Below are 57671 nucleotides of genomic sequence, written 5' to 3' on the forward strand. Positions count from 1 at the left end.
TGCCACTATAGTCTTCAGTACCGGCAATGTCACGATTAGGCAACAGAACATAGGAGTATGAGCCATTCGTAGGCGTATCTCCATGCTCAACTGCCAGGCTTAAGTAGTTGCGCGTAATGGGAACATCGGATTGAGTGGCATTAATCTCTTTCCAACTGCCGGTTCTGGCTTCACGTTGCGCCAGTATACTTGGAGCTTCAGGGAAATAGTAGCCCACGTCGGAACCTGGCACATTACCCTCCAGATGGGCCCATTGAACGTTCTTTAACGTCGCTGACCATCCGGACTGTGACGGTTCTACAGCTCCGTTGATTAGAAGTTTGTTGTTTCCCACTTCGTTTAGCATCCGGTTATCGATAATCGTCTCAACAGACTGCGGGCCGGCAGTTGATTTGGAAATTCCCGAACCAAGCGCCACAATCTCATCATCGAACATAAACCAGGATTTCTTGCCTTGCAAATCGCTACCGGTCACTTGGGAGAGTGAGAAATCCATACCTGCTGCACCGTATAGGCCTTCCAGCGACGATCCACCCACCCAGTTTTTCGGATTCATGTAACTTTTCCATTCCACAGGCACCATCCCCTGCCCCGATCCATCCGTTGTCGTGCCAGACAAGCGATAGGAATTGACGGTAGGCCAGAAGTCATTGCGGTATTGGGTCAGATCCTGATTGTATAAATAGGTCATCCCAATCCCCGTATACCATCCTTTCAGGTTCTCGTTATTCCCTTTCTCAAACGCCGAGATACGATTCGAGAACAGACTCAAACCGAAGCCGTAACCTTCGCGTAGATGAACCACCCGGTCCATGCCGGCGAATACCTGATTCTTAATGAGAGCTCCTCTTGGATTGATCTTCCCGTCATTCATCAGCTTTTTCACAATCGTTATATCGGCAAGCGACAACCCTTCATAATAATTGCCGGATGTCATATTCGCCGAGATCCATTCTTTCGCCGCTTGCTTAATGGATACTGCAATATTCTCCGGAGCAGTTTCAGCCATCCGCAGCAAGGTGACAATTAACCCTCTTGCGCTGCCGCTTCCTTTTCTAGATATACCTCTGCCATTTACCGAATCCATAAATTGACCGTTGTAGATCACCGGCTCGTAAGTCTGAGCCACCCATTCGTAAATGTTCAGAACATTCGGGTCCGTTATTGGCCATGGAGAATCGGTCAGCAGATAAGACATATCCGCCGTCCCTTTGAGCCAGACCGAACCATATCCTCCCGTATAGGCAATATTATTATGCTGAACGAGGGAACCATCCTTATACACACCGTCACCATGGGTCGTGTACACATACTCGGAGCCAATAGAATCACGGCCCTGAATGATCTTTGCACTGTTGTTGCCAATCACGCCTCTTACCGTGACCACAAGCGCTTTATCTAGTAGATTTGCTCCCGTCATCTTCGTGCCCTTAACGCCAAGCACCGACCCTACTTTGGGGTCTGGACAGAAGGCATCAATAGCCGCAAGATACTGATTGATTTGCTGCGGTGTTAGATGGTCGTACATTAGCACCATAAGATCATTCACAATCTGCGGCGTGCCAATCTCCCAGTCCCACCAGTTTCCATAAGCGCTTTTGCTCGGATTATAGCGGTTTGTATACATCCAATTGATTGCGCTTACAATATCATTCGCCAAAGCGCTGTTGCCGTAAAGCTCCGATCTCTCCACAGAATAGGCCAATGCCATAGTCTTCAAGCGATTGTAAGCGCTTGTAATAAACTGCGAATCTGTAGTGCTCGCGGTATCACTCCACAAGGAGGTGCGGCCGGAGGATTTATCCATACTCTCCCAAAGTGCAGCAGCCGATGCAGCCTGAGCGCTAATACTAGCAGCTATATCAGGATCACTCCCATCGTATTGACCACCACTTAATCGGTCGTACCATTTCAGCCTCAGTTTATTGTAGGCCTGTATCGTGTCGGGAGCTTCGACAGTAACCAGACATTCGGCTGCAAGGCTACCATCCGGTGTGGCGATCTTGATGGTCGAAGAGCCGATCCCCGTACCCATTACATTACCAAGTGCGTCCACAGTCGCAGCTTCTGGATTGCTCGAAGTCCACACTACCGTTTTATCCACCGCCGTTATAGGGGATAAAGTCGGCAGAAGTGCAACCGTGTCCCCTTTGACCATAGAAAAGGCCGTACGGTCTAGCGCAATTCCTGTAAGACCCGCATATTCCTCCAATGCGATATCATCTATCCATAGCTTTCCTTTTCCAGTCTCCAAAAAAGGCTCGATGACTAGCTTCGTCGCGTTAGCCGGCATAGTTAGAAGTACTTGCTGCATACTCCAGTCCTGTGTGCCTGTTATTTTGGGAGAGGAAGGTCCATCTCCCACTTTGGCAGTATTGTAATACTGTGTTCTAAAGTAGGCTCCCTGTCCAGTGACGTTGTCCGTCTTTAGCCAGACTTTAAGTCTGTAGGATTTACCGGGGATAACCGAAGTTACCCCCTGATTGATGGAAATCCTGCTTGTGGCAAAGGCATCGAACAGCATGGACCGGGTTCCTTCATGCGCAGTGCCAGCGTCTATCTTGATATTCGCTGTTTTATTCGTGCCTTTCCCGCTACCTGTAGGGACCCATAAGCTCCAGCCCACCGGAGCAGCGTCTGTAACCCCTGTCCAGGTTGAGTCAAGGGCTGTCGTTGTATTCTCAAAGCTTCCGTTAAGCATAAGATTTGATGCAGCCGCAGATGCCCTGCTATGCGAGGGATAAAGAACTCCCCCACAGGAAGAAAAAAGATCAACAATGAGAACTAATACTAAAAATAGACTTGGTTTACGCATTTGTTCACCCCAATCTTAGAATTGGTTAAAGCTAAAGGCATCTACAAGTTATCATCCTGCACAAAATTCAACACGGCGTCATCGACGGCCGAAGTTCTTCCCAGATCAGGAAGGTTCACAAGCTCAATCTCGCAAGTCTCCGCACGGCCATGCAGCTCCAAAAGAACAAGTTCATTGCGCCCCATGCGCAGCAATGGGCCCGGGATATATAGGGCGCGTTGCGGCCCTGCGTTCCAGTAGCGGCCCAGATTAAAACCATTGATCCAGGCGACCCCTTTATTCCATCCATCGAATCGTAGAAAGGTATCGCCAATCTCCTCCGCCTCGAAGCTCCCCCGGTAGAATCCGGGCAGACCCGAAAGGGTCGCAGTTTGCTGCTTCTCCACCGGGTGCTTCTTGTACGCTAGTGAATCCAGCTGTTCCTGTTCCAACGGCAAAGTACGAATCGTCCAGTTATATTGCAGCTGGTTATCAATCCGAACCCCGTCCAGAATCCCTTTCGGATCGCGAATGAGCGGCCCGTAATTGATTCGTCCCATGTTCTCGACGAGGATATCCAGCTGCGCTCCCCCAGCGGGGATGGAAAGTTCCAGTGGCAGCGGATTCCAGCGCTCAATCACCCCAAGCACCTGTCCATCCAGGAAGACCTGCGCCCGATCGCGCACGCCCTCGATGTAGAGTTTCTGTCTAGAGCGCGGCCCTTTCACATAAGTGCTGTACAATATAAAACCATAGGATTGTCCGAGCTTCTCCATCGGCTGTACACACACGCTGTTCACCGTCTCTGATAACTTCTCCAGATTGGAAGCCGTGAATAGTTCCGCTCTTTCCGTCAAAGCGACTTTCCCGTAAGAAATCTTCGGAATCGGCTCAGGGAGTGGACAAGTCGGGGCAAATCCATGGTTGCTGAGTACCGACCGGACAGCTTCAAATTTCGCCGTCGTATCTCCCCATTCCGTGAGCGGGGCATCATAGTCATAGCTTGTAGTCGTTGGCTCGTAGGTGACGATATGATTCGCACCATTATAGAAACCAAAATTGGTTCCACCATGGAACATGTACATATTAAATGAGGAGCCCTGTGTCAGAATCTCATCCAGAACACCTGCTACATCCCCGGCATCGCGTACATGATGATCCTCCATCCAGTGATCAAACCAGCCGTTCCAGTATTCCATCACCATAAGCGGCTCTTCAGAGCGGTATTCCCGATATTTGCGGAAGGATTCCTCTGTACTGGAGCCGAAATTGACTGTCGCATGCACATCCTCCAGTGTTCCGCCGAGCAACATCTCATCGGTTGGCCCGTCGGAAGTAAAGAGCAGCACATCGATCCCTCTGCTGACCAGTCCATCACGCATATAGCCCAGGTAGCCACTGTCATTACCATAGCTGCCATATTCATTTTCTACCTGAACGGCCAGAATTGGTCCGCCATGTGTGGAGAGCAGCGGAACCAACAGAGGAATTAGCTCATCGTAATAACGGTCTACCTTGCTTAAATAAAGAGGGTCACAGCAGCGAAGCTGGAGTTCCCCGTAAGCTAGCAACCAGCCCGGCAGGCCTCCGAACTCCCACTCCGCACAGATGAATGGACTCGGTCTGACAATAACATGAAGCCCAAGCTCCCCAGCCAGTTCGATAAAAGATACCACATCGGCCATGCCATCAAATACGAACTCCCCTTCTTTAGGTTCATGTATATTCCAGGCGATGTAGGTCTCCACGGTATTGAATCCGCAGGCTTTCAATTTCAGCAGCCGGTCTTTCCAATATTCAGGCACAACCCGAAAATAATGAATGGCTCCCGATACGATACGATAAGGCTGTCCGTCCAGCAAATAGTGTCCGTCGTTCCAGGTGAGCAGGCTCATTATCGACAACCTCCTTTATTAATATTTATTCTAACGATTCCCCGCAGTGGTAGACGGCAAGCCGTCTGATCTTGGGGCTTGCGGCAGCTTCTGACACCCGTAAGCGGATTTTCTCTGCGACAACCGGAGGGAAGGCGTCGATTTTCTTATGGCCAATCGCACTGCCACGCTTCAACTCCAGCCACGCTCCGTTGCTGTACGCTTCCAGCATATATCCTTCTACTCTTTCGCCGTAAGCGATATCCTCCATAATCTCAGCATGATCAATCACAGTAGCTGCTGGCAATTCCAGTTCAACAATATCTCCAGTACCTGCTGTTACCGCCAGAGCCTTGTCAAATCTGCGTCTTATCTCCTTGCCGAATTCCAGCAGCCGCTGCACATCAGCCTCCGGAAACAGCCCGCGGTTGTCAGGGGCTACATTGAGCAGCAAAGTTGCCCCATGTCCAACCGAACGATAATAAATATCCATTAGCTGCTCCAGAGACAGCAGCAGATGCTCCTCCTCAGGATGCCAGAACCAGCGGTCTTTACGGATGGGCACATCGCATTCCGCAGGCACCCAGCTCGGCGTTCCGGGAAGCCAGTTCAATGAAGCTTCACTGAACATGCTACCCCGCGCAGAATTTGCAGTGTTCCAGCATGGATAAGGAGCAACGCCATCCTCATTGCCAACCCAGCGGATCGTTGGTGCCCCCATATTAAAAACCATGGCGCCTGGCTGGTGGCGCTTGATCAGATCCATAATCCGCTGCCAATCGTAATTGCGGCCCTCCGACCCTGCGCCGTCGAACCAAATTTCCGTAAGCGGACCATAGCCCGTAAGCAACTCTTGTAATTGTATGGCATAGAAATCATCGTACGCTTGCGGATCTGCATAACAGGGCTCATGTCTGTCCCACGGAGACAAATAAATGCCGAAGCCAACTCCAAGTTCACGGCAAGCCTCCGCGCATTCCTTGACGACATCGCCGCGCCCTTCTTTCCATGGGCTAAAAGCCACAGAATAAGTACTTGTCGCAGTCGGCCACAAGCAGAAGCCATCATGATGTTTAGCTGTCAGTATAAAATAACGGAATCCAGCTTCTTTGGCTGTACTAACCCATTGGTGGGCATCCAAATGAAGCGGATTGAAGACCGCAGGTGAATCATTGCCTTCTCCCCACTCCTGATCGCAAAACGTATTGATGCCAAAATGGCAAAACATCCCCAGCTCCAGGGCCTGCCACTCCAGCTGTTCCCTAGAAGGCAGCGCCAGTTGCTCTTCCGGCTTGTTCTGTGAAAATCTGCTTTCCATCATTTCTACACTCTCCCATATGTTTGTGTAGGCCCAATATATAAATAAGGCTTTGGAAAGCCAGTTGATGACCTTCCAAAGCCCCGTCCACAACTTGTGATACTTGCTTATTCCCTATTTATTTGATAACACCTTTTTCGTTGATAATTTTTGTTGCTTCATCAACCATCCATTGCTGCACCTTATCAATCGATTCATTTCCAAGCATAAATCTGCTGAAGCCGTCATCGATTATTTTGGTCAATTCGGACGTTGCCGTCGTCATCACCTGCGCACCATCAAGGAACTGAATTGCACTGTCAAAGAGTGTATATTTGAGTGAATCCATATCATACATATCCTCTTTGCCAGCTACCAGTTTGGTCAGCAAGGCTTCATTATCCGCTTTTTTATAACCGGAGAATTCCAGTCTGTTATCACTAACAGCCGTTGACATAAATCTCATCAGTTGGAAAGACGCCTCTTTGTTCTTCGAAGTAGCGCCCATCGCCAGCATATTGCCGCTGGTGAAGTATTTGCCCTCGTATTCTTTTGGTTCCGATCCTGCCGGAGGCACCGGTACCGGAGCAAAAGCTGTCTTGAAATCATGCGGATACTGCTCAGTATTGCCCGGATCAGCAATCGTCCAGTTACCAGCCAGAATCATAGCGGCTTCTTCATTAAAGAATTCCGTGCGGTAATTGAGCTTAGCCGCTAAAGCGTCTGCATAAGTTTTCGCAGATTTATCAGCAGACTCCATATCTTTGCGCAGCTGGAAGAAGTATTTATAGGTTGGATCCGCGAAAATGGTCGTCCCGTCATCATACACGAATGGATCTTTCATCATCGTTTGGGCCGGAGCGTTCATATACAACTCCCAGGTGTGGAAGTATGTGCCGTAACGTTTGTCTACGCCTTCACCTTTGGTCAGTTTTTTAGCATAATCGCGGTAGTCATCCCATGTCCAGCCAAAAGTAGGTACAGGCAGCCCAGCTTCATCCAGTGCATCTTTGTTCAGCATTACATAGTTGCTGCTCTTGGTATATTGCATCCCATAATAGTTGTTGTCTACCTTAGCATTCACATAATATTCATCCTCAGGAACGAGGTTATCCTTCTCATAGAATTCATTCAGCGGGGCAAGTGCTCCCCGGGTCGCCCGTTCAAGTACGCCTCCAAGGCTTGGTACCTGAACAACGTCAATCGCTTCGCCGGATGAAATCAGGAAGTCGAGTTTCTTCAGCATCTCCACAGAATCACCGGGAACGAGTGTCACATGCTCTACCTTGATATTTGGGTTCTGATCCATAAATTCCTGCAGCATGGCATCCGTGCCTGCTGATTGGGCTTCATTGTCCCAGTTGTAATATTTGATGGCGACTTGCTTGTCCACCTTGGTGTTCCCGGCATTCGTACTGGCTTCAGCACCGCCATTCTTCTCTGAATTTCCGGAATTTCCACAGGCGCTTAACGTTAAGGAAACCGCCAGCATGGAGCCTAGTACAACGGATAATCTTTTTTTGCCCTTTGTTTTCATTTTACTTCCCCCCGCACTGAAATTTAAGTATAGTGCCTTGTTCATTTCTTATTATAGGCACCCGCTGTACAAGCCAAGTGCACAATTTTGCTGTAGTAGGATCACATTTTTGACTTTTACCCTCTTTTGCATACCCGCAAGTCAGCCCTTTACGCCCCCCAAGGAGATTCCGTTAATGACTTGCTTTTGCAGGGCAATGAACACGATGACCAATGGGATGATCGCCGAAACGGCTGCCGTCATCATAATTGCATAGTTGTTCGAATAATCGTCCCGGAACAGTGTCATACCGAGTGGGATAGTGTACAAATTCTTGTTTAGCAAGAAGATCAGCGGATTCTGGTAGTCATTCCAGGTCCAGATAAATTTGATGATCGCCACGGTAGCGAGCACCGGCTTGCAGAGCGGAACAATGATAGACCAGAATATCCGCAAATGGCCTGCACCATCAATTCGCGCCGCTTCAATATATTCGTCGCTGATACCAATCATAAATTGCCGCAACAAGAACGTGAAGTAGATGGAGAACATACTCATTAGTACGATAGCAGCATGAGTATCATAGAGGCCGAACCAACGAATCAGTAGAAAACGCGGAATCAGCGTGGCCTGGTCAGGAATAATCATGAACGACAGCAGCGCCAGAAAGACCATATTCCGTCCTTTAAACTTGATTTTGGTCAAGGCGTACGCCGACATAGATGAAATGATCAGTGTGATGCAGGTTGTAATAATCGCAACTTTAAAGGAGTTTAAATAGAAATGGGAGAAAGGTACCCGTCCCATCCAAACCATCTTGAAATTATACGCTACATTGATCTTCTCGGGAATCCATTGGATCGGGAAGCGCATTACATCTTTTTCATACTTGAAGGCTGCGGAAATCATCCAGATCAGCGGAATAAGAAACACAATGGACAAAGCCCCCATGATGCAGGTAGTGATCACTCTGGACATATTTTTTCTAATCAGTTGCATGTTAATCTCCCCCCTTTATTCTTCATTTCTCATTTTCCAAGTGGCTGCGGTAATCAAGCCGATAACAGCGAATAGCAGCCAGGAAATTGCAGAAGCGTAGCCCATGTTGTAGTATTTGAACCCTTCCTCATAGATCCTGAACACAAGCACGGTAGAAGAATTATTCGGACCGCCTTCGGTCAAAAAGGCGATGATGTCGAACACCTTAAACGAGCCAATCAGCATGGTAATAAGCAGGAAAAATGTAGTCGGACGCAGCATCGGAACTGTGATGGCAAAGAATTTTTTCAGCGCGCTGGCGCCATCTATTTCGGCGGCTTCGTAGATTTCATCGGAAATATTCGTCAAGCCAGCCATATAGATAATAATGGTGTAGCCAAGACTCGCCCAAGAACTGATAATAGCAATGGATAACAGTGAGGTTTTTGGATCAACTAGCCATTTCGGAGGGCTGGAAATTCCAAACTCCATCAGCAACTGATTGATCGGTCCAAGAGACGGATGGAACAATGCACTCCATACGGCAGCTATCGCAATAATCGAAGAAATATAAGGAATAAAGAAAGCCACTTTAAAATAATTTTTGAGGAACACACTGTTTTGAATCAATGCCGCGAGCACCAGCGCAATCGCAATCGGTATCGGCACGGTCATAATCATATAAAAAGCATTGTTCTTCAAAGCTTGAATGATACTCGGATCATGGAACATTTTGATATAGTTATCCAATCCGATGAACTCGATTCCTTTGACTCCCGACAATAGATCCCATTTCGAGAAGCTCAAATAAAGTGAGAATCCAAGCGCAAATACATTAAGAAAAAGCATCCCGACAATTTCCGGTGCCAAAAACAGCCACCCGGTTAAAGCCTCTTTCCGTTGCGGAGTCCAGAATTTCCGCTTCTCTTGCAGAATTTTTGGCACAGGTTGTTTTGCAGCCTCCACGTTGTATCACCTCGACAATTTGATTTGTCATTATAGTAATACATCTGCCTTCCGCAAGAAGGAGTGATTATGACCCGGAATGTGCAAGATTTTGACCTTTGTCCGCCGACAACAAAAAACCGCCCTAGAGGGGCGGCGGGTCTGTTCATATCGTTAACAATTGTGCTTCTCAGCGTACCGAATGTTTGGATTTATATTCGCTTGGCGTAGTTCCTACATATTTTTTGAACACTTTTGAAAAATAGGTTCTGTCCGAATATCCCAGGCCGACGGCCAGCGACTCCAGGTTCTGGCTGGAGATTTTCAGCATTTTGGTAGCGACCTTCATCTTGTGCTGATGTACATAGTCCGTAAAGGTCAGGCCAGTCATGCGCTTGAAATAACGCGAAAAATAGCTTGGATCCAGAAACAGATAACGTGCCATATCAATTGAGGTGATATTATCGCCAAGATGCTGGTCGATATACTGCTGGATAAGCTGCAGCTTGGGCTCCTGCGGAGAAGCTCCTGTCACCTGCTGTTTGCTGCCTGTAATCTGTACAAGCTTTCTTTCCACCAGTTCCATCGTATCTTCAAGTGTGCGGGTCTGCACGAGATAGACGAACAGATCCTCATCGAACATCAGGCTCGTAAACATTAACTCGATGCCGCGGAGCATAAAGGATAAATCCCGGGCGAAATCGCCAGGATGAATAGACATAACTTTTGCAGTCCTAGCGATTTCCTGTAGAGTGCCACGGATGGCTTCAAGGTCTTTTTTAATCACGGCCCGTTCCATCTGCGGGATATAGCTGTCCAGAAATCCTTGGGGTGCAGGCTGGAAACGTGGAGAAGCGATTTGCAGAGTATCCAGAACCGTGTAATCCGCACTTGCATAGAACTCGCATTTGTCCTGAACAATCTGCCGATGGATCTGGCCAATCGCCTGTAGCTCCATTTTCTCTGTGACGGCAATAATGCCCGGTTGAATCTTTAAGAGATGGGAGCATTCGGAACACAGCCGCTGTAAATAATCGTGAAAATGAAGACTGGCATTCTGCGCGAGATTCACACGGTAATTATATAGAATCACAATATTCTTTTGCTCCAAGAAAGGCGTAATCCCTTCACATGTTTCGGACAGTTCCAAGGCTATATTGTAAATAGCATATAAAATAAGTGGATACTCACTCTGCTTGTATCGCTTGTCGAAACTGGAAAAATGAATACTAACCGTGCCCAGCATAAACCACGGATACGTCCAGGATATGCCGATTTGCGCCGCATAAGCCAGTGTGGTTTCGGGCGGAGCACCGCCAATCACCCTTTGCAGCAGGTTCTGCCGGAAGAGCTGGCTGTTGTAGCCTGTCTCCCCATGGCTGATCAACCCGATCTTCGACTTAAGCAAGTGTACGGACTTGGCAAGGCTTTTCTCCAGTTGCTCTTCTGTAAGCTGGTCCTTGATTAAATAATCATCTACTTTCAGCTTTACCGCCTGCTGAGCATAATGGAAATCCTCATGACAGGTCAGGAAAATAATTCTGACCTCCGGCTTCATGCGGGTGAAACAATCGGCTAGCTCAATCCCGTTCTTTTGCGGCAAACCAATATCCGTGATCACAATGTCAGGCTGCACTTCCTCAAACATTAATAAAGCCTTGGCACTGGAATAGGTGCTGCCGACAATCTGCAAGCTATGTGCCTCCCAGTCAATCATCTGCTGAAGCACTTTGAGCATAGGAACATCATCGTCTATGAGCATCACTTTATACATCAATATCCCTCTCTCTCTGACAGATTAACCTGATGATTGCCTTGCGGCAAATACAGAGAAACGGACACCCCACCCTGCGGCAGATTATGCAGCGACAAGCGGGTATCCTGCCCATAGGTCAGCCGCAGCCTTTGAACTACGTTCATTAACCCGACTCTTTGATAAGCTTCATCCTGTTCATTGTCCTTATACAGTAACCTGCGGTTCAGGCCCGCCAGAACTTCAGCCCCTGCACCGCAGCCATTATCTTCAACTTCAATCATGATCCCATCAGGGACCGTTCGAGAGCGAACGACAATACGCGGTGCCGGGTGGTCAACCAATCCGTGGACGATTGCATTTTCTACAAGGGGCTGCAAAATCAGCTTAGGGACGATGAGCTTCTCTGTATCCTTTTCCAGATCGACCTCCAGTTCAAGAGGGATTTCATTACGGATCTTCATAATATCGATATAATGGCCAAGCAGTTTGCATTCTTCCCGCAAGGTGGCCGGTTCATTGACCTTCAAATAGGCCCGGAGCAGACTCATTAATGAATCGATGATCCCGCTATGCAGCTTATCTTTGGCCAAAATAAGGCTACATTTAATCGAATTCAACGTGTTGATCAAAAAGTGGGGGCGAATCTGCATAAACAGCGCCTCCAGCTCCATCACCCGCTTCTGTTCCTGCTCCAGCTCGATGTCGTGAATTAGTCCTTGCAGCTGGTCCAGCATAGTATTCAACGTCTGCCCCAGCTCAGCGATTTCATCCTTGCCCTTGACCTCCAGCCTGACATCAAGATTCCCCATCCCGAACTGGCGCACAACGCGCTGCAGCTTCATGATCGGACTATGCAATCTTTTGGCAATCAGCATGGAGGTAGCCGAAAAGACAATAAATAAGAGGAGTACCAAGCCAATGCCACTATAAAACGTCCGCGAGATCTGGCCCGACCATTCTTTCTCCGAAGCTTCATAGATCAGCTGCCAATTAGATTTGTCGATAGCTCTGGCCGTACGAACGCTTCCTCTTGCTTCCTTGCCTTCTGGAGCCAGCTCAGAGTTCCCAGCAATCAAGCCTCCTCCAGAATCAAATAACGCAACCTTGCCAAATTCGACGGGTCCGAGCAATTTATTGAAATAGGATTCAGGAATTGAGATAAGCAGCACGGACACCTGCCGTTTCTCCCGGCTGTCATAGATAACTCTGGCAATATAATAGCTGCTGCTTTTACCGGAACCGCTATCAGCCATCCCAAGCCATTGCAAGGTCTCCGGTTCGTGAATATTGACACGGCTCATCAGCTTGTCCAGGTTGGCATTGATCACGGATAAATTCTCAGTCCCAGAGGAGATCACAAAGTGTTTCCGGTTGACCAAATACATGCGGATATTATTATTCAACGGCTTAGAGTTGATGAGCGAAAACACATCTTGAATTTGCGTAAAATGTACGTAATCCTGATAGCTATTCAGCCGCTCAGTATCCGCAAATGACTTCAGATTAGCGCGGAAATTGGTATCGTTTACAATAAAATGGGAAGCGAACGTCACATCATCAATAGTTTTGTTTAATTCGTCAATCATAACGTTCAGGAAGTTATCGTTGCTGAGCTGCAGCTTCTCTACCATCGTATCCCGGATGAGCACGAAGGAAATGATCGATACTGCAATCAGAGGGATAAAAATCAGCAAAAGAAATGAAACCTGGATACGTCTATAGTAAGTGAATTTGAACATGTTTTCTCCGCGCCTTTCTCATGCTCTTTTCTTTTATTCTATCAGCCCGTTGTCCAGTATTCATACATTATCTGATTACCGTGACCTTCTTTTGACCGTCTGCAGAAACAATAAGCACTACTTCTCCAAAAATTTGTACGCCTTCCACTACATAGGAATCTAAATGACTGGATGGAATCTCGTGGCTGATCACGATAATATGCTCCTCATTCCTTTCGGGGAGGATGATGCGGCAGGCCTCCGCGTGTGCAGCAGCCACCGGTTCACCTGTATGGCGGTAAATCGGCACCTGTTCGACCAGCGGACAGAACAACTCACCCGAAGACTGCGGGTACAGCACCTGCATGATCGAGACCGTCCCTTTCCCCTTTCGGGAGTACACAGCATACTGATTGGGTTCCAGCAGATTATATTCGCGGGAGATTACCCCAGCAGCAACCCTGCCCTGAAGACCCTCAACATGAACAGGAAGGATACAAAGATTGGCTTCCCGCTCATTTTTTGTACGGCATATTAGCGTTCCATCTTCCATCTGAACCGCTCCGGGTGCAAAATGAAAATGCAGGGAAAATGTATGCTCCTGCCGGGAACTGAAGCTGTCCACCAAAAGCCAGTAAAAAGGCTTAATAAATAGGATCCTCCTTAACGGGTAAACCGGATCATCCCAATGACGGTAGCCGTCGTGGCTACCCTCTACATAATCAAAGTCCGGATGGCTGATCCATTGGCAGCCCATTGGCTTCGCAATCTGAGAGAAGGACCATGTATCCGTGACTTCGGTAAATCCAATTCCGTCGACAGTGGTCGTATTATGGGCAGCGCTTTCTTTTAGCGCTTTTCTAAGTGGTGTATGATCACTATAGTTGTATCTGCCAAGATCGGTAAGCAGATCCCGCCCATAGGCATACAGATCGAAATGTAGCAGATCCGCGTGCCCATGTCCACCCCCAAGCGGTCCGCAGTGAAAATATAGGTACAAATCCTGCTCGTCCCAGCCCGTTCGCATCACATAATGGCCGGAATGTGCATAGGAGCGTGACAAGTTTGGTGGTAGCTCCGCATTCAGCCGCTCGTAGCCCTCAACTCCATTTATCCCAAACAACCAGGCATTGTCATAATCCATTTGATCGTATCCGCCAAAGCGGAGTACAGCATCCTGAAATAACCAGCCCGCATAAGTCAAAAGCGAACGGATATCGCTGTCATCACTATCGCCAAGCATCGGCTGTCGGTGATTCGGCTTGGCCCAATATAATGAAGCGGCAGCCATTTGCTGAACCTTTTGCTGAAACTCATCCTGAAGCTCCACTCCATTCAATCGGGCTAAACGGATGCAGTCGAGAAAACATACCAAAACCTCATGGTGATAGGTGGGCGATTGCTCCCAGTGGATGCCGTCCGCCATAATCTGAATTCGAGCTGTCTCTCCCAGTCTCTCCTTACTGAGTTGTCGCCAGTTTTTGGCGCTAGTGAACTCAGGGAAGTAGAGCGCAGTTTGGAACAAACCACAAGTCTCCAGCACCCCCCAGTTGCTGATCTTCTTCCAGCCCGTAAACGATAAAGCTAAATATTGGCCGTGTTCATGCAGAGATATCATCACTTTGGCCAGCAGCGCCGGTGTGAGCAGTGGACTATCCTGTATATAGGACAACGCTTTGATCCAGTTAGCACAGCGAAGGCCCGTTTCAATTGTGCGCCATGTCAGCGTATCATTCGTAGGCTTGTCTGGAACGGGGTTACGGTCTATCCAATCTTCAAGCTGGCAGCAAACTGCTCTCGCATAATCCTCTTTACCTGTTATCGTATACGCTTGTCCTAATGCCACCCAGTAGCGGTGGCGATTCAGCATATAAGCCCATTCTACATCCTTGTCTGGAACATGACGCCAGTCAATTTCTTCCTCAAAGGTAACCGGAATGCGGCTGCGCTCCATATCCCAGGGAAAACGAAAGAGAAACGTCTGCTCCACAACTTCATCCGCTGTCTTCATTACAGCTTCCAGCTCGTCTGCACAATAGCGCTGCACATAGTCAATAAGCTGCTGCTTCCGGTTATCCTCTATCCGCCAGCCCGGCGTGGTCCGGCGGGTCAAATACCGATGCAATTCAGTCAGCGCATCGTCCTGCCGAGCTTGGCTGAGCGCATTCTTCACTAGAGCTAAAGCGGGCAACTCAAGATCGAGCAGCGCAAAGACGGCATAGGGGGAGATTTGTCTGACATCAGCGTTCATACCAGTACCCCTTGTTGCCATTTTGCAGCCGCATCAATGCTTCGAGATAGAAATAATCTCCCCAGATCATGAAGTCATCTGGAGACAGATCGCCGCGCACATGGTAAGAACCATGCTTCAGCAGCCCCTCCGCCTCTTCGCCGAGCGTGGAATAGTTCTGCACAAGCGAAGTCATCGACTGCACTAATCCCTGCTGAAAATAAGCCCGTTCGGGATCCTCCCCATCCATTAGCTCCAGCAGTTCCTGGAGTCCGGCTGCTACTATTGCAGAGGCCGAGCTATCCCGGTAAGTATCCGGAGACACCGGAGCATTAAAATCCCAGTAAGCGACATGATCCTGTGGCAAATGCTCCAGAAAATAGCGGCCCATCCGCTTGGACGTTTCCAAAAACAACGGATCTTTGGTATAGCGGTATGATAACGCAAAACCGTAAACGCCCCAAGCCTGCCCGCGCGTCCAGGTCGATCCGTTAGTAAAACCCTGGTGTGTGGCGCCGCCAATCGGCTCTCCGGTCTTCGGGTCGAAGAAAAACGTATGGTAAGAGCTGTCATCTCCCCGTACCAGATACCGTCTCGTTTTCTCCGCCTGCATGACCGCCACCTCCCTGTATACGGAATCACCGGTCTGTTCTTCTGCCCAATACAAAAGGGGAAGATTTAACAGACAATCAATAATGATGCGCCCGCCTTCCTGAGCATCCCCCTCCGGTCCCCATGCCTGAATATAACCGCCAGCTGTACGCCAGCGCTTCAGCAGCAGGTCTGCCGCCTGCAATGTCAGTTGACGCGCTGATTCGTCTTTATCTATAATCCACTGGGCTTTAGAGGATAACGAATACAGGAAGCCAATGTCGTGATGATCAAGCACGGTCTTTGCCGCGAAACGGCGGCGGAAATCTTCTACGGTATGGGATGCCGCAATACGGAAGCTGTCATCCCGCGTATATTCATAACACAACCACAACATGCCGCTCCAAAATCCGTTAGTCCAGTCGTCGTTGTTATTGAGCTGATAAGTTCCATTCCTGCTGACATGAGGAAAACTGCCCCCGAACCGGTCTATGTTCTTACGTACCTTCTCTATCGCATCTTCAATCGCACTGCTCCACATAAGTTCCTTGCTCCCTTCAGGCTCTTCGTTTCTTACGTTTCATGATAAGGAGAGTGAACAGGATCTAATAGGGGCGATTTTTGCTTTGATGTGCATTATTTTGACTTCTGAATGACGTGAAGCACTGTAAGTTTACTTTCCAATCATAGGCATCAAATCAATATAGTAACAAAAGGTATAACTGTTTATGGGAAAATACGTTAAAATCAGAGAGTGACTTACATCTTTCATTCTTTTTTAGAAACGGAGTGTCCTATTAATGAAAAAGCTAGGTGCATTATTTTTATCCATTTTCATGGTTATGTCTGTCTTTACCACTGCGCATGCTGCTGAAAAGCCTGTCGGTGTATGGATTGATGGAACCGAAATAAAGTTAGGCGATTCTAACCCTGTTGTAGAAAAAGGAACGACCCTAGTTCCTATGCGTCCTCTGCTAGAGAAGCTTAATGTAAATATTAATTGGAATAAAAAAAACCAAACCGTAACAGGGACCAAAAATGGACTGGCCCTCTCACTGACCATTGGCAGCACAACTGCAACGGTAAATGGGGAGAAGAAAAAACTAGAGGTGGCTCCTAAGACCATCAACAATGTCACCTATGTTCCTGTCCGCTTTATAGGAGAAACGATCGGCTATAAAGTGGAGTGGAGTCCAGCGCTGCGCACCATCACTTTTGTGGCCAATACTCAAGCTGCAGGAAGCACCGGATTCTTATGGAAAGTGGAGAACAAAGGCAACACCGTTTATCTGCTTGGTTCTATCCATGTGGCTAACGACAAAATGTACCCGCTGCGTCCGGAGATTGAAGCTGCTTTTGAAGCCTCGCAATATTTAGGTGTCGAAGTAGATATCTCTAAGATTGATCAAGCTGAGATCCAAAAGTTTATTTTGGAAAAAGGCTCCTATACAGATGGGACCAAGCTCAAGGATCATGTATCCGCAGATACCTATAACAAAGTGACTCAACTGCTAAAAGCAAATGGTCTGGCGGAAAATGCATTCGATTCCTTCAAACCGTGGGTCGTTACCCAAGGTGTCTCAAGTCTACAGATGCAAGTTACAAGTTATACGGCGGATACCGGCATTGATTTATATTTTTTACAAAAAGCAGGCAAGCTGAACAAACCTATTATTGAGCTGGAAAACACACAATTGCAGCTGAATATGTTCGACCAGTTCTCAGATGGATTGCAAGAAAAGCTTCTTGTCGACACACTCGGCAGCCTCAATCAAACGGACAATACTTCCGCAGCAGCTTCACTGGATGCACTATCCCAAATGTGGATGCAAGGTGATGAGCAGTCGCTCGTAGCAATGACAAAAGCGGTCGCGCAAGAGCCAGAGTATTATAAGGGCCTGGTTTCGGATCGTAACGTCAACATGGTGAAGCATGTAAAAGAATATTTGAATAGTGATAAAAAAGCGACTTACCTTGTCGTCGTTGGTGCGCTGCATATGCTCGGTGACGATGGTATCGTGACCCAATTGCAAAAAGATGGCTTTAACGTCGTCAAACAATAATTGTTTTAGCTAAAATAAACAAGGCTGCCTCTTAGTCATCTACGATGACTAAGAGACAGCCTTGTATTTTACTTTTTTTAGATCAATCTAAAAGTAGAAGTTGGCTTAACGTGCGGACAGAGCGGAGGGTCCTCCGGGATTCTGGAGAAACGCACCCTCCGAACCCCAAGCCGCTTGTTCATAAACGGGCTACTACAATTTTATTAACTGATCTACCTTAACTGGAAGTCCAGTAGCTATCGAACGATTTGCCGCAATCCCGGTCATAATAGACAACGCCCCGTCCACATGGGAAGCCGCACGATTAAAGCGATCCTCTAGCGGACGTTCAAAAATATCACGCAGCATCACAGGATCTCCGCCCCCGTGCCCCCCAACTCCTTCTTCAATCTCCACTTCATAAGGTGCTGCGAAATGAGGGAAAACCGTGATCCGCTTGTCTTTTAACGCCCCTTCATCTTCCTTGTTTCCTCCGGCATTTACATAAGACTGTTCGACGACCTTTACTTCCATCCGCCCCTTCGTTCCATTAAATACTACAATGAAGCCCTCCCAAGGCAGATAAGCATTAAGTGAATAATTCATAATCGTCTTATTTTTGTATTTGACCATAACCGCCATCGTATCCTCAATGCTGATATTATCACCGAACACACTTTGATCACGCAGGTAACCATCCTCATGCTCCGTATCCAGATACATCTGCTTTAACTGCTCGTTGTCTTTAAGATGCAGGGCAAACGGATCATTTTCTGCCGCGCTACTTCCATGAGCACGCTGATAAAACTCAGTCACCCCGCGCTTCTCCGCGTTTTCTCTGCCATAAAATCTTAGATCGCCCATCGCATAAATCGTATCCGGGCGCGAACCCAGCCAGAAATTCATCAAATCGAAATGATGTGTGGATTTATGAACCAAGAGACCTCCGCTGTTCCGTTTATCACGGTGCCATCTGCGGAAGTAATCCGCCCCATGCTGCGTATTCAGCAGCCACTCGAAGTTGACGGAAAGCACTTCTCCAATCGCGCCGTCCATAATGAGTTCACGGATTTTGGTGTTGTGTGGTGCATAGCGGTAATTGAAGGTCACACGCAGCTTTTTCCCAGTCCGCTCAATCGCTTCAAGAATTTCCTGACATTTCTCTTCATCCACTGTCATCGGTTTCTCCGAAATAACATCGCAGCCAAGCTCCATCGCCCGGATAATGTAACGATGATGCGTGCGGTCAATACTCGTGACAATAACCGTGTCAGGTTTGGTTTCCTCAATCATACGGTCAAACTCATGAGCTTTATAGGTAGGAACCGCTTGATATTTATATTTTTCCTCCAGCAAACGGTTCGCATAATCCATTCTTGCTCCATTCACATCACAAAAGCCTACAATCTCAGAGGTTTCACGATAATTCGTAGTGATCTCACCATAAAAAAACTCCGCTCGGCCGCCGGTTCCTACGAAAGCATATTTCTTGTTGGACATCAGGATCACTCCATCACTTATTAATTTAAAAGCGTTTTCTTCTTATAGTGTATAGTATAAAATATATCTTAATCTAAGCGATTCTTAGCAGAAAGAACAAAAACTTTGCATATATTATCTTCATTATCAGAAAGGAGCAGATTTAGCATGGAACAGGAGCCTCAGCCTCCTTTTATAATTGAGCAAATAAAAAGAGCCGGTCCATTCAGCATGGATTCCGACCATTATCACGATACTTATGAAATCTATTATTTACTCGCCGGGGAACGCAGTTATTACATTAACAATCTGATCTACACCTTGCGTAAAGGTGATCTGATTTTTATTAACAAGAACGAGCTCCATCGTACCACCTCTAAAGGCTCTGCAAGCCATGAACGGATCTTAATTAACTTTGAGGAAAGCTTTCTGCAAAAGACATTGGCGCACTTCGAGCTGCATTTTCCATTTATGGCTACACAAAGCTTGCTTTTGCGGCCCGGAGTACATGAACAGGGTGCCATTGAATATCTTCTTTTCAGCATGCTAAAAGAACAAACAGAACCACGGACACAGCAAATCTCCTATCTTCAGACGCTGCTCATCCAACTATTTATTGAAATGAACAGAATACAGGAAATAAGCCGCGAGCCCATTGCCCCTGAGAGCAGTGAGAAGCAGCTAAAAGTCTACGAAATTATCGATTTTTTACAAGTACATTATGCTGAAAAGCTTACATTAGAGCGGCTATCTGAAACTTTTTTCATCAGCAGCACCTATCTCTGCCGTGTGTTCAAGCAAACGACTGGCTTCACTATCGTAGAATATCTAAACTACATTCGGATCAAGGAAGCCCAACGTCTCTTGCAGAGCACCAACGCTAAAGTTACGAACATCGCCGAGGATACCGGCTTTGACAGCATCGCCCACTTCGGGCGTGTGTTTAAACAAATCGTTAAACGCTCGCCTTTGCAATATCGCAAGCAAAACCGCTGATCCACAGTTAGAAATCACAACCGATTCTCTATGTAGCCGCTCCGTCGATCAAAAGCACCTTATGTGAACTGCCATGGGCATACGGGGGCATCAGGAGCATCTGGCATCTGGAGCATCTGGGGCATCTGAGCAACAACAATACCCCGTCCCTAGATTACCTTTTCGCGCGAACAAAGTTCATGAGGCTATCGGACCCAGTGGACCTTATTCGCAGCATAATCGCTATTTTGGGATTTTATCGGACCCCATAGTCGCTATTGGTATAAAAAGCTACCTATATTGAGCGTTTCCGAAGGAATAACGTCACTGGAGTCCGAACCCCTGCCGAATAAGCAATAAATCTGCAAATAACGTCATCTGGGTCCGCATAACTTTGTCTCGCAGGAGTAATCTGCGGTTTCGGGGGGGGGGGGGGTTTCGGGGTTTCGGGGTTTCGGGGTTTCGGGGTTTCGGGGTTTCGGGGTTTCGGGGTTTCGGGGGTTTAGGTAGCACTGTAACGCATAACAAGAGCAGCGATCCCCACTAATGGAGTATCGCTGCTCCGCTGTCATTTTGTGATTAATACGGTCGTCTCATTCCTCATCATGCCATTCATTTTGCTTCGTTATGTGATTTCATTTCCAAATCTCGTACAAGCCTGTGAACCTCAATTCCGGCCAGCAGCACGATGCCAATCCCATGTGTATCGTTTAATTGCCAGGTCAATTCATCTTTATAATACAGTTTGTTAAACGAATAACCCGAACCGCGGCAGACACCGTAAACATTGCCTTGTTTGTCAATACAATGACGGGTTAAGCCGCTCCAGCCGTGGAGTGCAGAGGTTACGTATGACTCCGGTTCCAGCAGCCAACCGCAGCGGACGCCTCTAGCAAAAGCATAAATAAACATAGAGGTACAAGAAGCCTCCGCGTAAGACTCAGGATCCGTCAACACTTGATGCCATAAGCCATGCTCATCTTGCAGCTTAAGATAGCCTTTACTAAGCTCACGGAAATAATCAAGTAAATCAGCCCGCAACGGATGTTGCTCAGGCATAACTTCAAGCAGCTCAGTCAGCGAGAAAATCACCCAACCATTACCTCTGCCCCAAGGCACGCCATTGGGTTTATTAAACTTATAATCATATACATGATGCATAATGCCAAGCTCCGGCTGGAACAGCCGCTCCTTGTAATGTAAAAACTGCGCCGCCGCATCATCAAGATAAGCCGCATTTCCGGTCAATTTATAATATTTGCTTAGAAAAGGCGTGCTCATATACAGATCATCACACCACATCGTCTGCTGCATGAAATCAACTGTGCCACTGGTCCGATACAGAGCTCCGTCAGGCAGCCTGCTCTGCACTTTAGTAATGTAATTGGCAATTTCAGCAGCAGCTTCCGGTGCGCCCTGTAGTGGACGAAGCTTATTTGCTTCCAGCATCGTTGCCCCGAAGGATCCGCAGTCGTCCAGCGAATCCATCAGCGCCAGCTGATGATTGATGCCCGGAGCGCCATAACGTTCAAGGTCCCATAAGGCATATTCGTGCAGCCCTGTACATTGCTCAATATGGTGTTGTGCATATTCGGCATAATGGGGGGCCTTAAGCTCTACTCCTGTTCTCAGCAATCCGTACAGGGTTACGCCTAGAGGGTAATTCCAGCGCCCAAACATAACACTCTCCAAATAAGGCCTAACCCAGCTATTCGGTTGGTCCACCCGCCAAAAGGTTACTTCATCCGCTTCCCCAAATAAAGTATCCATAGAGGTCAGTTCTAAGACTTTCGGCGCTGTCCCCGAGGTGAATAGTCCAAGGTACAGCCAAGGATCAGTTAATCCTTCAACTGAATAAGGTTGCACGAGACTACTCTGAACACCACCAGACCGTACGTCCAGTTCAAATCCCCAATTCCCCTCTCCGCAGACGGACTCCACGACGAGATCATGTAGTCCATAACCAAGCTCCAGTTGGATATCCAGCGTGCCGTTCACGTTCTGGTGCTCAGCTACAAGTTTCCCATTCACATAGATAGAGATTTCAGCCATTCCACGATAGCTACCTTGCAGGCGTATGTCATCTTTCTGTAGGCTCTTAACTTCCAGCTTACACCAAGCAAACGCCTTGGCTCCTAGTAATTCCCCAAATATACGTGAACAGTTGCCAGTTGCCTGTTCCTGTGGCGACCATTGCGGCGTCGGAAACCAAGCGCAGCGAGCTGTCATCTGCTCTTCAGTGAAATCAGCTTCCAGCCAAGCTGCCCAAGACGTCTGTTGGGGTCCACTATAAATCCAACCTTCACAACCGCTTAACTGCGCCGTTGGAGTAAGAAAGTGTACCGGTGCACCTTTGACGCTGCCCGTTCCAAAAACCCCTCCGCAACCTGTACCTGTTGCTACATACTCCAGCACAAGATGGTTCCAGCCTTTATCCATGCCCGCCCGAAAAAACGTCCTCCGGTCCGGAAACACATCATCATTTAGATTGGAGCTAAACACCAGACGTCCATTTATGTAAACCTTAACTGGACTGTAGCAACTAACTGAGAAAGGGGCTTCTACCTCATTGTCACTCCACAGCTTTCCCCATACATATACGAATTGTCCTGCCTCTAGCTCCGGCAGTCGTTCTTCCAGATTCATATCGTAACGGCAGTCGCGGAGCCGTTTGAAACCACTCTGTGAATGTACCCGGTAAACCGGAGGCTGCGGGGGATAGGCACCGATAAAACGGCTGGCCACAGCGGCCAGTACATTTTCGATTTTGCCCCCATTATATTTGGCAATACAATCAGGATCAGGAAAGTATTCTGGAATATAAGTACTCACTAAGCATATCCTCCTTCACACCGTTATTTCTCCACCGGGATACAGCGTCGAGCTGTACAATCTTTTAGGCTGAGGTAACGATTTCTCAGAGGCACAGGTACTAATATCTATCCACTCGCTTGAATATACCGTTGCTGACTCATCATTATAAATTACAACCTGTTCGCTGCCACATCCCAGAAGATCGCCGTGAACGGCATAACCTTCCTCCTTGAATTCAGCTACAACCTGCATATGTCCATCGTACAAAGCAGGATATACCCCGCCTCCCCGGCGGTACGCGAGAATATAATCCGGAGAACCCACTTGCCAGTTGCTCACAGCTTCCACTATAGTCAGCCAACCGTCGGTTGTGCGTTCTTCTTTCCACAGTTCCTTGCCATTACAGTCTAGAAGAAACAACGCATCCTTGCCCTTCAGCCCTTTGCCGTCATCTTCGCGGATCATTCGGTCCAGCCCGGCAACCTGAAGACCAGGCAGTTCGGGCCGGAATCGGCCTAACGCCAGATGCTGTGACTCTATAGAACCGTCATAACGCCAAAGCTCTTGCCCGTCCCGGTCATACATCACCGTTACGCTTCCGCCGACAACCAGTTCAGGATAACCATCTCCATTCACATCGCCAACCCAAATACAGTCCGCGTGGTCATCCAGATCGTGGCAGCTCCATAATAAATTACCTTTAGAATCAAGCAGATCATAACCTGCCATCACTTGATCCTGTCCATTTCCATGAAGATCGTGAACCCACGGATAATGTCCTACATTGCCTGTATGCGTCCATAATAAATTGAAATTCTTATCCAAGACCCACAGTTGATGATAACGGTCCTTCAGAATGATGTCGGAAGCATGTTCTTGCCCTGTTAGATTGGCAATGATAATACAATCATGTGCATGTTCAGCAGGTAAGTCGTATATGGACTTAACCGTTCCTGTTGAACCTTCAAAAATATGAAAACGTCCATCCATTACACATAATACTTCCAGCGACCCATCACCATCTATATCATAAACTTGCGCTGGATAGTCCGAGCCTTGGCTGCCAGCGTCAGGATCGGGTGTGCCCACCTGCCACAGCAGCTTGCCATCCATATCAAAAGCGGTCAGGCATTGCACCTGATGGGGAATATAACGAACATCCTGGCGATTATCCGGCTGGACCAGCAGCATTTCTGCACGTCCATCCCCATTCAGATCGCCAATAAGCATTTTACAGCGTGGACCAGCAGCGGAAATATCTACTTTTGCCAGCTGATAGACTGATTGTGTGTCCTTCGTTCTCATTAGAATCCTCCTGTCTTCTCTCTTCGATTAGATCTCAGGGAAACGGACGGTTTGTCCGCCTGCTACTTCTATAATCACACCGTCGATTTCCAGCCAGACAGATACCGCTCCCGGATTATATACAAAATCCCTAGCAGCGGAGAAAATAAGGGCTTCACAAGCCTTCATATAATGAACGAGTTCAATATTTGTGGCGTACCAGATTTCCTCCAGTCCTCCCACTGCTTCACAGAAGCTTTCCATCAGCTCCCAGTTATTATCGTTATCAAATTCATAACTATGGCCCCACACATACATCAGATATAAATACTGCCGTTTATGCAGCTTCACGAACTGCTCCGCATGCTCCAGCAAATGATCATTATGATGGCAAGTCCCCCGCCATTCCAGCCAATCCTCCGGCAGCCCAAAGCCGCCGCCAGTGGTCTGTACCACACGGGCATATTCCATGCCTAAATGAGGCAAAAGCTTCTTTATCTCCTTGTTAAAGGAACCGTTAGGATAAGACATTCCCCGTATCGGCACCTGGAGCAGCGTCTCAAAATATTTTCGATCCTCCATAATCTCATGGATGATTTGCTCCTGCGGACAACGGGCCAGCGTCGGATGGTGTTGCGTATGGACAGATACTTCATGTCCCTGGTACAGCTCAGTTATTTCATCTGCCGTAATACGATCACCTTCACCCAGCAGGCCAGAATTGAGATGAAATGTTCCTCTAATCCCATGGCGGTTAAATAGTCCAACCAATCTTTCGTCAGCCCGTCTGCCGTCATCATAGCTCATCGTAAGCGCCTTATGTCTGCCCTCAGGGTAACAATAATATATAATAGACATCAATCTGAAGCCTCCCTCGCATTACTGTCCAAAAACCGTCAGATTCGAGTATTCAGCAATCAGGGGTGCCATCTGTCGGAACCCAATTTTCCCGCCTGTCAGTAGCGGCCCATAGGTTTCACCATCATCTATCCATGTAAAAATCGGCAGTTCATTGATTGCAAAAGACAGCATAGGGCCACGTTTCACCACTAACATCCGGTAGGGCTCAGTCATGTCGCTGACGTCCGGAAGCGGATCGGCTGCCTGCGCAACCAGATGAAAACCATAACTTTTGCGCAAATTACAGGTGTGAAATTCACGTTCTTCCACCCAACGCCTGCGAAAATACGAGATATGATACGTGTCTATCTGCCCGTGATGGTATTGATCATATTCACCCGTACGGCGAGCAAGCGTGGAATCAAATAAATCCTTCCCACCCTCTCCTTTGGCCGCGATAAACAATATCGCCAATCCCGGCTCACACAATGGGCGGAAATTCCAAGATACGGCGAGGTCTGCCGGGAACTCCTCTGGACACCAGAGAACGACATTTGCTTGTTGTCCGGCCTCGGCATGGATAGTACTCTCTAATCTCATTCGTTGCAAAGGGAAGGAAACCGTTCCCTCTCCCTCCATCTGGAATCCAGCGATATCACTAGTTGAAGCGAGGGGATTATGGTAGATTGGTTTCCATGCTTCAGGGATCAAACCACCTATACCCGTGTCCTGCATCGGCCTAGCCATAAATCATTCCCCCCACAATGAAGCCTTCAATTCGCGAGTTCCGGTATAGCACTACCGATTAATTCCAAGGCAATGATCGTATTTAAAGACCACTGCGAGGCTTCATTTGTATTCATCCAATCGATCTCATTTAACTCAGTCATATAAGTGACCCGATCAGCTTCCTCCTGTAGATTCACACAACCAAACGGATTCTCCAGTAAAATCGACCAGCACCGCTCTGCCGTCGCCGGATCCTTGCGGTAATATGCTCCATATGCCGCAATGGCTACGCTGAGTACAGGATGCTCAAAACGGAGTTTTCCTGAAATCAACCCTCCTGTAAATGCGTCCTTCTCTTCTTGTGGCAAATTATAAAATACGCCGAACTCAGCCAGCATATCTTCCCAGTCCGGGTCCTCCAGCATTGCCGCCAGCTCGAACCACACCTGTGGACCTCCCATGCTAATCGCTAGATGACGCCCCCAGTTATCGTCGCCCATTCCCGACAATAGGCCAGTTGCCGGATCATACCCATATGTGGGACCAGATAATAGCCGTAAATTTGCCCTTTTGATGCAATCCATGCCTGTTATAATCTTGTCACGATAAGCGGTATCCTCGAACCGCTCCCAGCGGGTCATCCAATTAGAGCTAAAGGCTGCCCAGTCCGGACCCACCCTAACATGAGTCGGGAATTCATCCTTCGGAAAATACGCCCGCATCGGGTCCAGAGTAACTGTTGAATAATCAGCATCCTTTACACTGTCCATAATATCGCCGACCCGCTCGTCTCCGGTCAGATAATAATAGTAGCGATGCAGACCCGCCATAGCGATACGAGCCTCTTTGCAGCCGCAGCCCCAGTGGATGACATTATGCCGCGAGCCTAGTCCGGCGTATTCGCCAAAATGATATACATCTACCTCACTCGTATGCCTGGTCATAGCTTCGGCCATTCGGAACACATCCGCTCTCCCGGACCGGAGAAACGTTACCCACAACCACATATTTGGCACCAGCTCGGAATTCTGCCAGGCACAGCCACCGAGATCATAGTTCCATACATGTCTGACCGGATCGTAGCTGTGCATGAAATCTCCGTAGTCCCAAAAACCGTACCATTTGCGCTGCTCGATCTCTTCCTTGTAAAAGGAGATGATCCCGTCCAGCCGCTCTTCCAGATACACCTTGGCTGGCGTGCTCCGATCAGGCAAACTCCAGAAACCAAAAGCACCCGCTTCATGATAATAAGTTGGTTCACAAACCAGCAATGAAGGTTCTTCAGCTTCTGCCTGCATCCGCTGCAACAATTCAGGCCCGGGAGTCTGCGCCGTACACCAGAATGTTAGCTCGCTAGTATTAGCGATACCAAATGGAGTGGCCCGTAATTCTTCTGCACCTTCATACGAGGATTCCACATGTGTTTTTGTATCATAATGCCGCAAGTCCATAGCTGCCGCATCAGGTGACCAGAACCAGACAGTAAGAGCTGCCGCGTCTGTGGCAGTGGAACCAATCTCCATTCCTGCCGGATGCTTACGCCAGAAATTCTTCATCCCGACGGCTAGCCCTCCACCCTCTGCTCCAACATAACCAAGCCCACCTGCCCGGCGGCCTTCTGCTGCCTTGATCCAAGCGCACCCATCCTCTGTCCGCTTCCAGATCCCATAATGCTCGGAAGAATCTTGAACCAGCCGAAAGCTGCCCCAAGTCGCGGAGTCATCCAATAAACTAAGGAAATAGGCATCCTCTTCTGGATCAAATTTCACAGCACATCCTGCTACCTGATCGACGAATAAATCACGGTACTTACCTTTGGTTCGCCGTGTATGCAACGTCTTAGGAGACTCGCTAAACAAGCCGCTATCTCCGGCAAAACGAACATGGCGGTTGTAAAGCGGTCCATGCAGCGGCACTGTGAATTCTATTCCTAATCCTTTAATAAAATCCTGCTGTGGATTACCGTCATAATGAAACGTATGAACTAATCGAATAGACTCCAGCCCAGCATAAAAATATAAACGTAACGTATAGGGAAGCCACTCACGAGCATTGTGTGAAGCTTGGTGAAGTCCCTCTAGCTTCACCACTGCGCGAACAGGTCCGTCCTGTTCAAGGATGGCACTTAACGTTCGTCCTGTGAATCGCTCCTCACGTATGCTCAGGGTGCCAGCACCCTCATCTCTCTGTTCACGTATACATACAAGCTCTCCATTACTGCATACTTCGGTTCCTTCCGTGTCCGCCGGATTTCTGCGCACAATACTGCGGATAAGACCCTTCCCCTGCTTGTTAACCGTGCAAATAATAACACCTGTATCTATAATGAAAGCTTCCTCTGTTTCCTGCACAGTTAGTCGCTCAGTCATTTCCGTAGCTGGAGCCGCTTGATTTATTGTCATTGTCGCTAAGGAATCCTGCTGAATATCCGAATTTTTGTTTACTGCCGAGTGCGTGGACCATTTGATGCTCCCGTCAGGCCAAAAAGCTGCCGGCCAGCTTTGCAGCGGCACAAGCTTTTCGTTCTTCGGCATACTTAAGCAGAGATTCTTTAACGATTCCCTGTTGAGCGCTCCTTTTTTCCAAGGAACCCCCCAGGTAACACCCACATCAATAGCGGGCTTTTTTAGCCAATGCAGGCTAATCGGCAGAGCCGTAGGCACAACAACCATCTCCTTTATACCTTCTTCGCCGCACGTCCTCTTACTTTTAAAGAGCTTCATTATTATGGCTTAGCTCTCTATAGCGGCTTGGGGTTATTCCCTCTTGTTTCTTAAAAATCCGGTTAAAATAGCTATGCTGATAACCCACCTGTTCAGCTACATCGTTAATTCGCAGCGAGGTATCACGCAGCAGCTCCTTGGCTTTATCAAGCCGCAATTCGGTCAGATAATCAATGAAATTTTTCCCGGTGACCCGTTTGAATGATTTACTCAGTAAAAATGGGCTGATCCCTGTATAATCCGCACATCCATCCAGCGAAATATTATCCATATAATGCTCATTGATATACATCATGGCATGCTCAATCGTCCGTTTGATTCCGGCATCAGAACGCTCGCTCAGCTCCGTCAGATACGGTGCGACTACCTTTTCCTGAAACCAGGCAAGGATAAGCTTCGGCTCATGAATTTGCGACAGTGCCGCGTACAGATTAGCCCCTTTGAACAGTTGGTTTGGATGAATGCCTGAGACCATAATGGCGTGCTGAATACTGCCTAACAAATGAAGCATGCCCTGCTGCACATCAATCACTTTTGCCCCATTGGCACACAGTGCCTCCAGAAATTCCTCCAACAGCCGGTAAGCCTCTTCCGCTTCTCCTGTGCGCAGGGCCTGAATCATTCCGCGCTCCAAAGTGAACGAATATTGCGGTTCAGGCGTACTTTGCCCCTCACGATCCAGTAGCTCCATATTAATAATCTGGTTCTCACCACCAAACTGGCGATAACTAGCGGCTTGCTTCGCAGCCTCGAACGCTAGCGGAATACCGGATATCCTTCCAACCGGTGCACTAAACGCCACTGTTACCCTCATTTTTAACATGCGATTAATCGTTCCTGTCAGTTCTTCGCTAAAGGCTTGCACCGCTTCCAGCGATGGATTCGCAACGGGTTCGATAAGAAGTAATCCTGCCGTGAGATCATGGAAATTGATAATATCAGCCTGCTTAAAGTGCTCGGCAGACAATTCTCCGATAATATTGACGGCGGCGAATGATACAAGACTTTCATCACCGTTGCGGAACTTCCCCTCCTGGCTGGAGATGCCTGTAAGCTGAATATAAAGAATAATATAATGACAATCCTCTACTTCCCACTTAAAACGCCGCATCCGGCTTTGCAGATCCTGCTCAGAATAAGAATATAAATACCCCTGAAACAGCTGATGCAGGAAGCTTTCCTTCACATGTGGAAGCTGCTCGGAAAGAGTGTACTTCAGGGCATGGCTCTCCCCGTGCAAGTTCTGCCAATGCCGTTCAATCAGAATAAACTCATCCTCCCTACTCGCAGCCGCCGCTTGGTCAGGCAACAAAGTCTGCAGCAAACGTCCTATCGGTGAATAGATTTTGCGGGAAGCAAACCAAGACAGAATCGCCGCCAGCAGCAAAGCACTGAAGCTAACTAAAAATATCAGTCTCGAAATGAAGACGACAGGTGAAGTTATGCTGGTTATCGGTGAAGCGGACACATAGAGCCAATCTGCGGAGAGTCGGGAAAACTCACCATAAGTCACTGCATATGTAGCCTTACCCCAGTCGAAGAGAAAAGAGGACTCAAGATTTGACTCATGGTTCGCGCCCCGTTCCACAATCTCATTATGCAATGCGGTAAGTAAGGGAGAATCCTCGGCACTGTCTCCAGCAGATACGTACAAATCCCCCGTCGTCTGCAGCAAAAATGTCTCGCCGCTATTATAAGGTGTCATAGTTCGTAGCATCGCAGCTACTTTCTCCGTATCCATGCGGAGCAAAAGAGCCCCGAAGGGCTTCAAGCTTCCGCCCGGAATATGATGGACAAGCGTTAATTCTTTGACATTTGGTTTATTGGGATCGAATGCCCACTGCGTCCAATAGGTGCTTTGTTCAGTATCAATCAATTTGTCATATTGACCCGATACCGCGCTGGAGTCAATCGTGCCATATTCGGGATTAAATAGTAATGGATGATCTCCTGATAGATAGAGTTCAACGTTACTCGTCATCGTGTTCGAGCCCTGCATCACTACGAGTGTCTTCGTAATATCCCAAGCCCGCTCATGATCCTGAATAAAATCAAGGCCATTCAAGCTGTAATCAAACTTGGGATCAAAGGCCCAATGTGCCAGCATCAGCTCCAGATTGGACAGTTGATCATCAATATTAGCCGCCCGCTGTTCAATCTGCCTGTTATGCATCTGCAGCAGCTCGCTCTCCAGGCGTCCCCCTGCCATCCAGTAGACAAGCGCACCAATAATAAACCCCGGAATGGATGACACCACCAGCATAATGATCAGATTTTTACGATAATATCGGCCCTTACAGCCTGACCAGCCTTTTGTATAACGCTTCCATTTCGCCACATTTCTCATCACTATGCTCTCACCAGCCGAATCAGATAAATTTGAAGTGCAATCGAACCACATTCGTTTTGCTCCTCAGATCCTTTCCAGCCGGATAAAAGCACTAGGAAGGATCTAGTGGTCAGCCTTAGCGTATAACTCGTTCATTTCCTTAACTAAATCATCTCCACCTGTTTTTCTCCATACATCAAATGCTGATTTCAATTCAGCTTCATCAATTTGTCCTACAATATACTTTATGCGTGCATCATTAATTACATTGTCAAGTTGAGCACCCTTTTGGGAATATACTGTGGAAATAAAGGCCTCTGCCGGATTAACCACGATCGAAGCTTCATTTGCTTTCTGAACTTCGATTTGTTTAAGCCGCAGCGGTGTCTGAGCTACAGTCTTGGATTTGTCCTCAGGTATAAAGGCCAGAATTTGGTTTAACCCTTCCACTTCTGACTCCAGAAGGACAGTGTCTTTGGAGCGTTCAATAAAACCATCCACCATAGTGTAGTGAGTACCTTCCAAACCAAAACCTAACATCGTTTGTAATTCCGGATTATTGATTTGATCTAGAAAAGCCAGTACCCGTTTCAGTTCTTCTTCGCTCTTCACAGATGATTTTGGAATAGCCAGCATGCCCGAGAAACCAGAGGTCGGCAATGTATGTAGCTTGCCATCCGTACCTGTTACGCCCCCGCTTACATCTACATAATGTTTATCCGGTTCGTCTTTGCCTTCTTTTTCTAGCGCAGCGTGAATTTTATCATCCACCCGGGCACCTGTATCGACCACATCGACGATTACTCCTGCCTTATTGTTCACGATCGGATCTGTCCATTTGGCACTATCCATAACTGCGAAGTCGGAGTTGATCAATTTCTCATCATACAGCTTCTTCATGAACTTAAGCGCTTCCAAATATTCTGGATATTCATGCTCAGGCACCAGCTTGCCATCTTGCACGCCCCATTTATTCGGTGTTCCAAACCATAACTTAATGGTATCAAAACCGCTGGCCCACTGGCCGCTCCATTTGACCAGCACCATGCCATAAGTATCCTCTTTACCATTGCCGTCTGGATCTTTTTCCTTGAACGCTTTCAGCATATTGTAGAAATCATCTACCGTCTGCGGTGTTTGCAGCCCCACCTTCTCCAGCCAATCCTTACGGAAAACCATACCGTTACGGCCGAGTACACGCCCCCGATAGATTCCGTAATTCTTCCCATCAATAGCCGAGTTTTTCAGAATAACCGGGTTCGCTTGGCTTAAATTCGGATAATCCTTAAGATAAGGCCCTACTTCCCAGAATGCGCCCGATTTGGCAGCGTTCACAAAACTAGAAGCCTTAACATCCCCCACGTAGATAATAGTCGGCAGCTTCCCAGAAGCTAGCGTAATATTAAATTTATCTGCATAAGATGCGTTCGGGACCCACTCAAAGTGGATTTTTGTGTGGGTCTGTTTCTCCAGTTCAGCAGCAACCGGACTGCCATCCTTCGGATAATTTGTTTTGAATATCGGCAGCATGAGGGTCAGATCCAGCGGGGACTCGCTTTTCTCTTCTCCAGTATTACTACTCCCCTCACTTTTGCTGTTAGAACCTGCAGATTCATTACCTGAGCAACCTGCAACAACAGTGGTAACCATCATAGCCACAAGTAAAAGTAACAACCAGCGCTTCTTTTTTACCGAACGATTAGCTTCCATTATTATACCTCCAAATTGGAATAAGTTAAGTTTGCTATCCTTTAACAGAACCCAGCATCACCCCTTTAGCGAAATGTTTTTGCAGAAATGGGTACACACATAAAATTGGTAGAGTACCTACTACAATGACCGCCATTTTAATCGACTGCTCCGGTGGCTGCACAAAGCTCGGATCCATAGAACTCATATCGCCAGCCGCAGATTGGGACAACATTACGATCTGTCGCAGCATCACCTGCAAAGGCCATTTTGTCGGATCCGTAATGTAGAGCAGTGCCGAGAAGAAATTGTTCCAATGTCCCACAGCATAGAACAACGTAAATGTAGCAAGAACCGGTTTGGATAAAGGAAGGACTATCTTCCACAACAAGCCCAGCTCAGAACAACCATCAATACGCGCCGCTTCTTCCATTTCTATAGGCAGCTCCTGAAAAAAGTTTTTGACAATAATCAGGTTAAAGGCGCTAATTGCTCCCGGTAAAATAAGAGAATTGAGCGTATCAAGCAGATGCAGTTCCCGAATGACGAGATAGGTTGGAATCATTCCTCCACCGAACAGCATCGTAAAAATAACAAGGTTGAGTACCAAATTACGGCCCATCAGATATCGTTTTGCCATCGGATAAGCCATTGTTACCGTGAAGAATAAATTAACGACAGTTCCGATTACCGTAACATAAATAGAAACCCCTATACTGCGCATAATCGTATCTGTTGAAAAGATAAATCGGTAGGCGTCAAATGAAATCGTGGTCGGGATCAGGAATACGGCACGTTTAGTAATTTCCGCATCTGTAGCGAAGGAGCCCGAAACCACAAAGAGGAAAGGGAGAATCGCTACGATTCCGATAATCCCTAAAAATATATAATTGAATACATCAAATGCAGTTCCACCCGTACTCTTGTATTGTTTGGCCACAGCAAGCTACTCCCTTCTCAATAAAGTCCGGATTCACCAAATTTTTTGGCGATCCAATTCGTCCCGAGCACAAGCGTCACACCGATTATTGATTTGAATAATCCAACAGCTGTACTGTAGCTAAAAGCTCCCTGGGTGATTCCCAGTGCGTATACATAGGTATCGAACACCTCCCCTACTTCACGATTAAGAGCATTCATCATTAAATAAATTTGTTCAAAACCGTTATCCAAAATCGTTCCCATCCGAAGAATAAGTAAAATAACGATTGTACTGCGAATAGCAGGCAATGTAATATGCCAAATCTGCCGCCACCTGTTCGCACCGTCTACTACCGCAGCCTCATATTGCTCCACATCTACACCGGCCAGCGCTGCCAGGAATATAATTGTCCCCCAACCGCACTCCTTCCAGATCGTCTGGAGAATAATCAATGGACGGAACCAGTCGGGATTAGCTAGAAAGTCTATTTTCCTGCCTGTAAACGTATACAAAAACTCATTTACAGTCCCGCCTTCCGTAGTTAGAAATACATAGCTCATACTGGCCACAATGACCATGGATATAAAGTGCGGAACATAAATCATCGTTTGTATCGTCTTTTTATAGAAGGAAAGCCGTATTTCGTTTAGAAGCAGTGCCAGAATAATCGGCGCCGGAAAAAAGAAAATCAAATTATAAAACGATAACAATAACGTATTGCGCAGCAGCATAAAGAAATCGGGATTCTGGAAAAAAACACGAAAATGCTCAAAACCTACCCATTCACTTTTCTGAAAACCAAGAAACGGCTGGTAATTCTTAAAAGCCAACAGCACGCCCCACATCGGAACATATTTGAAAACAAGAAAATAAAGGACTCCAGGGAGCAGCAGAATATATAACCATTTATCACGTTTAAAACGTTTCCATCTTCTTACCCGGATATTTCGATAGGTCTGCGGTTTTGGCTGTTGTTCTGCAGTTCCCGGAACTGTTACGTGCTTCATCCTGTTCACCTCCATTTGTCATGTACAGCTCGCGATTACTGTAGCCATGGATTACTGCAATCACCCTTACTGCGACTCCTATTATGCTGCTAGTGATTTTTTCCAGCAATCGGACTTTTTTGAACGCTCTATATAAGCTAAAAATCCCATTTTATCTAAAAAGTCCAAACCGCGCAAAAGTTTACTATTGCCCGCAAGACCCTAACAACCTATGATTCCAAGTGATGATTTCCAGCAAATGTTTGCCTTAAAGGGGGAGCTGAATTGAAGAACAAGTTATACTATGGTGCTGCTTGGTATCCCGAGCTATGGAGTGAAGAGGTGCTTGAGCAGGACATCCTCCTAATGAAAGAAACGGGGATTAATATCGTACGAATCGGAGAATTCATTTGGTCTGCCTTGGAGCCAGAAGAAGATAAGATTGATATCCGTCCCGTCGTGAAATATATCGAAAGGTTACATAGAAACGGAATTGACACAGTAATGTGTACGCCGACACCTACACCCCCCATTTGGCTTACCCATGGACATCCTGAGCGCTGTTATGTGGATGAGAGCGGAACGGTAATGGGACATGGAGCACGGCAGCATATCTGTACGAACAATCCTTATTTTCGTGAGCGGGCTGCCATCATTACGGAGCATATTGCCAAGGAGACCGGAGCACTTCCGGGGTTAACCGCCTGGCAGCTCGATAACGAATTTAAAGCGCATGTGGCGGAGTGCATGTGTGAGACCTGTAAAGGCTTATGGCATATCTGGTTGCAGCAGCGCTACAGCTCCATTGAAAAGTTGAATGAGGCATGGGGAACAGGCGTCTGGAGCCAAACTTATCAACGTTTTGATCAGGTGCCACAGCCAGGACCCGCACCTTTCCTCCACAATTCATCTCTGCGGACGATGTACCGCTTATTTTCAATGGAAAAAATCGCTGAATTCGCCGATGAGCAGGCTGATATTATCCGCCGCCACTCCTCAGCACCAATTACCCACAACAGCAGTGTCGCTTTTCATCTAGATAATGAGCGGCTATTTCAGAATCTCGACTTTGCCGCCTACGACACTTATGCCTCACAGGAAAATATGCATGCTTATCTGCTTAACTGTGATCTATGGCGAAATTTCAAGCCGGGAAAAGATTTCTGGATAATGGAGACAGGACCCTCGTTTGCCGCATCTCTAGTAAGTTTTGGTGTGCCACATCCGAACGGATATCTGAAGGCAGAAGCGGTTGCCGCCTATGCGCTGGGTGCAGGTGCATTTTGCTATTGGCTCTGGCGCCAGCATACTTCCGGAAGTGAACAAACACATAGCTCGATCCTTAGTGCCTGGGGAGAACCCGCTCTAGGGTACGATAATGTGCTGGAGGCCAATCAAGCACGGCAAGAAATTGAACAAATTATGCTCTCCACCCGGCCCCTTCGGGCAGATGTTGCGATTACATATTCGGACAGAACCAAAGCTTATCTCGCAACTGAACCTCATCGAAAGCTAAATTATCGTAGTCTGCTGGGCGATTTCTACAAAAGAATTCTACATATGGGTATTCACCGGGATCTGCTGCCCGAAGGCGGTGACTTAACCGGATACAAGCTGTTATTCACTCCATTCGTACATTATTTGTCCCCCGAGTATGTGGAAAGTGCGCTGGCCTTCACAGCAGCTGGCGGGATTTGGATTGTCGGTCCTCTTACCGGAGGACGAACGAAGGAGCATACCCTTCATAGGAATGCCGGACTTGGGGAATTGGAGCGATTAGCAGGAGTCAAAACTAAGTTTATCTATCCGCTGGAATTAACAGGCACGATTGGACACGCTTTTGGGGTATCTGCTCCCTTGTCCATGTGGAGTTCTGTTTTTGAACCCGTTTCAGAGTCCGCTTCCAGTCTCGGAATGATTACGGAGGGGGTGACACCGAGTTTGTCCTTCCTGACGGAGCAGCCTTACGGACAAGGTACTATTGTTATGCTGGGTTCAATGCCTGCCGGTGAAGAAGGTGACCTAATGTTATGTAAACTTATTGATCATTATGCAGAACGTACTGGTGTTACCGTACGCAGTGATGTCACTAAGGGAACCCTTGTCTGCCCTAGAAGCAATGACCAAGGTACCGAAGTGTGGACCATTGTAAATATGGATGGACACGGGGGAAGTCTCACACTCCCGCGGGACGGACATGATGTTCTCTCAGGCAAATCCGTGGCCTGCGGCCCCCTCTCCCTTGGTGCATATGAGTACAGAGTAATCCGGTTATAAATACTTATCCTTACAGCATAAAAAGCCGCTAACTCCTTGGTCACCCAAGCGGTTAGCGGCTTCATTTCCGTTATTTTTAACTTTTAATAACGCCTTTTTTAAGAATAACATTCCCATACAATGCTTCTTCACCAGTAACTATAACCGCATAACTTTGCTTAGAACGGTTATAGAAATCAAAACGTTCCTCATGTTTAATCGTCGCTTCAGCATCATGTTTGGCAATGATAGTCTCGTATGTGGACCAGATGACCGGTACAGTTGGATCTCCAGCCACCACTGCCATAAAAGCCACCTGTTGCTCTGCATAATGATCCAGAGGTAACAACTCTAAGATGGCATCCAGCAGGTCAGGAATACCGATGCCATCATATCTCAGTACCCTCGGATTCAACGAATGTCCGGGATAATTCGCATCAGCCAATACAAGCTCATCCCCATGACCCATTTCCATCAGAATGCGCACCAGCTCCGGAGAGAGCAGCTTAGGAATTCCTTTTAACATAAGGCACCTCTTTACTTCCCATAAAATGATCGCAACGCTACCAGCTCATCAATCCGATGCTGCGGCAATTCTCTCTCCCCGCCAATCATCCGGGTAATGAAGGTGAGCTTGGCGGTATACTCAAGCCGCTCCATGTTCAGATATGCTTCCATAACATCTTCTCCCCAAGTAAGGGCTCCGTGATTCTCGAGCAGGACCGCAGTTTTTTTGCCCAGGAAAGGCATCAGTGAATCTGGAATTTCTTCCGTCGATGGTGTTCCATATTCCGCCAATGGAATATCTCCGATCATGATCACCGACTCTGGCATCATCATCTTGTCGAGCGCCTCACCTTTTATGGCAAATGCAGTAGCATACGGGGGATGTGCATGGACCACACCCTTCATCTCTGGCAGCTCATTATAAATTCTTAGATGCATTTTCGCTTCCGTTGAGGGTCTGTAGCCTTCAGCTGCTTCAAGGACTTCACCTTGCAAATTCACTTTCACAAGCATATGAGGCTCTAAATATCCCTTACTCACCGCTCTGGGGGTAGTCAGAATTACATTCTCTGATAAGCGAGCAGAAATATTCCCATCATTAGCCGCGATAAAATCTTTATTAAACAGGTTTCTCCCGATATCACAAATCTGCAAACGTAATTTTTGTTCCAATGTATCCATAGGGTTTCTCTCCTCGCATCCTATTTTTCACAAACCTTCATCAAAGAAGGCTGATATGTCTTAAAGGCAAAAGATCTTTCCACTACCTGCTTGCCCTCGGAGATTTCCAATTCCCCTAGGGCAGCCAGTTGAATAATTATATTGCCAATTGCACTAGCTTCCACAGGCCCTGCTACAACTTTTCTCCCCGTAATATTAGCGGTAAGCTGACAGAGCAGTTCATTCTGAATCCCACCACCGACCATATGAATGATATTGATTTTTTTGCCGGTGATCTCTTCCATTTCGTTAATCGTATGGCGATAGGACTCTGCTAAGCTCTCAAGTATGACGCGAATAATCTCAGCTTTCGTGTAGGGGGCTTGCTGGCCTGTTCGTTCGCAATATTCTCTAATCCGTTGGGTCATCACACCGGGTGTACTAAACAGTTCATCATTCGGATCAATAATTGCTGGGGCATGATTTATGGTTTCAGCTAGCTCAACCATTTGGCCTTGGCTGACGTATTTTCCCGCTTCTGCCCAATTCCTTTGCAGCTCCTGCAAAATCCATAGTCCCGTTATATTTTTGAGCAAACGATTAGATTGGCCGTAACACTGCTCATTTGTGAATCCGTATTCATAGCTTTTCTCTGTAATGACAGCTTCAGGCGTCTCCATACCCACTATCGACCATGTTCCACAGCTTATAAATGCTGCATTATCCTTAAGAGAATACGGAATGGAAGCTACTGCTGAAGCCGTATCATGAGAAGCACCCGCAATTACCTCCATTGGACCAACGCTAAGCTCCTCTTGAATTACCGGAAGGATAGGACCAATGACCGTCCCCGATTGAACCTGTTGTGGCACTAGGCTAACCGGGATACTAAGCCTGCTAAATACTTCAGTAGAGACTTCACCAGATACAGCGTCCATTAAGCCACTTGTACTCCAAATCGTGCTTTCTGCTGCCGCGATACCAGAGAACAAATAGTGGAACAGGTCTGGCATCATTAAAATAGTATCTGCGACCTCTAGCAGAGAATCATTATCCTGAAAATCAGCAAACAGCTGATAAACCGTATTAATCAAGCTCGGTTGAATACCAGTAACGCTAAATTGCTCCCTTGGCGGAAGCAGTACCTCCAACCCTTGACGATGACTTCCCATTCTCTTATCCCTATAATGATGGGGGGAATAGAGCAACATCCCTCTTTTATCAATAAAACCGTAATCGACTCCCCACGTATCCACGCTTAGAGACCTCAATTTTCCACGCGCCCTATAAGCTCTCTGGATTCCTTTTTTCATTTCGTGAAAGAGCTTCAAAACATCCCAATACAAATGCCCGCCAATATACACCGGGGTATTAGCAAACCGATGAATTTCTTCCATGCGAAGGGTGTTACTGTCATACAATCCCAACATCACTCTTCCGGAGCTGGCGCCAAGATCCATAGCCAGAAGCTTAATCGTATCACCCATTTCACGCACACCTGCTTCACAAGAAGATTTTAATATAGCGGTCCGAAATTCTGACAGGCTCTGTAATCTGCTCCTTCCAGATTCTCCGTCCCAAATAACGACCACACCCGTGGTCTGAAAATACGTGATTCCTCAACGTTATGCATACTTACTGGAATACGCAAAATCGACGCCAGCGTAATTAGATCCGCCCCGATATGGTCATAACTTATCGCCCCATGATTCGCGCCCCAATTATTCATGACATCATATACCGATTGGAATGAACCACTGTTAGTTAGCTTAGGAGCGAACCAGGTCGTCGGCCAGGTCGGATCTGTTCTTTGATCCAAAATATGATGAACCTCTTCAGGCAGCTCTACAGTGTAACCTTCAACAAGCTGAAGAACAGGTCCAAGCCCCTTCACCAGGTTCAAGCGAGCCATAGTAACCGGCATTCCGCCTTTGGTTAAATAATCGGTAGAGAAGCCGCCTCCTCGGAAATATTCTTGAGAAGCTGGCCGGAATTGTGTATTGCTTAGACAAGCCTCAGCCTCTTCGTCTGAAATCTCCCAAAACGGTTTGATTGCAGGCTTACCCTCTATCCTCTGCTCACCTGTGCCATCAAGCGCTGCCGAACCAGAGTTGATCAGATGCAGTATTCCGTGAGCTGCTTCTCCCTCCAATTGATGACCCGTCACTCGCTTAACGGCATCGGGACTCCAGAAGGTTCGGACATCAGCAAAAATTTGTGCTGTATTTGTAAGCAAATAATTGAACAACATCGTTACCCCATTCAGGCTGTCATTCTCTGTCGCTACGAGATAAGGTGCCCGTTTGCCGTTCCAGTCAAAAGAAGAATTCAACATCGTCTCCATGAAATCGCCGTTAGGGAAATGGTCCGTCCATTGTCTCTGGCCTTGGAAACCGCCAACAATTGCATTGTGGCCGTTAGCTTCCTCCTCAAAACCAAGCTCAGCGAGAACCGGATTGCCGATCATCAGGTCGCGGGCGATCAATGTCATTTTCACACAAGTCTCCCACTGCTTCTCTTTCTCTTCTGCACTGATTTGCAGATGCTGCGGATTATTATCAGCGCCAACTTGGCAGTTTTCTTTAGTCCAGGCAAGCGCCCGCTTAAATTCCTCTTTATCATAAATCTCTTCTTCAAAGCGCCGGACATATTCAGACATATCTATATATTCATTGCGCATGCCCAGATACTCTTGGAAAAATTGTTCATTCACAATGGAACCCGCAATCCCCATCGAAACAGAACCCATAGATAAATATGATTTCCCCTTCATTTGAGCAACTGCTAAGCCTGCTCTAGCAAACTGTAGCAATTTAGACTGCACATCCGCTGGAATCTCTTCACTGCTAGACTCTTGAACATCTTCACCATAGATACCAAACGCAGGAATTCCCTTTTGAGCATACGCAGAGAGAACAGCAGCTAGATACACAGCACCCGGCCGTTCCGTTCCGTTAAATCCCCACACGGCATGCGGAATGGATGAATCCATATCCATTGTCTCTGAGCCATAACACCAGCAAGGCGTCACGGTGATCGACACCCCTACGTTAGCCCCGGAGAATTTCTGAGCCGCCGCAGCAGCTTCTTTAACACCACCGATCGTAGAATCGGCGATGATGCACTCTACAGGACTCCCATTTGGATACCTTAAATTCGCTTCAATAAACTTAGCCACCCGCTGAGCCATGCCCATCGTTTGCTCTTCCAGCGATTCACGAACGCCTCTTCTTCTGCCATCAATGGTTGGGCGGATACCAATTTTCGGATAGTTTTCTATCAATGCCGTTCCTCCTCAAGATCATCTTAGAGTCATCGTTAATAGATCTATTTCTCCTTCATCATAAAATCTGCAAGCGCTTTAGTCAACACAAAACAACATATTACCTAAACAAAAGTGTGGTTTTATGTGATATAATTATTATATATTGTGGTTTTATGTGAATATGTAATTATTTTTAGATTTAAACAACAATGTAGTACACTAGAAAGCAGACGATTTATATATAAAGGTGAGTGAACGAATGAAAGCATTTGAACGACGGGATCTAATTATTAAAGAGCTTTACAGACAGAAGAAGGTCCATGTCGCAGAGCTAGCGCAAAAATTCAACGTCTCGGAAGAGACCATTCGACGGGATCTAGATAAACTGGACAAAGAAGGTCTTGCCAAAAAAAATTATGGTGGAGCCATTCTCAACGCCCATACCAATGAAGATCCTTCCTATACCAGCAGGCATCAGGTCAATATTGAAGCGAAGCGAATCATAGCCGATAATGTACTGCAATTAATCAATGATGGAGACAGCTTGGTGACGGATACGAGCTCAACGGTGTTTGAAGCCTTGCGTAGAATTATTGAGGAGAAAAACAATCTGACAATTATTACGAACTCTCTGGTGGTATTATCTGAATTTCAACACTCCGGTCAAAAGCTGATTTCCACAGGTGGAATTTTAGGCCCCGAGACCAGCTCCTTTGTTGGAAATACCGCTTCACAGACAATTCGAAAATATAATGTGGATGTAGCCATATTCAGCTGTAAAGCATTGTCCATGACAGGCGGTCTAAGTGATTCAAATGAAGAAGAAAGCGAACTGAAGGTGCTTATGCAGCAGCAGGCGAATAAAGTGGTTCTGCTCGTAGATCACTCCAAATTTGACCGGACCGCGTTCATTAAGTTGTTCAGCTTTGATAGAGTGGATTATATCGTTACAGATCAGAAGCCTTCTGAGGAATGGATCGATTTCTTAAATAATTACCATGTATCTCTTATCTATGCGCCCGCTGAGTGATCAGTAGGTGCATAGATAAAGAGAGATAATGACTTTATAACTTAATTGTTTAAAAGACCACTTTCCAAAACGACCTTCAGCCATTCCCCAGCAATCAGATCATGCCCGGCAGTCGTCGGGTGAACGCCGTCCCACAGCCAATAGGCTGCCTCTGCTCTCTCTGCAGCTGCGTTGAAAGCATCCTGTAGAGGTACATAAACCGTATCAAATTGCTCAGACAGCTGCTTAACCACTCCCTGATAATGTGTAATCTTCGCTTCCCATTCTGTCCACTGTTCAGCTGGAGCTCCGGTATTTAAAATAAAAGGCTCACATAAAACCAGCTTCGTATGTGGCAGAACTTCACGTGTTTCTTCAAGTACGTGACGGTAAGCGCGTTCAAAACGGTCCGTAACTCCACTTGGTTCCCCTTTCATCATTCTCCAAATATCGTTTACCCCAATCAATATACTAATGATGTCAGGCTGCAAGCTAATTGCATCTTCATTCCAGCGTGCATATAAATCGGAGATTCGATCTCCACTCACTCCGCGGTTATAGAATACCAGATTTTCTTCTGCCCGCTCATTCCCTAGCTTGCCTCCGATGATATACGCATAGCTATGTCCAAGAATATGATTCGGGTCTTCATCACGACCTCGATTCCCATCCGTAATGGAGTCACCCTGAAATAAGATCACTTTTGATTTTTTAGTAGCTGGATTAGTCATTGAATCTTTCATCTCCTTGATTACTAGTATATTAATCATTCAACTTGAATGTCTCCTATAATACAAGTAAAGTTATCATATAGAATACAAGGAGGAAAGAGAAAAATGAAATATAGAAGACTAGGCAATTCAGGGCTCAAAATCAGTGAGATCGGACTAGGCAGTTGGCTTACATATGGAACCGCAGCAGAGCAAAAGGCAGCCGATGCTTGTATAAGCAAAGCTTTTGAATGCGGTATCAATTTCTTTGATACGGCTAATGCATATAACCGTGGCGAAGGCGAAAAAGCGATGGGTGCTGCTCTACGTTCCTATGAAAGATCATCTTATGTGCTAAGCACAAAGGTCTTTTTCCCCATGGGAGACGATGTTAATAACCGTGGCTTGTCCCGCAAGCATATTATGGAGCAATGTGAGGCCAGCCTCCGCCGCTTAGGCACTGATTATATTGATGTATATTATTGTCATCGCTTCGATACAGAGACCCCTGTAGAGGAGACTCTACGCGCACTGGATGATCTCACAGTTCAAGGCAAGATTCTCTACTCCGCTGTTAGCGAATGGAGCGCAGCCCAAATCTCTAATGCTGCTGGTATCAGCCGCAGACTGAATCTGCGTCCACTGATCTCCAATCAACCCATCTATAATATGTTCGAACGTTATATTGAAGACGAGGTCCTTGAAGTATCCCAGCGTGAGGGGCTGGGCCAAGTGGTCTTCTCTCCACTGGCGCAAGGAATTCTGACTGGCAAATATAAACCGGGGCAACAACCTCCAGCAGGAACCCGTGCTGCGGATAATTCAGTTAATGGTGTAATCTCCAGCTACCTCCGTGATGATGTGTTGTCTGTGGTTGGACAGCTGGATGAACTCGCTCACAGTTTAGACCTGAAGCTTTCGCAATTGGCATTGGCTTGGATCCTGCGCCAGCCTGGTGTAAGTTCAGCATTAATTGGTGCCAGTAAGCCAGAACAAGTTGCAGAAAACGCCAAAGCTGTAGATGCGGTACTCTCCGCTGATACTTTACAGCAGATCGAGGAGATTCTTAAGCCAGTAGCTGATTTTGCTCCTGCAAGATAACCTATTGCACACTTGCCATATAGTACACAAAAGAGGATGTGCCAAAAGCCATCACCATGGCTTAGGCACATCCTCTTTTTCTTTAAGAAATCAATTTAGACTCTTCGGCTTGTTCAGAAGCCTTATGGATAAAAGGCTCCAGTGGTTTCTTGAGGAGTAATGCCAGCAAGAGTGCCAGCACACCGAAGATAATCAGATAGATCACATCACGAATCGCCACTTCTGGCAGAATTCCCCCAACCGCCTCCCGCATCAGACTAATTGCATAGGTAAACGGCATATACGGATTTAATATTTGAAAAAAACGCCCTGTCGTACTAATCGGAAATGTACCGCCGGAGCTAGAGAATTGAAGCACCATGAACACGATCGCTATTCCTTTTCCCAGGTTGCCAAATACAGCGACAAGCGTAAATACAATGGTTACGAACACGATGCTGATTAAGACTCCAAAAAGTACAAACCACACCTTATTCACCACATAACAGTGCAGAATAAAAATGTTGCCAAGGACAGCCACCAGCCCCTGAAGAATTCCCACCGTAAGGAAGGTCAGCAGGCGGCCAAAATACAATTGATATCTTTTGTACGTTAGCCCACCCGTATCCACACCTGTGCGGAGAAGGGAGACAAGCAGTGTGCCTCCGACCCATAAGGAAAGTACCACATAAAAAGGAGTCATTGCCGAGCCATAATTCGGAATGGGATATAACTTATTCTCTTTTAACACTACCGGATTGGCCAAAAAATCACTTTTGCTCTTAATATCTCCTCCGAGCAGTTGTGCAATCTCCCCCAGATCAATCTCCTCTTTAATTTGGCGGATCGTGGAAGCGGCTTTTCGAATCGAGTCTTCCAGTACTGGAAGATCATTTCTCACCAAATCTGCGGCAAGCGCCACTCCTTTATCCGCACGGGGGAGTCCTGTACGAATCAACTCCGAGACCTGATGAACCCGCTCTTCTACAGTAGGCAGATCCTGACGCACGAAGTTCGCAGCTTGCTGTATCTTTTCCCCTGCAGTAGGCAAGCTACTCTCCAATAGCGGAAGTGTATCTCGGATGAAGGCAGCAAAGCCCTGGGTCTGATCGGCAACCCCACTGGCTGCTGTGTGGACCGCTTCGCGTATAGCTGGCAAATCCTGCTGCAGACTAGCTAAGCTTGTCTGCCCAAACTCAATCGCCGACACTGTCTCTTCCAGCAGGGTACCCAGCGCGGGTAAGCGATCTGACACCTGCTGCAATGCGGTGGCTGTGACATCTGCCGCCGAAGTTATTTGCTCCAGTGTATTTTTTATGGCAGGGATTGTCGAGGAATCATACCCTGAGATAAGCTTCGCAATCGCCAGCTTCCCAAGACCTGACTTTAGGAACAATTCGTTAATTGCACTGGAATCAGCGTCTTCCTTATTCTGAAGGTCAGCCGTCATAGCATTTACCAAAGACTTCTGACTGTTCAAAACACTGTCCACACCTTTCAATGCCGCAATCTCAGCAATAGACACTGTTTCAGGCGAAAATGTGTTCAATGCATTTAACATAGAAAGTGTGTGTTCAATCACGCTGCTTCCTGCAGCCAACTGTGCTGAGAGTACCTCCAGCTGCTCACGTACAGCTTGCGGCTCGTTATCCTCTCCCTTTAACTGTTCAGCAAGCTTGACCACTGAGTTCTCCGTTTGCTGTAGGAGATTAAGATTCTGTTTGATAGCTGCTGGAACAGCTTCAAATGCAGCACTGCTCTTCTCCAAAAATTGTTGAAGTTCCAGAACAAAATCATTTCCGGCAGTGGCAATCTTTTCTGCCTCAGGCAGTGCTGTTAAGGCAGCATTAACGATTTTATGCGCTTCCGTAAGACCTTGCGAGGCCTGAGCCATGATCTGTTCAACTTCACCATAATGGTTATCAAGTTGAACGATTAGCTGTGCCGCTTCTTCAATCTTGGGCAGCTTGTCCTGTAGCCCCCCTAAATGATCTAAGGTACTCGCGATTTGCGGCCAATGCTCAGCAATTTTCTCTAAAGCCTCACCCGCTTTTTCCACCTCTGGCAGCTTATTCTCCAATGTGGAAATACGCTCTGCTGAAGCATGAATCTGCGGCCAATTTTCCTGAATTTTCAATACACGTTTACCTGCGGTTTCAATTTCTGGCAGGCTCGCCTCTAATTTAAACAATCCTTTTTCTACCTTGCGTATAATGGGCAATTCAGATTGAAATTCCTTATCGATTTGACTTAAAACAGTAAATACCGTCTCACTAATCGTTTCCGTGAAATTCTCACTGATCTGTGTGGTGATTGAAGTGGCGCCCTTATCCGTGATTTTAGGAGCAATCGCATTTATTTTCTCATTGACGGTATATTCGATCTCTGGTTTCACAATCGTTCCTTCAAGAATTCCAGTCATTCGTTTGGAGAAATTAGCAGGGATAACAATACTGGCATAGTAGTCTCCGCGTTTGACACCATTATGTGCAGTCTCTGCATCTACAAAGGTCCAGCCCAGGTTTTTATTGCTCCGAAGACTTTCCATGACCTCATTGCCGATATTAAAATCCTTCTCCTGCACCTTAGTACCTTCATCTAAGCTGGTAACAGCAATTTTAATGCCAGAAGTATTGCTATAAGGATCCCATACTGACGCAACGTTCACCCAATCATACACGGAGGGCAATACCACCAAAGCGGCAACCAGCAATACGGCCACAGGAACTCTGAATAAGTTACGCCAATCGTTCCTATAAATCCGTAGTATTCCGCCCATTCGCTGCTCCCCCTAATCTGCATGTTTTGATATTTTAATATGCCCGAGGAGATAAGCTTTTACTATTCATTTTAGGGAACTCGTGACTTCTCATTGCTTTTTAAAAAAACTTTTAAAAAAATGCAACAAAAACTGCTCATTTCACGTAAAGAGTAATATATAACCCGTTTAAGAAAAAACGGAGCGGGTAATAAGTTTTATACAACGTCTTACATATCTCAAGGGGGAGATTAATAATGTTTAAGAAAAAGTCAGCGTATGTGTTACCGGTTGTTGTTCTGTTGTTTCTTTCCCTCATTACTTCTGCAAGTACCGTTGGAACACGGGTAGATGCGCAAGATAGTGACAAGACCCAGCATCAAACAGTTTACTTTCATACTATTGAATCCGACCATGGCAAGCTCTCCGGTACGACCGATGAAATAAACTGGTATCAGGGTGCTGATGCCGATCGAATCTTTGCTGAAAGAGATCCAGAAGCTGCAGCAGAAATCGGCGGAGCTCCAGACAGTTATTATATTGTAAATGATGTTGATACTCTAACAACTTATCCGATAGCGGATAACGCCACAGTGACGTTGCAAGTTTTTGATCACACTGGCAACATGGAAGACTTGGATATCAACTGGAATGAGTCCATCACCTTACAGCAATTTATGGATCAATTTAATAATACGGATGTCATCGACTTGAGCCAGTTCCCGTATCACATCACTATTCAGGACGGCGTAATTACTTCGATCGTTCAACAATATATACCTTAAGGTGCAACATAAGAAAGAGGGTTACTCAGCAGCCATCTACATGGCTTATGAACTGCACCCCGTCAAGTAGACAGCACAAAAAATAAAAGTAGTTTAAGCGGCCTTAGTCCTAAATTCAATGGGACTGAGGCCGTTTAGTTTTGCCTGTAACCGTTCGTTATTATAAAAGTGAATGTAGGTATCAATATCTGTTTGGAGTTCTTCAAAGGTCTGGTAGGTATGTAAGTAGTACTTCTCACATTTCAATGTTCCCCAGAAGGATTCCATCGGCGAATTGTCAATGCAGCAGCCTACTCGGGACATGCTTTGCTTCAGTTCTGCATCGTCCAGCATCTTCTTAAAATGCAGAGAGGTATACTGGAAACCACGGTCGCTATGGAGTAAGGTTCGGCTCTCCGGTGCTGCCTGCAAAGCTAATTCCAGTGTGTTAAAAACTAGCGAATTATTATTGGAATGACCCAGAACGTAAGCAACAATGGACTTGTCATACAGATCTTTTATTGCACTTAAATACGCCTTCTTGCCGTTGCCGTATTTGAATTCCGTTACATCCGTTACCCATTTTTGGTTTGGAGCTTCAGCCTCAAAATTACGGTTCAGCACATTCTCTGCAACCTGCTGAGGCGTGGAGCCTACATACTTCTTTCTCTTTCTGCGGATGACTGACTGGATACCTTGGCATCTCATCAGCCGGTACACTCGCTTTGCGTTAATAGATTTATCCATTTGTCTGCGCAAATGCAGGGTCAATTGGCGATACCCAAAGGTTCGTTCCACCTTCTCATACAAGAGGAGCATGGCCTCTGTCAGTTTCTCGTTGTCAGCCTCTCGAAAACTGGGTTTGCGATTCAACCATTTGTAATAACTTGACCGTGAAATCCCTGCGATGTCACACAAAAGCCGAATGGAGCAAGACTGTTCCTGCTGAACAGCCTGAATGGCCAGGTAGATATTCACCTGGCGAATGGTTCTTAACGCCTCCTCTTTTCGAGTTCCTCTAACTTTTTTAGAAAAGCATTCTCCGCACGCAGGCGTGCATTCTCGTATTCCAGCTTTTGCATCGCGAGTTTGTGGCGATCTGCTTCCGTAAGTTCTTCAGGCGCTTTGGTGCGTCCTCTACCGTCTCGTAATGCCTCTTCACCACCTGCTTCGTACTTCTTTACCCAGCTATATACTTGTTGGTAAGACACGTGAAAATGGCTTGCCGCCTTCGCATAGTCTTCTCCGTTCGAAAGGCAGTACAGCACGATATTTATCCGTTCCTGCCAAGTGGTTACGCGTCCTTTGGTCATAGCTTTAGTTCCTCCTGAATGAGCTGTTAAGCTGTTGCTATGACCATTATACTTCCTAATCCAGTTGGCGAGTTGGGTTGCACTTGCAATCTTATACTTGCAGATGATTTGGTTTTGCGACAATCCTCCCTCGAGATAATCCTTAACGGCATAGAGTTTAAGTTCTGCAGAATACGTACGATTGTAGCTTCGGACTTCCAGCCCTTCGTATCCATACAATTGATAACGTTGCCGCCACTTCACTATAGAGTTTTTGGATATTCCATACTTCCGGGCCGCAGCTTTCAAACCAATGTCGCCCCGTTCAATTTCTTGGAGAATCGTTAACTTTTCCAGTGCTGTATACTTTTTTTGTTCCATAAAAATGCTCCCCATACAGCGACAGGTTTTTATTATTTCACCTGTCTACTATATGGGGAGCATATCATTATGAGTAACCCTCTTTTTTATATACTCAACGAATTATTGTTTAGCAGCATCCTTAACGGGAACCCCAAAATTCGGCGTACCATCTTCATTCCAATGGAAGACTTGAGCACGAGTATGACGGTTCGGATCATACAACGGATCGCCAGTAATTTCTTTATAATTGCGGCAGTGGTAGATGAGTACATCTTCCCCATTTTCATTTACAGTAAAACTGTTATGACCCGGACCATATTGTCCATTCTCTTCGTGGGTCTGGAATACCGGTTCCGGCAGTTTGGTCCATGAAGCGGCGTCCAGCAGATCGCTGTCTTCATCCGCAACCAAAAGTCCCATGCAGTAATTGAAATCCGTAGCGCTAGCCGAGAAGCTGATAAAGATACGGCCGTTACGTTTAAGCACTGCAGCTCCTTCGTTTACCTTGTACCCAATAATTTCCCAGTCATATTCAGGAGTAGCAATCATCGTCTGAGGACCCGTTAGCGTCCATGGATTACTCATTTCAGAAATATACAGATTAGAATTCCCCTCAATATTCAGGTCCTTCTGTGCCCATACATAATACAATTTTCCTTTGTGCTGGAAGGTGGTTGCATCCAAAGCGAAGGATTCCCAAGCGGTTTTCACCTGGCCTTTTTCTACCCATGTTCCTTCTAAAGGATTGGCAGATTCATTCTCAAGAGCAAACATACGGTGATCGAATAATCCATCCTTCGTCTCCGTAGTACGCGCCGCTGCGAAATAAATGTACCATTTCCCGTCAATATAATGGAGCTCTGGTGCCCAAATGTTTGCACTAAGCGGACCCGTCTCATATTTACGCCAAGCTACAGCCGGTTCTGCAGCAGCCAATCCCTCGATTGTTGTTGCTCTCCGCACTTCGATCCGGTCGTATTCTGGAACAGAAGCAATAAAGTAGTAATAACCATCTGTATGTTTATATACCCATGGATCAGCACGTTGCTCCACCAATGGATTTTTATATTCTACACTCGTATTCATAATCTCTCTCCTCTATTTAAACTTTAACAATACAGAACCATGCTGTGGAAGAGTTTGAGAAATACCTTCGTTAACTACTTCCAAATCGCGGCTCTGCCATAGATCACGTATAGTATTAGGAATTGAAACATTAAGCTGCTCGAATGATACCTTAAGCGTTAATGTTTCATCGCTAAGATTAAACAAAGCTACATAATGGTTTCCTTGTTCATCCTCAGATGTCCAGATCGCATGCTCCTCATTTAGCGCTACCTGTCTGCCGCCTTTACCATAACGATGCAGATGAAGCACTTCCTTATTGGTCAATAAAGATAATGTCCAATCATCATTGTCCCGAAGTTCTCCTCCAAACATTAACGGGGAGCGGAAAATACTCCAAAGTGTCATCATGGTGACCTGCTCGTCATGAGTAAACCGCGTGAACCGGTCTCCCCCGCCATCTACAGAACGAATGCCCAGATGACCTAACGGCAGCATGTCACAATCCGGCCAATGGCCCGGCTGCACATAAGGAGCCCATTTCTCACAGCGCTCAAACATCCCGCGCAGCAAATGCCAATGATCCCAGTAATCATCGGTCATTCTCCAAAGGTTAGCGTGTCCGGCTAAGTGTTCAGCCTCTTCCACTGGAGCAGGTCCAGGCGAAAGACTGAGCACCATCTCGCGACCACTGCGGTCAATAGCCTTACGGATCATAGCAACTTCTTCTTTGTGGTATCCATAAATGCGAGAAGCGGCAATATCATCCACTTTCACATAATCCACACCCCAACTGGCATACAACTGGAACAGCGAGTCATAATACGCCTGACTGCCTTCTTTTGAAGCATCTACTCCATACATGTCCGTATTCCATGGACAAATAGAATTTGGGTGAGCCACATCGCGTGCGGTTTGCTCAGATCCTAGTATGGCACTGGCCGCATGAGCAGCCTGACGCGGAATTCCGCGCATAATGTGTATGCCGAATTTCAAACCCAATCCATGCACATATTCAGCGAGTGGCGCAAACCCTTTGCCTCCCGCTGCGGAAGGAAACCGGTTCTCAGCAGGTTGAAGTCTGGAGTACTCATCCATAACCAGCGGTACAAAGTTGCGATACTGCGAAGAATTCGCTCCAGGCTCATACCACTGAATATCCACAACTACATATTCCCAACCAAAGTCCTTCAAATGGGTAGCCATATATTCTGCGTTGCCTCTTACTTCTTCTTCATTTACACTGGCTCCGTAACAGTCCCAACTATTCCAGCCCATCGGGGGCGTAGCAGCTAACAAATTTTGTTTGATGATTTTCACGTCCTTTTCAAAAACTTAGTATTCAATCCCAGCGAGGTGCCGAGGGATAAGGGCAAGTAGAGTCCTGTAATCTTGTTCTCACCTCTACGAGGCAGCCACAATAACGGCAAGTGCTACCAAATTGCAGGCCAGAGCAATCTCGGCAATGTTCAATACGCTGCAAATATTGCTCCTCCGGCGCTAAGGGTCTTTCTCTAGTGGCTATTTCTATTAAACGCTCCAGTTTTTCTGGGCTTATTCTCATGTTCTCATCACAGCTTTTGCAGCGACGGTTTTTTTCTTGATTCTCTGACATGATATTATTCCAGAGTCAAGACTACTACAGAAGCAGGTGGAAGCTCGCAGCTCAGCTTTTCACCCGATAAAGATGCACCCTCAAAAGCTACTGGAGTAACTGTATCCGGTGCCTCAAACGTATTGTGCGCACCCAGCACGGAATGCGTTAAGATCTGACCTGTCACTTTGCTAAAGGTAACCTCTTCAATACCAATACTTAGCGATGCGCTGTCATTATGGCTCAAGTTACAGAGAGAAACATATACATTGCCATTCGTATCGCGAGAAGCAGAAACGCTAATCTGTGGAATTGTTAGCTCCCCAAACGTATAATCAGGGCTCTCAACAGTTACTTCAAGCAGTTCATTATCCTGATGCTCTTTGTACATTTCAAATACATGATAGGTAGGCGTTAGAATCATCTTGTCGCCCTCCGTCAGGATAAGAGCCTGCAGTACATTGACCACTTGAGCCAAATTCGCCATTTGCACACGACTGCTATGCTTTTGGAAAATATTCAGCGTTACCCCTGCTACCAATGCATCTCTGAGTGTATTCTGCTGATACAGGAACCCCGGATTCGTACCAGGTTCATTTAAGAACCAGGTTCCCCACTCATCTATAATCATTCCAACCCGCTTATCCGGATCATATTTATCCATTACCGCTGAATGTTTGGTAATCAGTTCATCCATATGCAAGGTTTTTTGCATAGTCTCAAACCATTCGGCTTCGTCAAAACCTAAAGCGTAACGTTTCTCTTCCCAGCTTCCAGGAATCGTATACGAATGAAGACTGAGACCATCCATAAACCGTCCAGCTTCGCGCATTAGCACTTCTGTCCAATTATAATCATCAACGTTGGCGCCACCAGCGATTCTATAGATCTGATTTTCACCATAATTACGCACATATGTCTGGTAACGTCTGTACAAATCCGCATAATATTCTGGACGCATATTGCCGCCGCAGCCCCAGTTCTCATTACCTACACCAAAATACTTCAACTTCCACGGCTCTTCACGCCCATTTTCACGACGCCAATCCGCCATCGGTGATTCGCCTTCAAAGGTCATATATTCAACCCACTCCGACATCTCCTGAACAGTGCCACTGCCAACATTCCCGCAGATATATGGTTCACAATCCAGCAACTCACATAATTCAAAAAATTCATGAGTCCCAAAATGATTATTCTCGACGACACCGCCCCAGTGCGTATTCACCATCCGCTTACGGGTTTCTTTTGGACCGACGCCATCCTTCCAATGATACTCATCGGCAAAACAGCCCCCCGGCCAACGAAGGACAGGAATATTAACTTTTTTGAGTGCTGCTAGGATGTCGTTGCGAAAGCCCTTGGTGTTCGGAATCGGCGAATCTTCCCCCACATAGATCCCATCATAGATACATCTGCCCAAATGCTCGGCAAAATGACCATATAGATACTTGCTAATCTTATTAATTCCTTTACCTGCATGTAGCTTGATAGTAGTCATCTATTCTCTTCTCCATTCTTTTGCTTACCCCAGATGGAAATTCCATTTTCATTTAATCCAGTAAATACAAGGGTCTGAGTTTCTTTCTCCCAATCCCATGACGGAAGCAAATGCACCTTCTCTATCCGGCCTTTACCCTCGATAACGTCATTCCAGACCAAGGTCAGGACTCTGCGTCCATCAAAAGACCAGCTTCCCTTTCCATTCGCACCTTCCAGCTTAAAGTCAGACGATAGACTTATGAGGGCAGACTGAATCTGGCCATCCACTGAGGGGTCCATTACAATCCATTCCCACTGTCCTGCGATTAGCTGTTCTGGAATATCCTGTTCCACTTCACCCGCATACCGTTCTGGAGATACAACAGGCCAACCATCCTCTGTCCACAGAATTCGACGAACCTGTAAATAGGACCAATGTTTATCGATTTCACCACGTGCATGATGAACTATATAATAGCTGCCATCCTCATGAAGAACTGAGTTATGGCCGGGAGCAATCCAACCTGGATCTTGTCCAAAGCGATAGCCACCCAGTATTTTATTGCCGACCTCATATCGGGGTTGATGCGCACTATCACTCATATCTCGTCCGTTATAATCCACATATGGGCCGGTAATAGTATCTGCACGAGCGACACGAACGTTATAATCCTCAAACAGGGAGTCATAGGAGACGAACAAATAGTATTTTTTGAATTGCTCGTTATACACTATGTACGGTCCTTCAACTGCTCCATCTTTAATGGTGTTATCCCGTTTAGCGATCAGCGTACCAAAACCTTCTTGCTTCGGTTTGCCCGTTTCCGCATTCAGCTCAATGATATGAATTCCACCAAAAAAAGAACCATACACCATCCACATCCGTCCATCTGCATCCGTAAGCACATTTGCATCAATCGCATTCAGTGAATCTTCAGCACGCGTCTGAATCACCACACCTTCATCGGTCCAAGGTCCCTCAATAGAAGATGAAGTTTGAAGTCCGATTAGCGATTGTCTACTTCCAAAAGATGAGGCCGAGTAATACATTCGATACTGATCACCGTATTTCACCACATCGGGTGCCCATAAATTAGTAGCCCCTGCCCATTCCTTCGCAACTCGGGGAATTCCCGGCAGCGCATAATGAACCCATTCCCAATGGATAAGATCCTGTGATTTTCGAACCATTACGCCTGGACGTAATTCTCCTCCGACTCTTATATCGGTAGAAAAAACATAGTAACCCTCATCTGTTTTAATAATGCCTGGATCATGTGTGTTGTGAAGCGTCCATAAAGACTCAATATCAATCACTGATAGATCATACATTGGCATGTTCCCTGGGGAACATGGAAAGACAAGATCTGTTGTCTTTTTTACCATTAAATTATCACCTCAGAAATAGCAACAGATTGAGCAGCAATAAATATTAAATTTAAAATGAAAAAATATGTATTCGCTTACAATATAAAATAACATATATAAAAAGCCTTGTAAATATATTTCTATAAACCTTTTTATATTTATATGAAATTAAACTCGAAATAAATGAATGATGGCGAAATAATCGTCTTTTTCTTTAGTTTAATCCTTTGTTTGTTTAAATTTTACTAAATCAAAAGAAAATCATGCCAAAAATCCCTCTTATATTTGACCATTCTACAAAATAAGGAAGTATACTTTATTTATATGCCTTATTAGTTTATAATTTTATAAAATAGTATAATTTATGACGTAATCGGAAGAAGGTATTGATAAAATGATCTATATTAAAGATTTAATGAGTGGATTAGAAATTTTCAAGGCACTAAGCTCAGAAATCAGAATCCTCATTTTAGAGCTCCTTGCCACCAATCAAGCCTTGAACCTGAATGAAATTGCCAAAAAACTGAACCTCAGCAACGGCGCCATTACCATGCATATTAAAAAGTTAGAAGAAAGCGGTCTCATTGAGATAAACACATCAGTGGGCAAACACGGTATTCAAAAGGTCTGCTATTTAAATAAGGACAAGCTTATTGTTGACCTTCGCAGCAAGGATGTTGATAATCTTTACGAAGTAGAAATTCAAGTAGGTCATTACAGCAACTATCAGGCTGTTCCAACTTGTGGATTGGCTACCAAAGATAGCATCATCGGGGATTTCGACGAGCCGCGTTATTTTGCAGATCCGCAGCGAATTGAATCCGAAATTATTTGGATGGCTGAAGGGTTCCTCGAATATAGAATTCCAAACTACCTTAAAGCCAACCAAACGTTCCGCGAAATTCAGTTCTCGATGGAGATCGGCTCTGAAGCTCCTGGGTCTAACGATAACTATCCGTCCGACCTTTATTTCTATTTAAATGGAATTGAAATCGGATTCTGGACTAGCCCTGGCGATTTCGGAGATACCCGGGGAACTTTTAACCCCGATTGGTGGCCTCCGCACCTAAACCAATACGGCATGCTGAAGCTGATCCGTATCAATAATGAAGGCAGCTTCATTGATGGCTGTCGGATTTCTGATGTGACCCTTGATGATATCCAATTGGATTACAAAAGTGAACTCACATTCCGTATCGCAGTAACCGACAAGCCTACAAACAAACGTGGACTCACGATTTACGGAAAACATTTCGGCAATTATAGCCAGGACCTACTGGCACGTGTGTTGTATGATGTACATGAAGTTGGAGAGGGCCTCCCTCGTAACGCTGTTATAATAGCAGAGTAACCAACCCTAATTTAAATAAAAAGACCCTAAATTCAGCTAACGCTGATTTAGGGTCTTTTTGTGCTTCGTATATTTTTTCGATATTGAACCATAATAACTTTGTCTCCCAAACCACCGAGAAGGAGTGTTTCGAATGCGTGAAGGTCTAATTCCCGCTGTTCTTGGAACCGTCGTAACCGCTTCTAGCGCCGCTTTTCTTGGAAGCAAGTATAAGATGGCAGCAACAGGCGTACTTGGATTTGGTCTGGCTCATGTCGTATTGGGTGCCATTGATCTGTTTGAGCATCGGTAAGGATTGGAAGATGCCGGGTGGTATGAACACTGCCCGGTTTATTTTGTATTTATTATGTTGGCGCAATTACAAGCTGCTCCAACGAATGAAGTCATAAAAACAGCGATTCTCCTGATATCGGAGAATCGCTGTTTATGTTTGGGTCGCTGGCTGGTTACTCCAACCTTGTCTCCATCATCTCACATGTATCTCACGTGGCTCACGGACCCAAATGACGTTATTTGCATATTTTTAGCCCTTGGAGCATGTTTTCGGACTCCAGTGACGCTATCCCTTGGAAAATGACCAATATTGGACGTTTTTCAAGCCAATAGCTGCAATGGAGTCCGATAGCACCCATGCTGCGTATAAGGTCCGCTGTGTCCGATAGCTACTACTAATACGTATATCTGATGGTAGTTGTGCATGTATGTGTGTTGGATAGTGAAAACCTACACGCATCCGAAAAGGGCGATGCATGAGCATTCGAGAGCGAGAACTTACACGCTTCCGCAAAGCGGCAATATATGAGCTTTCGAGAGCGAGAACCCACACGCTCACGCCAGCGGTAATGCATGAGCATTCGATAGCGGAAACACACTTGTTTCCGGCAGCGTCAACCTAGGTGCTCCCAACAGCAGTATTCCACTCGCTTCCGCCAGCAATCAGCTAAGGTCAAAAAAGGGGCTGTCCCAGCAGCTATTTTCATAGCTTATGGGACAGCCCCTCTTAGCATTTTGAATATTTATTTTATAGCTACATAAAATAATCGTTCAGCATCATCTTCTGCCTCTACCCACTCGAAATCAGCATAGATCTTCACATCACTAAACCCAGCCTTAAGCAGCTCTTCCTTCATCCAGTTAGGATCGTAGGCGCGCTGAATATGGGTCTCTTCGAATCGGCGATAGCGATCGCTATGTCCGTCTTCACGGGCAAAAATGGACAGATGATGTTCAATTTCGCGGCGTGGAACATCCATCTCACAAGTCCAAATATAAGACACAGATGGCTCGTCCAGAATAAAGGGCTGTTCTTCTTCATAACGAATTAGTGTGTTTGGATGATGCACATCGAACAGAAAGGTTCCGCCTTGCTTTAACCCTGCATAGGTACTGGCAAAAACAGCGCTGATCTCATCCTCTTCCAACACATAATTCAGACAATCACAAAAGGAAATCACAGAATCCACCAGCTCCGGAAGCTCCCATTCCTTCATATTTTGTCTAATCCAACGAACACTGCCTTCACGCAAAAAGCGCCGTCCCTGGGGATGCTCCTCCATTTTGCGCTGTGCCACTGAGAGCATGTCAGAAGATAAATCGATTCCGGTCATATGGTATCCTGAACCCGCCAAAGGAATTG

At 46.5% G+C, this 57671-nt stretch carries 41 protein-coding genes (2 of these 41 cut by a window edge); 8 read left to right on the forward strand and 33 right to left on the reverse strand.

All coding sequences use genetic code 11. The features are described 5' to 3' along the window. The 10 genes from NST45_RS19440 to NST45_RS19485 form a co-directional block, all read right to left on the reverse strand. Window positions 1-2815, reverse strand: the beginning of a protein-coding gene (locus NST45_RS19440; protein ID WP_339823552.1) for a polysaccharide lyase family 8 super-sandwich domain-containing protein. The gene continues 5153 nt to the left of window position 1, outside the view; only the first 2815 of its 7968 coding nucleotides appear in the window; it begins with the start codon at window positions 2813-2815; its stop codon lies off the left edge, out of view. Window positions 2816-2856: 41 nt separating this feature from the next. Further along, entirely contained in the window at window positions 2857-4689 is a 1833-nt protein-coding gene (locus NST45_RS19445) for a beta-galactosidase family protein (protein WP_339823555.1), read from the reverse strand. A gap of 25 nt (window positions 4690-4714) precedes the next feature. Then, on the reverse strand, window positions 4715-5989 hold the full coding sequence (locus NST45_RS19450; protein ID WP_339823557.1) for an alpha-L-fucosidase: 1275 nt from the start codon (window positions 5987-5989) through the stop codon (window positions 4715-4717). A gap of 115 nt (window positions 5990-6104) precedes the next feature. Next, complete coding sequence (locus tag NST45_RS19455) at window positions 6105-7502, reverse strand: extracellular solute-binding protein (RefSeq protein WP_076100552.1); 1398 nt, start codon at window positions 7500-7502, stop codon at window positions 6105-6107. Between the two features lie 141 nt (window positions 7503-7643). Then, the gene (locus NST45_RS19460) at window positions 7644-8480 is read right to left on the reverse strand and encodes a carbohydrate ABC transporter permease (RefSeq protein WP_036675652.1); all 837 of its coding nucleotides are present in this window, start codon (window positions 8478-8480) and stop codon (window positions 7644-7646) included. A 15-nt stretch (window positions 8481-8495) separates the two neighbouring features. Further along, window positions 8496-9425, reverse strand: coding sequence for a sugar ABC transporter permease (locus NST45_RS19465; protein ID WP_051490863.1), 930 nt, complete (start codon window positions 9423-9425; stop codon window positions 8496-8498). 169 nt (window positions 9426-9594) lie between these two features. Further along, the gene (locus tag NST45_RS19470) at window positions 9595-11178 is read right to left on the reverse strand and encodes a response regulator (protein ID WP_036675653.1); all 1584 of its coding nucleotides are present in this window, start codon (window positions 11176-11178) and stop codon (window positions 9595-9597) included. Next, complete coding sequence (locus NST45_RS19475) at window positions 11178-12899, reverse strand: histidine kinase (RefSeq protein ID WP_076141357.1); 1722 nt, start codon at window positions 12897-12899, stop codon at window positions 11178-11180. The genes NST45_RS19470 and NST45_RS19475 overlap by 1 nt, the downstream gene beginning before the upstream one ends. A gap of 67 nt (window positions 12900-12966) precedes the next feature. Further along, a complete protein-coding gene (locus NST45_RS19480; protein WP_339823562.1) occupies window positions 12967-15129 on the reverse strand; it encodes an alginate lyase family protein in 2163 nt (720 codons plus the stop codon). Further along, window positions 15119-16240, reverse strand: a complete 1122-nt coding sequence (locus NST45_RS19485; RefSeq protein ID WP_339823565.1) for a glycoside hydrolase family 88 protein — start codon at window positions 16238-16240, stop codon at window positions 15119-15121. Before NST45_RS19485 ends, NST45_RS19480 begins: the two co-directional genes overlap by 11 nt. Window positions 16241-16499: 259 nt before the next feature. On the opposite strand from NST45_RS19485, the gene NST45_RS19490 reads away from it, so the two are divergent. After that, entirely contained in the window at window positions 16500-17762 is a 1263-nt protein-coding gene (locus NST45_RS19490) for a TraB/GumN family protein (RefSeq protein WP_339823568.1), read from the forward strand. Window positions 17763-17954: 192 nt separating this feature from the next. Here NST45_RS19490 and NST45_RS19495 read toward each other — a convergent pair whose 3' ends face one another. After that, window positions 17955-19241, reverse strand: coding sequence for a Gfo/Idh/MocA family oxidoreductase (locus NST45_RS19495; RefSeq protein ID WP_076141355.1), 1287 nt, complete (start codon window positions 19239-19241; stop codon window positions 17955-17957). A 147-nt stretch (window positions 19242-19388) separates the two neighbouring features. On the opposite strand from NST45_RS19495, the gene NST45_RS19500 reads away from it, so the two are divergent. After that, window positions 19389-20216 (forward strand): AraC family transcriptional regulator, encoded by an 828-nt coding sequence (locus NST45_RS19500; RefSeq protein ID WP_339823572.1) that lies wholly within the window; start codon window positions 19389-19391, stop codon window positions 20214-20216. Window positions 20217-20807: 591 nt separating this feature from the next. Here the strand turns inward: NST45_RS19500 and NST45_RS19505 are convergent. Genes NST45_RS19505 through NST45_RS19545 form a run of 9 tightly spaced genes read right to left on the reverse strand, consistent with a single transcriptional unit; the run spans window position 20808 to window position 34532 of the window. Further along, window positions 20808-23027, reverse strand: a complete 2220-nt coding sequence (locus NST45_RS19505) for a glycoside hydrolase family 88 protein (protein WP_176462569.1) — start codon at window positions 23025-23027, stop codon at window positions 20808-20810. Window positions 23028-23042: 15 nt separating this feature from the next. Beyond that, window positions 23043-24314: an FG-GAP repeat protein gene (locus NST45_RS19510; RefSeq protein WP_038569482.1), complete on the reverse strand. Its 1272-nt coding sequence runs from the start codon at window positions 24312-24314 to the stop codon at window positions 23043-23045. Between the two features lie 27 nt (window positions 24315-24341). Next, window positions 24342-25151 carry a polysaccharide deacetylase family protein gene (locus NST45_RS19515; protein WP_038569480.1) on the reverse strand — a complete coding sequence of 270 codons (810 nt, stop codon included), beginning with the start codon at window positions 25149-25151 and terminating at the stop codon, window positions 24342-24344. A gap of 21 nt (window positions 25152-25172) precedes the next feature. Next, entirely contained in the window at window positions 25173-25880 is a 708-nt protein-coding gene (locus tag NST45_RS19520; protein WP_244886440.1) for a DUF1961 family protein, read from the reverse strand. A 26-nt stretch (window positions 25881-25906) separates the two neighbouring features. Continuing rightward, complete coding sequence (locus NST45_RS19525) at window positions 25907-28534, reverse strand: hypothetical protein (protein WP_052096872.1); 2628 nt, start codon at window positions 28532-28534, stop codon at window positions 25907-25909. 37 nt (window positions 28535-28571) lie between these two features. Continuing rightward, a complete protein-coding gene (locus NST45_RS19530; RefSeq protein WP_080742433.1) occupies window positions 28572-30986 on the reverse strand; it encodes a helix-turn-helix domain-containing protein in 2415 nt (804 codons plus the stop codon). A gap of 51 nt (window positions 30987-31037) precedes the next feature. Next, window positions 31038-32624, reverse strand: a complete 1587-nt coding sequence (locus NST45_RS19535; RefSeq protein WP_076275353.1) for an extracellular solute-binding protein — start codon at window positions 32622-32624, stop codon at window positions 31038-31040. Between the two features lie 34 nt (window positions 32625-32658). Then, the gene (locus NST45_RS19540) at window positions 32659-33543 is read right to left on the reverse strand and encodes a carbohydrate ABC transporter permease (RefSeq protein ID WP_036675671.1); all 885 of its coding nucleotides are present in this window, start codon (window positions 33541-33543) and stop codon (window positions 32659-32661) included. 17 nt (window positions 33544-33560) lie between these two features. After that, complete coding sequence (locus NST45_RS19545; protein ID WP_036675672.1) at window positions 33561-34532, reverse strand: sugar ABC transporter permease; 972 nt, start codon at window positions 34530-34532, stop codon at window positions 33561-33563. 264 nt (window positions 34533-34796) lie between these two features. Here NST45_RS19545 and NST45_RS19550 point away from each other — a divergent pair, with 264 nt between their 5' ends. Further along, entirely contained in the window at window positions 34797-36788 is a 1992-nt protein-coding gene (locus tag NST45_RS19550) for a beta-galactosidase (RefSeq protein ID WP_076100620.1), read from the forward strand. 76 nt (window positions 36789-36864) lie between these two features. Here NST45_RS19550 and fucU read toward each other — a convergent pair whose 3' ends face one another. Genes fucU through NST45_RS19570 form a run of 4 tightly spaced genes read right to left on the reverse strand, consistent with a single transcriptional unit; the run spans window position 36865 to window position 41217 of the window. Further along, window positions 36865-37293: an L-fucose mutarotase gene (gene fucU / locus NST45_RS19555; protein WP_036675675.1), complete on the reverse strand. Its 429-nt coding sequence runs from the start codon at window positions 37291-37293 to the stop codon at window positions 36865-36867. Window positions 37294-37304: 11 nt separating this feature from the next. Then, on the reverse strand, window positions 37305-37955 hold the full coding sequence (locus NST45_RS19560; RefSeq protein WP_038569477.1) for a class II aldolase/adducin family protein: 651 nt from the start codon (window positions 37953-37955) through the stop codon (window positions 37305-37307). A 20-nt stretch (window positions 37956-37975) separates the two neighbouring features. Further along, window positions 37976-39421 (reverse strand): rhamnulokinase family protein, encoded by a 1446-nt coding sequence (locus NST45_RS19565; RefSeq protein WP_076100621.1) that lies wholly within the window; start codon window positions 39419-39421, stop codon window positions 37976-37978. 29 nt (window positions 39422-39450) lie between these two features. Further along, the gene (locus NST45_RS19570) at window positions 39451-41217 is read right to left on the reverse strand and encodes an L-fucose isomerase (protein ID WP_036675680.1); all 1767 of its coding nucleotides are present in this window, start codon (window positions 41215-41217) and stop codon (window positions 39451-39453) included. A 241-nt stretch (window positions 41218-41458) separates the two neighbouring features. On the opposite strand from NST45_RS19570, the gene NST45_RS19575 reads away from it, so the two are divergent. Then, window positions 41459-42229 carry a DeoR/GlpR family DNA-binding transcription regulator gene (locus NST45_RS19575; RefSeq protein ID WP_036675683.1) on the forward strand — a complete coding sequence of 257 codons (771 nt, stop codon included), beginning with the start codon at window positions 41459-41461 and terminating at the stop codon, window positions 42227-42229. 41 nt (window positions 42230-42270) lie between these two features. On the opposite strand, the gene NST45_RS19580 is transcribed toward NST45_RS19575, so the two are convergent. Then, window positions 42271-42978 carry an SGNH/GDSL hydrolase family protein gene (locus tag NST45_RS19580; RefSeq protein ID WP_051490864.1) on the reverse strand — a complete coding sequence of 236 codons (708 nt, stop codon included), beginning with the start codon at window positions 42976-42978 and terminating at the stop codon, window positions 42271-42273. Window positions 42979-43044: 66 nt separating this feature from the next. Here NST45_RS19580 and NST45_RS19585 point away from each other — a divergent pair, with 66 nt between their 5' ends. After that, window positions 43045-44019, forward strand: coding sequence for an aldo/keto reductase family protein (locus NST45_RS19585; protein ID WP_076100623.1), 975 nt, complete (start codon window positions 43045-43047; stop codon window positions 44017-44019). An 82-nt stretch (window positions 44020-44101) separates the two neighbouring features. Here NST45_RS19585 and NST45_RS19590 read toward each other — a convergent pair whose 3' ends face one another. Further along, window positions 44102-46777: a YhgE/Pip domain-containing protein gene (locus NST45_RS19590; RefSeq protein WP_076100625.1), complete on the reverse strand. Its 2676-nt coding sequence runs from the start codon at window positions 46775-46777 to the stop codon at window positions 44102-44104. A gap of 236 nt (window positions 46778-47013) precedes the next feature. Between NST45_RS19590 and NST45_RS19595 the strand changes: the two genes are divergently transcribed. Then, window positions 47014-47541, forward strand: a complete 528-nt coding sequence (locus NST45_RS19595) for a hypothetical protein (protein WP_076100626.1) — start codon at window positions 47014-47016, stop codon at window positions 47539-47541. Between the two features lie 93 nt (window positions 47542-47634). Here the strand turns inward: NST45_RS19595 and NST45_RS19600 are convergent. The 6 genes from NST45_RS19600 to NST45_RS19625 all read right to left on the reverse strand — a co-directional run bounded on the left by NST45_RS19600 (window position 47635) and on the right by NST45_RS19625 (window position 54702). After that, window positions 47635-49193, reverse strand: a protein-coding gene (locus NST45_RS19600) for an IS3 family transposase (protein ID WP_094903917.1) whose coding sequence is annotated in 2 segments (ribosomal slippage) — window positions 47635-48560 and window positions 48560-49193 — 1560 coding nt in all. Because the reading frame shifts where the segments join, the coding sequence is not laid out codon by codon here. Between the two features lie 102 nt (window positions 49194-49295). Beyond that, a complete protein-coding gene (locus NST45_RS19605) occupies window positions 49296-50261 on the reverse strand; it encodes a family 43 glycosylhydrolase (protein ID WP_036675689.1) in 966 nt (321 codons plus the stop codon). A gap of 12 nt (window positions 50262-50273) precedes the next feature. Further along, a complete protein-coding gene (locus NST45_RS19610) occupies window positions 50274-51551 on the reverse strand; it encodes a glycoside hydrolase family 27 protein (protein WP_076101288.1) in 1278 nt (425 codons plus the stop codon). 31 nt (window positions 51552-51582) lie between these two features. Continuing rightward, window positions 51583-51855 carry a DUF6171 family protein gene (locus NST45_RS19615; protein ID WP_076101283.1) on the reverse strand — a complete coding sequence of 91 codons (273 nt, stop codon included), beginning with the start codon at window positions 51853-51855 and terminating at the stop codon, window positions 51583-51585. 4 nt (window positions 51856-51859) lie between these two features. Then, complete coding sequence (locus NST45_RS19620; RefSeq protein WP_076101285.1) at window positions 51860-53335, reverse strand: alpha-N-arabinofuranosidase; 1476 nt, start codon at window positions 53333-53335, stop codon at window positions 51860-51862. Continuing rightward, window positions 53332-54702, reverse strand: coding sequence for an arabinan endo-1,5-alpha-L-arabinosidase (locus NST45_RS19625; RefSeq protein WP_076101286.1), 1371 nt, complete (start codon window positions 54700-54702; stop codon window positions 53332-53334). Before NST45_RS19625 ends, NST45_RS19620 begins: the two co-directional genes overlap by 4 nt. 376 nt (window positions 54703-55078) lie before the next feature. Between NST45_RS19625 and NST45_RS19630 the strand changes: the two genes are divergently transcribed. Both NST45_RS19630 and NST45_RS19635 read left to right on the forward strand, forming a co-directional pair. Next, window positions 55079-56035 (forward strand): winged helix-turn-helix transcriptional regulator, encoded by a 957-nt coding sequence (locus NST45_RS19630; RefSeq protein ID WP_036675692.1) that lies wholly within the window; start codon window positions 55079-55081, stop codon window positions 56033-56035. Window positions 56036-56168: 133 nt separating this feature from the next. Then, window positions 56169-56327 carry a hypothetical protein gene (locus tag NST45_RS19635; RefSeq protein ID WP_036675694.1) on the forward strand — a complete coding sequence of 53 codons (159 nt, stop codon included), beginning with the start codon at window positions 56169-56171 and terminating at the stop codon, window positions 56325-56327. A gap of 724 nt (window positions 56328-57051) precedes the next feature. Here the strand turns inward: NST45_RS19635 and NST45_RS19640 are convergent. Then, window positions 57052-57671: the 3' portion of a class I SAM-dependent methyltransferase gene (locus NST45_RS19640; RefSeq protein ID WP_036675696.1), read on the reverse strand. The gene runs 151 nt beyond the window's last position; the window shows 620 of its 771 coding nt (coding positions 152-771); its start codon lies beyond the right edge, outside the window; it ends in the stop codon at window positions 57052-57054.

Source organism: Paenibacillus sp. FSL R7-0163, from assembly GCF_037969975.1.
Classification (GTDB): domain Bacteria; phylum Bacillota; class Bacilli; order Paenibacillales; family Paenibacillaceae; genus Paenibacillus_AQ; species Paenibacillus_AQ odorifer.

Excerpts from the sequence above, each read along its gene's own strand:
- NST45_RS19445 (WP_339823555.1), bottom strand. The coding sequence starts at position 4,689 with ATGAGCCTGCTCACCTGGAACGACGGACACTATTTGCTGGACGGACAG.
- NST45_RS19450 (WP_339823557.1), bottom strand. The coding sequence starts at position 5,989 with ATGATGGAAAGCAGATTTTCACAGAACAAGCCGGAAGAGCAACTGGCG.
- NST45_RS19455 (WP_076100552.1), bottom strand. The coding sequence starts at position 7,502 with ATGAAAACAAAGGGCAAAAAAAGATTATCCGTTGTACTAGGCTCCATG.
- NST45_RS19460 (WP_036675652.1), bottom strand. The coding sequence starts at position 8,480 with ATGCAACTGATTAGAAAAAATATGTCCAGAGTGATCACTACCTGCATC.
- NST45_RS19470 (WP_036675653.1), bottom strand. The coding sequence starts at position 11,178 with ATGTATAAAGTGATGCTCATAGACGATGATGTTCCTATGCTCAAAGTG.
- NST45_RS19475 (WP_076141357.1), bottom strand. The coding sequence starts at position 12,899 with ATGTTCAAATTCACTTACTATAGACGTATCCAGGTTTCATTTCTTTTG.
- NST45_RS19480 (WP_339823562.1), bottom strand. The coding sequence starts at position 15,129 with ATGAACGCTGATGTCAGACAAATCTCCCCCTATGCCGTCTTTGCGCTG.
- NST45_RS19485 (WP_339823565.1), bottom strand. The coding sequence starts at position 16,240 with ATGTGGAGCAGTGCGATTGAAGATGCGATAGAGAAGGTACGTAAGAAC.
- NST45_RS19490 (WP_339823568.1), top strand. The coding sequence starts at position 16,500 with ATGAAAAAGCTAGGTGCATTATTTTTATCCATTTTCATGGTTATGTCT.
- NST45_RS19495 (WP_076141355.1), bottom strand. The coding sequence starts at position 19,241 with ATGTCCAACAAGAAATATGCTTTCGTAGGAACCGGCGGCCGAGCGGAG.
- NST45_RS19500 (WP_339823572.1), top strand. The coding sequence starts at position 19,389 with ATGGAACAGGAGCCTCAGCCTCCTTTTATAATTGAGCAAATAAAAAGA.
- NST45_RS19510 (WP_038569482.1), bottom strand. The coding sequence starts at position 24,314 with ATGAGAACGAAGGACACACAATCAGTCTATCAGCTGGCAAAAGTAGAT.
- NST45_RS19515 (WP_038569480.1), bottom strand. The coding sequence starts at position 25,151 with ATGTCTATTATATATTATTGTTACCCTGAGGGCAGACATAAGGCGCTT.
- NST45_RS19520 (WP_244886440.1), bottom strand. The coding sequence starts at position 25,880 with ATGGCTAGGCCGATGCAGGACACGGGTATAGGTGGTTTGATCCCTGAA.
- NST45_RS19525 (WP_052096872.1), bottom strand. The coding sequence starts at position 28,534 with ATGGTTGTTGTGCCTACGGCTCTGCCGATTAGCCTGCATTGGCTAAAA.
- NST45_RS19530 (WP_080742433.1), bottom strand. The coding sequence starts at position 30,986 with ATGTGGTTCGATTGCACTTCAAATTTATCTGATTCGGCTGGTGAGAGC.
- NST45_RS19535 (WP_076275353.1), bottom strand. The coding sequence starts at position 32,624 with ATGGAAGCTAATCGTTCGGTAAAAAAGAAGCGCTGGTTGTTACTTTTA.
- NST45_RS19545 (WP_036675672.1), bottom strand. The coding sequence starts at position 34,532 with ATGAAGCACGTAACAGTTCCGGGAACTGCAGAACAACAGCCAAAACCG.
- fucU (WP_036675675.1), bottom strand. The coding sequence starts at position 37,293 with ATGTTAAAAGGAATTCCTAAGCTGCTCTCTCCGGAGCTGGTGCGCATT.
- NST45_RS19560 (WP_038569477.1), bottom strand. The coding sequence starts at position 37,955 with ATGGATACATTGGAACAAAAATTACGTTTGCAGATTTGTGATATCGGG.
- NST45_RS19565 (WP_076100621.1), bottom strand. The coding sequence starts at position 39,421 with ATGGGTGATACGATTAAGCTTCTGGCTATGGATCTTGGCGCCAGCTCC.
- NST45_RS19575 (WP_036675683.1), top strand. The coding sequence starts at position 41,459 with ATGAAAGCATTTGAACGACGGGATCTAATTATTAAAGAGCTTTACAGA.
- NST45_RS19580 (WP_051490864.1), bottom strand. The coding sequence starts at position 42,978 with ATGATTAATATACTAGTAATCAAGGAGATGAAAGATTCAATGACTAAT.
- NST45_RS19585 (WP_076100623.1), top strand. The coding sequence starts at position 43,045 with ATGAAATATAGAAGACTAGGCAATTCAGGGCTCAAAATCAGTGAGATC.
- NST45_RS19590 (WP_076100625.1), bottom strand. The coding sequence starts at position 46,777 with ATGGGCGGAATACTACGGATTTATAGGAACGATTGGCGTAACTTATTC.
- NST45_RS19595 (WP_076100626.1), top strand. The coding sequence starts at position 47,014 with ATGTTTAAGAAAAAGTCAGCGTATGTGTTACCGGTTGTTGTTCTGTTG.
- NST45_RS19605 (WP_036675689.1), bottom strand. The coding sequence starts at position 50,261 with ATGAATACGAGTGTAGAATATAAAAATCCATTGGTGGAGCAACGTGCT.
- NST45_RS19615 (WP_076101283.1), bottom strand. The coding sequence starts at position 51,855 with ATGTCAGAGAATCAAGAAAAAAACCGTCGCTGCAAAAGCTGTGATGAG.
- NST45_RS19620 (WP_076101285.1), bottom strand. The coding sequence starts at position 53,335 with ATGACTACTATCAAGCTACATGCAGGTAAAGGAATTAATAAGATTAGC.
- NST45_RS19625 (WP_076101286.1), bottom strand. The coding sequence starts at position 54,702 with ATGGTAAAAAAGACAACAGATCTTGTCTTTCCATGTTCCCCAGGGAAC.
- NST45_RS19630 (WP_036675692.1), top strand. The coding sequence starts at position 55,079 with ATGATCTATATTAAAGATTTAATGAGTGGATTAGAAATTTTCAAGGCA.
- NST45_RS19635 (WP_036675694.1), top strand. The coding sequence starts at position 56,169 with ATGCGTGAAGGTCTAATTCCCGCTGTTCTTGGAACCGTCGTAACCGCT.